At 63.2% G+C, this 53707-nt stretch carries 65 protein-coding genes (1 of these 65 running past the window's edge); 14 read left to right on the top strand and 51 right to left on the bottom strand.

From position 1 onward, the window contains the following. The first annotated feature begins 23 nt into the window (after positions 1–23). From EJE94_RS05705 to EJE94_RS05675, 7 genes are all read left to right on the top strand, one after another. Positions 24–512: an RcnB family protein gene (locus tag EJE94_RS05705; protein ID WP_121240480.1), complete on the top strand. Its 489-nt coding sequence runs from the start codon at positions 24–26 to the stop codon at positions 510–512. Positions 513–713: 201 nt separating this feature from the next. Then, positions 714–1028, top strand: a complete 315-nt coding sequence (locus EJE94_RS05700; RefSeq protein ID WP_121240479.1) for a BON domain-containing protein — start codon at positions 714–716, stop codon at positions 1026–1028. A gap of 208 nt (positions 1029–1236) precedes the next feature. Beyond that, positions 1237–2307, top strand: a complete 1071-nt coding sequence (locus EJE94_RS05695; RefSeq protein WP_243642534.1) for an AI-2E family transporter — start codon at positions 1237–1239, stop codon at positions 2305–2307. A gap of 127 nt (positions 2308–2434) precedes the next feature. Further along, positions 2435–2584, top strand: a complete 150-nt coding sequence (locus EJE94_RS05690; protein WP_121240477.1) for a lmo0937 family membrane protein — start codon at positions 2435–2437, stop codon at positions 2582–2584. A 19-nt stretch (positions 2585–2603) separates the two neighbouring features. Further along, positions 2604–4376, top strand: a complete 1773-nt coding sequence (locus EJE94_RS05685; RefSeq protein WP_243642533.1) for a PAS domain-containing hybrid sensor histidine kinase/response regulator — start codon at positions 2604–2606, stop codon at positions 4374–4376. Then, on the top strand, positions 4373–5197 hold the full coding sequence (locus EJE94_RS05680; RefSeq protein WP_346252864.1) for a response regulator: 825 nt from the start codon (positions 4373–4375) through the stop codon (positions 5195–5197). The genes EJE94_RS05685 and EJE94_RS05680 overlap by 4 nt, the downstream gene beginning before the upstream one ends. A gap of 3 nt (positions 5198–5200) precedes the next feature. Further along, positions 5201–5950 (top strand): Crp/Fnr family transcriptional regulator, encoded by a 750-nt coding sequence (locus tag EJE94_RS05675; protein ID WP_121240474.1) that lies wholly within the window; start codon positions 5201–5203, stop codon positions 5948–5950. 105 nt (positions 5951–6055) lie between these two features. On the opposite strand, the gene EJE94_RS05670 is transcribed toward EJE94_RS05675, so the two are convergent. From EJE94_RS05670 to nhaD, 10 genes are all read right to left on the bottom strand, one after another. Next, the gene (locus EJE94_RS05670) at positions 6056–7087 is read right to left on the bottom strand and encodes a sodium:calcium antiporter (RefSeq protein WP_207855749.1); all 1032 of its coding nucleotides are present in this window, start codon (positions 7085–7087) and stop codon (positions 6056–6058) included. Further along, entirely contained in the window at positions 7062–9053 is a 1992-nt protein-coding gene (locus EJE94_RS05665; protein ID WP_121240472.1) for a serine/threonine-protein kinase, read from the bottom strand. Before EJE94_RS05665 ends, EJE94_RS05670 begins: the two co-directional genes overlap by 26 nt. A gap of 31 nt (positions 9054–9084) precedes the next feature. Continuing rightward, positions 9085–9441 carry a LapA family protein gene (locus EJE94_RS05660; protein ID WP_121240471.1) on the bottom strand — a complete coding sequence of 119 codons (357 nt, stop codon included), beginning with the start codon at positions 9439–9441 and terminating at the stop codon, positions 9085–9087. Between the two features lie 21 nt (positions 9442–9462). Next, positions 9463–11241 carry a glycoside hydrolase family 15 protein gene (locus EJE94_RS05655; protein ID WP_121240470.1) on the bottom strand — a complete coding sequence of 593 codons (1779 nt, stop codon included), beginning with the start codon at positions 11239–11241 and terminating at the stop codon, positions 9463–9465. After that, positions 11229–11984 (bottom strand): trehalose-phosphatase, encoded by a 756-nt coding sequence (gene otsB / locus EJE94_RS05650; protein ID WP_121240666.1) that lies wholly within the window; start codon positions 11982–11984, stop codon positions 11229–11231. The genes EJE94_RS05655 and otsB overlap by 13 nt, the downstream gene beginning before the upstream one ends. Before the next feature lie 2 nt (positions 11985–11986). Then, the gene (locus EJE94_RS05645; RefSeq protein ID WP_121240469.1) at positions 11987–14218 is read right to left on the bottom strand and encodes an alpha,alpha-trehalose-phosphate synthase (UDP-forming); all 2232 of its coding nucleotides are present in this window, start codon (positions 14216–14218) and stop codon (positions 11987–11989) included. 278 nt (positions 14219–14496) lie between these two features. After that, the gene (locus tag EJE94_RS05640; protein WP_124962400.1) at positions 14497–14793 is read right to left on the bottom strand and encodes a hypothetical protein; all 297 of its coding nucleotides are present in this window, start codon (positions 14791–14793) and stop codon (positions 14497–14499) included. Positions 14794–14894: 101 nt separating this feature from the next. Next, positions 14895–15362, bottom strand: coding sequence for a universal stress protein (locus EJE94_RS05635; protein ID WP_121240467.1), 468 nt, complete (start codon positions 15360–15362; stop codon positions 14895–14897). Between the two features lie 73 nt (positions 15363–15435). Beyond that, entirely contained in the window at positions 15436–15828 is a 393-nt protein-coding gene (locus tag EJE94_RS05630) for a hypothetical protein (protein ID WP_121240466.1), read from the bottom strand. Positions 15829–15833: 5 nt separating this feature from the next. After that, a complete protein-coding gene (nhaD, locus tag EJE94_RS05625) occupies positions 15834–17117 on the bottom strand; it encodes a sodium:proton antiporter NhaD (RefSeq protein WP_121240465.1) in 1284 nt (427 codons plus the stop codon). A gap of 346 nt (positions 17118–17463) precedes the next feature. On the opposite strand from nhaD, the gene EJE94_RS05620 reads away from it, so the two are divergent. Continuing rightward, positions 17464–18990 (top strand): sensor histidine kinase, encoded by a 1527-nt coding sequence (locus EJE94_RS05620; protein WP_121240464.1) that lies wholly within the window; start codon positions 17464–17466, stop codon positions 18988–18990. Further along, the gene (locus EJE94_RS05615) at positions 18983–19591 is read left to right on the top strand and encodes a response regulator transcription factor (RefSeq protein WP_121240463.1); all 609 of its coding nucleotides are present in this window, start codon (positions 18983–18985) and stop codon (positions 19589–19591) included. Before EJE94_RS05620 ends, EJE94_RS05615 begins: the two co-directional genes overlap by 8 nt. Positions 19592–19934: 343 nt before the next feature. Here EJE94_RS05615 and ubiD read toward each other — a convergent pair whose 3' ends face one another. After that, positions 19935–21398 (bottom strand): 4-hydroxy-3-polyprenylbenzoate decarboxylase, encoded by a 1464-nt coding sequence (gene ubiD / locus EJE94_RS05610; protein WP_121240462.1) that lies wholly within the window; start codon positions 21396–21398, stop codon positions 19935–19937. Further along, the gene (bioD, locus tag EJE94_RS05605; protein ID WP_165904764.1) at positions 21395–22066 is read right to left on the bottom strand and encodes a dethiobiotin synthase; all 672 of its coding nucleotides are present in this window, start codon (positions 22064–22066) and stop codon (positions 21395–21397) included. The genes ubiD and bioD overlap by 4 nt, the downstream gene beginning before the upstream one ends. Before the next feature lie 25 nt (positions 22067–22091). Between bioD and EJE94_RS05600 the strand changes: the two genes are divergently transcribed. Genes EJE94_RS05600 through EJE94_RS05585 form a run of 4 tightly spaced genes read left to right on the top strand, consistent with a single transcriptional unit; the run spans position 22092 to position 25897 of the window. After that, on the top strand, positions 22092–23372 hold the full coding sequence (locus EJE94_RS05600) for an adenosylmethionine--8-amino-7-oxononanoate transaminase (RefSeq protein WP_121240460.1): 1281 nt from the start codon (positions 22092–22094) through the stop codon (positions 23370–23372). Beyond that, entirely contained in the window at positions 23365–24489 is a 1125-nt protein-coding gene (locus tag EJE94_RS05595) for an aminotransferase class I/II-fold pyridoxal phosphate-dependent enzyme (RefSeq protein ID WP_121240459.1), read from the top strand. The genes EJE94_RS05600 and EJE94_RS05595 overlap by 8 nt, the downstream gene beginning before the upstream one ends. Then, complete coding sequence (locus tag EJE94_RS05590) at positions 24489–25133, top strand: alpha/beta fold hydrolase (protein ID WP_121240458.1); 645 nt, start codon at positions 24489–24491, stop codon at positions 25131–25133. Before EJE94_RS05595 ends, EJE94_RS05590 begins: the two co-directional genes overlap by 1 nt. Further along, the gene (locus EJE94_RS05585) at positions 25130–25897 is read left to right on the top strand and encodes a methyltransferase domain-containing protein (protein WP_165904763.1); all 768 of its coding nucleotides are present in this window, start codon (positions 25130–25132) and stop codon (positions 25895–25897) included. The genes EJE94_RS05590 and EJE94_RS05585 overlap by 4 nt, the downstream gene beginning before the upstream one ends. Here the strand turns inward: EJE94_RS05585 and ubiA are convergent. The 5 genes from ubiA to EJE94_RS05560 all read right to left on the bottom strand — a co-directional run bounded on the left by ubiA (position 25878) and on the right by EJE94_RS05560 (position 30291). After that, positions 25878–26762 (bottom strand): 4-hydroxybenzoate octaprenyltransferase, encoded by an 885-nt coding sequence (gene ubiA / locus EJE94_RS05580; protein ID WP_121240456.1) that lies wholly within the window; start codon positions 26760–26762, stop codon positions 25878–25880. The two genes, EJE94_RS05585 and ubiA, sit on opposite strands and share 20 nt — an antisense overlap. Next, positions 26759–27280, bottom strand: coding sequence for a chorismate--pyruvate lyase family protein (locus tag EJE94_RS05575; RefSeq protein ID WP_121240455.1), 522 nt, complete (start codon positions 27278–27280; stop codon positions 26759–26761). The genes ubiA and EJE94_RS05575 overlap by 4 nt, the downstream gene beginning before the upstream one ends. 13 nt (positions 27281–27293) lie before the next feature. Beyond that, a complete protein-coding gene (gene recG / locus EJE94_RS05570) occupies positions 27294–29399 on the bottom strand; it encodes an ATP-dependent DNA helicase RecG (protein WP_207855784.1) in 2106 nt (701 codons plus the stop codon). 10 nt (positions 29400–29409) lie between these two features. Then, on the bottom strand, positions 29410–29793 hold the full coding sequence (locus tag EJE94_RS05565) for a Rid family detoxifying hydrolase (RefSeq protein WP_121240453.1): 384 nt from the start codon (positions 29791–29793) through the stop codon (positions 29410–29412). A 102-nt stretch (positions 29794–29895) separates the two neighbouring features. Next, complete coding sequence (locus tag EJE94_RS05560) at positions 29896–30291, bottom strand: acyl-CoA thioesterase (protein WP_121240452.1); 396 nt, start codon at positions 30289–30291, stop codon at positions 29896–29898. Positions 30292–30393: 102 nt separating this feature from the next. Here EJE94_RS05560 and EJE94_RS05555 point away from each other — a divergent pair, with 102 nt between their 5' ends. Beyond that, complete coding sequence (locus EJE94_RS05555) at positions 30394–32229, top strand: ABCB family ABC transporter ATP-binding protein/permease (RefSeq protein ID WP_243642532.1); 1836 nt, start codon at positions 30394–30396, stop codon at positions 32227–32229. 61 nt (positions 32230–32290) lie between these two features. Here the strand turns inward: EJE94_RS05555 and rplQ are convergent, their stop codons facing one another. From rplQ to rpoC, 34 genes are all read right to left on the bottom strand, one after another. Next, positions 32291–32686 carry a 50S ribosomal protein L17 gene (gene rplQ / locus EJE94_RS05550; protein ID WP_121240451.1) on the bottom strand — a complete coding sequence of 132 codons (396 nt, stop codon included), beginning with the start codon at positions 32684–32686 and terminating at the stop codon, positions 32291–32293. Between the two features lie 89 nt (positions 32687–32775). Beyond that, a complete protein-coding gene (locus tag EJE94_RS05545; RefSeq protein ID WP_121240662.1) occupies positions 32776–33765 on the bottom strand; it encodes a DNA-directed RNA polymerase subunit alpha in 990 nt (329 codons plus the stop codon). A gap of 70 nt (positions 33766–33835) precedes the next feature. Beyond that, the gene (rpsD, locus tag EJE94_RS05540) at positions 33836–34465 is read right to left on the bottom strand and encodes a 30S ribosomal protein S4 (RefSeq protein WP_121240450.1); all 630 of its coding nucleotides are present in this window, start codon (positions 34463–34465) and stop codon (positions 33836–33838) included. 16 nt (positions 34466–34481) lie between these two features. Further along, complete coding sequence (gene rpsK, locus EJE94_RS05535; protein ID WP_121240449.1) at positions 34482–34871, bottom strand: 30S ribosomal protein S11; 390 nt, start codon at positions 34869–34871, stop codon at positions 34482–34484. 15 nt (positions 34872–34886) lie between these two features. After that, the gene (gene rpsM, locus EJE94_RS05530; protein ID WP_121240448.1) at positions 34887–35252 is read right to left on the bottom strand and encodes a 30S ribosomal protein S13; all 366 of its coding nucleotides are present in this window, start codon (positions 35250–35252) and stop codon (positions 34887–34889) included. 68 nt (positions 35253–35320) lie between these two features. Beyond that, positions 35321–35434, bottom strand: coding sequence for a 50S ribosomal protein L36 (rpmJ, locus tag EJE94_RS05525; RefSeq protein ID WP_121240447.1), 114 nt, complete (start codon positions 35432–35434; stop codon positions 35321–35323). Positions 35435–35464: 30 nt separating this feature from the next. Further along, entirely contained in the window at positions 35465–35683 is a 219-nt protein-coding gene (gene infA / locus EJE94_RS05520; protein WP_121240446.1) for a translation initiation factor IF-1, read from the bottom strand. 6 nt (positions 35684–35689) lie between these two features. Continuing rightward, positions 35690–37012 carry a preprotein translocase subunit SecY gene (secY, locus tag EJE94_RS05515; RefSeq protein ID WP_121240445.1) on the bottom strand — a complete coding sequence of 441 codons (1323 nt, stop codon included), beginning with the start codon at positions 37010–37012 and terminating at the stop codon, positions 35690–35692. 43 nt (positions 37013–37055) lie between these two features. After that, positions 37056–37502 (bottom strand): 50S ribosomal protein L15, encoded by a 447-nt coding sequence (gene rplO, locus EJE94_RS05510; RefSeq protein ID WP_121240444.1) that lies wholly within the window; start codon positions 37500–37502, stop codon positions 37056–37058. Beyond that, positions 37503–37685 (bottom strand): 50S ribosomal protein L30, encoded by a 183-nt coding sequence (gene rpmD / locus EJE94_RS05505; protein ID WP_121240443.1) that lies wholly within the window; start codon positions 37683–37685, stop codon positions 37503–37505. It lies immediately after the preceding gene. A gap of 3 nt (positions 37686–37688) precedes the next feature. Beyond that, complete coding sequence (gene rpsE, locus EJE94_RS05500) at positions 37689–38216, bottom strand: 30S ribosomal protein S5 (RefSeq protein ID WP_121240442.1); 528 nt, start codon at positions 38214–38216, stop codon at positions 37689–37691. A gap of 11 nt (positions 38217–38227) precedes the next feature. Further along, positions 38228–38581: a 50S ribosomal protein L18 gene (gene rplR / locus EJE94_RS05495; protein WP_121240441.1), complete on the bottom strand. Its 354-nt coding sequence runs from the start codon at positions 38579–38581 to the stop codon at positions 38228–38230. A gap of 12 nt (positions 38582–38593) precedes the next feature. Then, on the bottom strand, positions 38594–39127 hold the full coding sequence (gene rplF / locus EJE94_RS05490; RefSeq protein ID WP_121240440.1) for a 50S ribosomal protein L6: 534 nt from the start codon (positions 39125–39127) through the stop codon (positions 38594–38596). A 13-nt stretch (positions 39128–39140) separates the two neighbouring features. Then, entirely contained in the window at positions 39141–39536 is a 396-nt protein-coding gene (gene rpsH / locus EJE94_RS05485) for a 30S ribosomal protein S8 (RefSeq protein WP_121240439.1), read from the bottom strand. Positions 39537–39548: 12 nt separating this feature from the next. After that, entirely contained in the window at positions 39549–39854 is a 306-nt protein-coding gene (gene rpsN, locus EJE94_RS05480) for a 30S ribosomal protein S14 (RefSeq protein ID WP_121240438.1), read from the bottom strand. 7 nt (positions 39855–39861) lie between these two features. Then, the gene (gene rplE / locus EJE94_RS05475; RefSeq protein WP_121240437.1) at positions 39862–40404 is read right to left on the bottom strand and encodes a 50S ribosomal protein L5; all 543 of its coding nucleotides are present in this window, start codon (positions 40402–40404) and stop codon (positions 39862–39864) included. Positions 40405–40413: 9 nt separating this feature from the next. Then, positions 40414–40731 (bottom strand): 50S ribosomal protein L24, encoded by a 318-nt coding sequence (gene rplX, locus EJE94_RS05470; protein ID WP_121240436.1) that lies wholly within the window; start codon positions 40729–40731, stop codon positions 40414–40416. 11 nt (positions 40732–40742) lie between these two features. Next, positions 40743–41111, bottom strand: a complete 369-nt coding sequence (gene rplN / locus EJE94_RS05465; protein ID WP_121240435.1) for a 50S ribosomal protein L14 — start codon at positions 41109–41111, stop codon at positions 40743–40745. 163 nt (positions 41112–41274) lie between these two features. Beyond that, positions 41275–41541: a 30S ribosomal protein S17 gene (gene rpsQ, locus EJE94_RS05460; RefSeq protein ID WP_121240434.1), complete on the bottom strand. Its 267-nt coding sequence runs from the start codon at positions 41539–41541 to the stop codon at positions 41275–41277. Beyond that, positions 41538–41732 carry a 50S ribosomal protein L29 gene (rpmC, locus tag EJE94_RS05455; protein ID WP_121240433.1) on the bottom strand — a complete coding sequence of 65 codons (195 nt, stop codon included), beginning with the start codon at positions 41730–41732 and terminating at the stop codon, positions 41538–41540. The genes rpsQ and rpmC overlap by 4 nt, the downstream gene beginning before the upstream one ends. Before the next feature lie 3 nt (positions 41733–41735). Beyond that, positions 41736–42149 (bottom strand): 50S ribosomal protein L16, encoded by a 414-nt coding sequence (gene rplP, locus EJE94_RS05450; RefSeq protein ID WP_121240432.1) that lies wholly within the window; start codon positions 42147–42149, stop codon positions 41736–41738. A gap of 6 nt (positions 42150–42155) precedes the next feature. Beyond that, complete coding sequence (gene rpsC / locus EJE94_RS05445) at positions 42156–43019, bottom strand: 30S ribosomal protein S3 (RefSeq protein ID WP_121240431.1); 864 nt, start codon at positions 43017–43019, stop codon at positions 42156–42158. 9 nt (positions 43020–43028) lie between these two features. Then, positions 43029–43358 (bottom strand): 50S ribosomal protein L22, encoded by a 330-nt coding sequence (gene rplV, locus EJE94_RS05440; protein ID WP_121240430.1) that lies wholly within the window; start codon positions 43356–43358, stop codon positions 43029–43031. A 9-nt stretch (positions 43359–43367) separates the two neighbouring features. After that, positions 43368–43649, bottom strand: a complete 282-nt coding sequence (gene rpsS / locus EJE94_RS05435) for a 30S ribosomal protein S19 (protein WP_121240429.1) — start codon at positions 43647–43649, stop codon at positions 43368–43370. 10 nt (positions 43650–43659) lie between these two features. After that, positions 43660–44487 (bottom strand): 50S ribosomal protein L2, encoded by an 828-nt coding sequence (rplB, locus tag EJE94_RS05430; protein ID WP_121240428.1) that lies wholly within the window; start codon positions 44485–44487, stop codon positions 43660–43662. Beyond that, the gene (gene rplW, locus EJE94_RS05425; RefSeq protein WP_121240427.1) at positions 44488–44805 is read right to left on the bottom strand and encodes a 50S ribosomal protein L23; all 318 of its coding nucleotides are present in this window, start codon (positions 44803–44805) and stop codon (positions 44488–44490) included. It lies immediately after the preceding gene. Continuing rightward, positions 44802–45422, bottom strand: a complete 621-nt coding sequence (gene rplD / locus EJE94_RS05420; RefSeq protein WP_121240426.1) for a 50S ribosomal protein L4 — start codon at positions 45420–45422, stop codon at positions 44802–44804. The genes rplW and rplD overlap by 4 nt, the downstream gene beginning before the upstream one ends. 11 nt (positions 45423–45433) lie before the next feature. Further along, positions 45434–46078 (bottom strand): 50S ribosomal protein L3, encoded by a 645-nt coding sequence (rplC, locus tag EJE94_RS05415; protein WP_121240425.1) that lies wholly within the window; start codon positions 46076–46078, stop codon positions 45434–45436. 102 nt (positions 46079–46180) lie between these two features. Further along, the gene (gene rpsJ, locus EJE94_RS05410) at positions 46181–46492 is read right to left on the bottom strand and encodes a 30S ribosomal protein S10 (protein ID WP_121240424.1); all 312 of its coding nucleotides are present in this window, start codon (positions 46490–46492) and stop codon (positions 46181–46183) included. Positions 46493–46583: 91 nt separating this feature from the next. Beyond that, entirely contained in the window at positions 46584–47774 is a 1191-nt protein-coding gene (gene tuf, locus EJE94_RS05405) for an elongation factor Tu (protein WP_124962399.1), read from the bottom strand. 24 nt (positions 47775–47798) lie between these two features. After that, positions 47799–49892, bottom strand: coding sequence for an elongation factor G (gene fusA / locus EJE94_RS05400; RefSeq protein WP_121240423.1), 2094 nt, complete (start codon positions 49890–49892; stop codon positions 47799–47801). A 115-nt stretch (positions 49893–50007) separates the two neighbouring features. Beyond that, positions 50008–50478, bottom strand: a complete 471-nt coding sequence (rpsG, locus tag EJE94_RS05395; protein ID WP_121240422.1) for a 30S ribosomal protein S7 — start codon at positions 50476–50478, stop codon at positions 50008–50010. Positions 50479–50493: 15 nt separating this feature from the next. Beyond that, positions 50494–50871, bottom strand: a complete 378-nt coding sequence (gene rpsL, locus EJE94_RS05390) for a 30S ribosomal protein S12 (protein WP_121240421.1) — start codon at positions 50869–50871, stop codon at positions 50494–50496. A 128-nt stretch (positions 50872–50999) separates the two neighbouring features. Continuing rightward, on the bottom strand, positions 51000–53707 hold the 3' portion of the coding sequence (rpoC, locus tag EJE94_RS05385) for a DNA-directed RNA polymerase subunit beta' (protein ID WP_121240420.1). The gene runs 1501 nt beyond the window's last position; 2708 of the gene's 4209 nt are visible here — the last part of the coding sequence; its start codon lies off the right edge, out of view; its stop codon occupies positions 51000–51002.

The following is a 53707-nucleotide window of genomic DNA, read 5'->3' as shown; positions in this document are numbered from 1 at the left end:
GACAAACCTACCGGAGATCCAACATGAAACCAGCTTTCCCGACAACAATTCTGGCGCTTGCGATGGCGGGCATCCTGGCGGCAGGCCCCGTCATGGCCGACAAGGGCAACAAGGGCAATAGCGGCAATCAACGGAACGAGCACCGCGATGACGACAGAAAATCGAAGGGCGACAACGACCGCCATGCCTCCGGAAGCAATCGCCACTTCGAGGAGCGGCAGCAGGTGCTGGTGCGTGAATACTACGTCGAGCATTACCGCGGCCGCAGCTGCCCGCCGGGCCTGGCGAAGAAGCACAACGGCTGCATGCCGCCGGGCCTGGCGAAGAAATGGAAGGTCGGACATCCTTTGCCGCGCGAGGTCATTTTTTACGACGTGCCGCAGCCGCTCGTGATGCAGATCGGCCCGCCACCGTCCGGCCATCGCTACGTGCGCGTCGCCGGCGACATACTGCTGATTGCGATTGGAACGGGGGTGGTCGTCGATGCGATCAACGATCTCGGCGGGATGTAAGCCATCGCGTCAGTTCGGCAACGTGAACGCGAACCCATCGGCGACGCCTGCACGAACCGCGGCGCTATGTACGGCAACGCACCGACGGCAACGCGCCTTGTGACTATGTTCGATTGCAGGGTTCGACACAAACTGCGCAGGGCGCCTTGTTCGAAACCGAAAAGGCAATTCCCGTTCCGCACCCATTCTGGAGATTCGATCATGAAACAACTACACAAGTATCTTTCCGCGCTGTTCCTGGCCTTTACGCTGGTATTCGTGGTGGGTTGCGCGTCGACATCGACGCAAGAGGGGACCGGCGAGTACGTCGACGACAGCGTCATCACCACCAAGGTGAAGGCGGCCATCTTCGACGAGCCCACCTTGAAGGTCTCCGAGATCAATGTCGAGACCTTCAAGGGCGTTGTGCAGCTGAGCGGCTTCGTGAGTTCGAGTGTTGCGGCAAACAAGGCGGTCGCGTTGGCAAAAGGCGTCCCCGGCGTGAAGTCCGTCAAGAACGACATGCGGGTGAAGTAGTCAACGGCATCCCGTCGGGCACTGCCGGACCCGGAGTCCGGCAGTGCCCGCGGGGCCTCCACCCCGTCGCAATTCATCCGGTGAGTGTCTGCACATGACAGCGATCGCAACTACCGGGCCGGCAGCCCCAGCGGGCAATCAGCCACCGGCGGACCTCGCGCCGACCGCGTCGCATTCCATGGGTCCGGAGCCGACATCGGGGCGGAACATGGCGCTGTTCATCCTCGCCGCCTTCGCCGTGGTGTTCGCCCTGGACTGGGCACAGAGCTTCGTTGTATCCCTGCTGCTGGGGATCCTTTTCGCCTATACCCTGAATCCCCTCGTCGCCTGGCTCGAACGGCTCCGCATTCCGCGCCTGGCGGGAACCGGTGTCGTGATGACGGGGATCGTCTGCGCGATCGTTCTGGGGACCAACTCCCTGAGTGGGCAGATACAGACCATCCTCGATCAGGTGCCGGAAGCGGTTGGCCGACTGTCGGTCGGCATCGCCAAACTGCGTCAAGGCGAGACCAGTACCATGCAGAAAATGCAAGCCGCCGCGAGCCAGATCGAGAAGGCGACCAGCGAGGCGGCAGGGCTGGCTTCGCCGCCGAAGCAGCGTGTGACTCGCGTCGTCATCGACACGCCCGGCTTCAAGCTGGGCAATTTCCTGTGGGCGAACTCCATGGGCGCCGCAGCACTGATCGGACAGGCCAGCATGGTGTTTTTCCTGACCTTCTTTCTGCTGCTGTCCGGCGACAGTTACAAGCGAAAGCTGGTGCGCCTGGCAGGCCCCTCGCTGTCGCAGCGGAAAGTCACCGTGCGCATCCTCGACGACATCGACGAATCGATACAGCGCTACATGTTCATGCTGCTGGTCACCAACCTGCTGGTAGCGCTGCTGACCTGGATCGCCTTGAGCTGGCTCGGGCTCGAAAACGCCGGCGCCTGGGCCGTGGCCGCCGGCCTGCTGCACCTGGTTCCCTACCTCGGCCCCATCGTTACCGCCGTCGTCATCGGCATGGCGGCATTCATGCAGTTCGATACGCTTTCGATGATGCTGCTGGCTGGCGGGACGTCATTGGCGATCGCCACGGTGGTCGGTCACTTCGTGACGACCTGGATGACGGGAAGGATCGCCAGGATGAACACCGCAGCGGTATTCGTCTCGCTGCTGTTCTGGGCCTGGCTGTGGGGCGTCTGGGGCATGCTGCTGAGCATTCCGATCATCGTGATTGTCAAAGTGGTGGCGCAGCACGTGGAGCAGTTCGGAGCGGTTGCCGAGTTGCTGGGGGACTAGGCGCTTTCGTCGCGCGAACCCGCATGTGCGCTACCGCACGGACTGCCTGACCGATTGGGCGGAAACTCCGATTCATTCCTCGCAGCCAGAGGACGAGAACCGAATACCCTTTCAAAGAGGCCCTCCCATGCTCTACACAATCGCCGTAATCCTCATCGTCCTGTGGCTCCTCGGCCTGGTGACTTCATACACGCTGGGCGGCTTCATCCACATCCTGATCGTGATCGCCATCGTCGTGGTCCTGCTCAGGATCATCGAAGGGCGCAAGATCCTCTGACCCGGCCGGGCTCGTTCCGGTGCAGGATCTCGTCATTCCCGGTCGCGGACCCGACAGGTCCCTGGTTCCTTGTACACTTTTCAGGAAGTCAGTCATGCCCGAAACTCGAACCATCGAAAGGCACCGCCAGGAAACCCTGCTCAAGACCGGGGCCCTGCAGCACGCGATTTTCAACAGCGCGAATTTCTCCTGCATTGCCACCGACGCGAAGGGCGTGATCCAGATCTTCAATGTCGGCGCCGAGCACATGCTGGGCTACGCGGCGGCCGACGTCCTCAACCAGATCACGCCGGCCGACATTTCGGACCCGCAGGAAGTGATCGCGCGCGCCGCGGCGTTGAGCGTCGAGCTGTCGACGCCGATCTTGCCGGGCTTCGAGGCATTGGTCTTCAAGGCCTCGCGCGGCATCGAGGACATTTATGAATTGACCTATATCCGCAAGGACGGCAGCCGCTTGCCGGCGGTGGTGTCGGTCACGGCGCTGCGCGACGCGGCGGATGCCATCATCGGCTACCTGCTGATCGGCACCGACAACACCGCGCGCAAGCAGGTCGAAGCCGAGCGGGCACAGCTCGATCAGGCCCTGCAGGATCGGAATGCCGAGCTGGAGACCGCGAAGTCCCTGGCGGAAAAAGCCAATCTGGCGAAATCGGATTTCCTTTCCAGCATGAGCCATGAACTGCGCACGCCGCTCAATGCGATCCTCGGTTTCACCCAGCTCCTTGAATCCGGCACGCCGCCGCCAACGCCCGCCCAGCAGCGCAACCTCGAGCAGATTCTCAAGGCGGGGTGGTACCTGCTGGAACTGATCAACGAAATTCTCGATCTGGCGCTGATCGAGTCGGGCAAGGCGACGCTGTCGCACGAACCGGTCTCGCTGGCCGAAGTCATGCTCGAGTGCCGGGCCATGGTGGACCCGCAGGCACAGAAACGCGGCATCGCCATGACGTATCCGCATTTCGAGTTTCCCTACTTCGTCAGCGCCGACCGGACCCGGGTCAAACAGGTTCTGATCAACCTGCTTTTCAACGCCATCAAGTACAACAAGCCGGAAGGCACGGTTACGGTGGAATACATACCGAGTCCTCCTGATTCCATCCGCATCAATATCCGGGACACCGGCAGGGGTCTGGCGCCGGAACAACTGGCGCAGCTTTTCCAGCCCTTCAATCGTCTCGGCAAGGAAGTCGGCGCGGAGGAAGGCACCGGCATCGGCCTGGTGGTGACCAAGCGGCTGGTCGAACTGATGGGGGGCACCATCGGGGCGGATAGCGCCGTCGGGGCAGGAAGCGTGTTCTGGTTCGAGTTGAGCCTGACGACCGCGCCAGTGCTTGCAATGCAGGAGGTCGCGCATGCGGCGCTGTCGCTGCCGCGGGTATCCGATGGCGCGCCGCGCCGCACGGTTCTCTATGTGGAAGACAATCCGGCCAACCTCGAACTGGTCGAACAACTGATTGCGCGCCGGCCGGACCTGCGGCTGCTTTCCGCGGCGGATGGCAATCTCGGCATCGAGTTTGCGCGCGTCTATCAGCCGGCAGCCATTTTGATGGACATCAACCTGCCCGGCATCAGCGGGCTCGAAGCCATGAAAATCCTGCGCGCGGACCCGACAACGGCGCATATTCCAATTATCGCGCTCAGCGCCAACGCGGTGCCCCATGATATCGAGAAGGCGCTTCAGGCCGGATTCTTCGACTATCTCACCAAACCGATCAAGGTCCCCCAGTTCATGGATACGCTGGACATGGCATTGAAAGTACCAGGCCCCGCCGTTAACAAGGAACCCGCATGATGCTTGCCGAGTCCGAGATTCTCAACGCCAGCATCCTGATCGTCGACGACCAGGAGTCGAATGTCATTCTGCTGGAACAAACGCTGCGTGAAGGCGGCTACACTCGCGTTGCCTCGACCATGAATCCGCAGGAGGTCTGCGCGCTGCATCGGGAAAACGCCTACGACCTGATCCTGCTCGATCTGCAGATGCCCGGCATGGACGGATTCCAGGTCATGGAAGGCCTCAAGACCAACGATGCCGACGCCTACCTGCCGGTCCTCGTGGTCACCGCGCAACCCGGCCACAAGATGCGCGCCTTGCAGGCGGGCGCGCGGGATTTCATCAGCAAACCCTTCGACCTGGTCGAAGTCAGGACGCGCATCCGCAACATGCTCGAGGTGCGGCTGCTGTACAAGAAGCTGGAGAATTACAGCAAGGAACTGGAACAGAAGGTGCAGGAGCGCACCGCCGAACTGCGCGAAAGCGAAGCCCGCTTTCGCAGCCTGACCGAACTGGCCTCCGACTGGTACTGGGAACAGGACGAGAACGGCAACTTCACCAAGGTCTCCGGCCCGGTTCTCGAGATGCTCGGCATCCGCGTCGGCACCTTGCAGGAAGAGGGGAACGATGTTCGGGCGACTGGATGGAACGAGGCGGAGCGGGAGCTGCTGCAGGAAAGGATTGCCGCCCGCCAGCCCTTCCTCGATTTCGTCTTCAGCCGCGTGAATGCCGATGGCTCGCGGCAGCAATTCCGGGTGAGCGGCGAGCCGATGTTCAACCAGGCGAGCCGGTTCATCGGTTACCGCGGCATCGGCGTGGAACTCACTGCAAAGAACTAGGACATGGCGATTCCGTCGCTCCATAGCCCGAACCGGAACCATCTGCTCGCCGCGCTGCCCCCGGCGGAATTCGAAGCCCTGGCCGCAAATCTGGAGCCAGTCCCGCTGCCGCTCGGCAAGACGCTCTACGAACCCGGCACACAGTTGCAGCACGCCTATTTCCCCACCACCGCGATCGTGTCGCTGCACTATGTCATGGAGTCCGGCGCATCGGCCGAAACCGCAGGGGTGGGCAACGAGGGCGTCGTCGGCATTTCGCTGTTCCTGGGCGGAAACACCACGTCAAGCTCTGCCGTGGTCCAGACCGCGGGCCACGCCTACCGGCTGGAGCGCCGCGTGCTGATGCAGGAATTCGACCGCGCCGGCTCGCTGCAGCGCCTGCTGCTGCGCTACACCCAGGCGCTGATAACCCAGATGGCGCAGACCGCCGCCTGCAACCGGCACCATTCCGTGGAACAGCAACTCTGCCGCTGGCTGTTGCTGACACTGGACCGACTGCCTTCCAACGAGTTGGTCATGACGCAGGAACTGGTCGCCAGCATGCTCGGCGTACGCCGCGAAGGCATTACCGAGGCGGCGGGAAACCTGCAGCGCGCCGGCTTCATCAGTTACCGCCGCGGCCACATATCAGTGCTCGATCGGGCCGGTCTGGAAACCCGCGCGTGCGAATGCTACGCCGTGGTCAAAAAGGAATTGGCGCGCTTGCTGTCCGATGCCGAATATTGCCGAGGCACTTCGGCGATCGTCCGATAGCGCCCTTGACGAGATAGCCACCTGGTTGGCAGCTTCGTCCGGTTCTCGGCCATTGCAGTCGTTGGGGAACAATACCGGCTAAGTCAGCAGCCAATCAATTACCGGTCATCGTGGCACCAAAAAGTCAGAGGATGCGAACGACAGGTAACCGATCCGAAACCCGTCACTCACACCGAGCAGATCGGATCGCTCAATGTGGGCAATTGCCAACGTCACCACAACGAACGTAGCGTAAAGAGTAATCAACATTACGCCACGTACTCGCGGAATCGCTTCGTTGGCGTTGGGAATCAGGAGCAGTAATCCCGCGATCCCAAAGGCGACTGCAACAAATAGTTCGCGGGTCGCGATGGTCGCCGGGTAGATGGACGTGGCGACCCCAACGATGGCAAGACCATTGAACAGATTGCTGCCGATCAGTGTTCCGATACCTATCTCGTCGTGGCCACGCATGCGAGCCAGCACGACGGTTACCAACTCAGGTAACGACGTCCCCACAGCGACCACTGTTGCCCCGATGACATAGGTGTCGATGCCAAGCGTAATTGCCATGCCCGTCGCCCCTGTCACGAACAAGCGGCCGGCCACGATGAGCGCAATCAGTCCGCCAATGCCAAAGACGAGGGTCTGACCGACCGAATACGGAACATCTTCGACATTCACGAGTGTTCTGTTCGCGGCCCCGGCACGAATCACCACCGCCATCCACCCGGCAAAAATCAACAGCAGCAGGCCGCCATCGAAACGCGAGAGCATTCCATCGTAGGCCAACAGGAACATGATCAGGGGCACAGCAATTGCCAGTGCAAAGTCGCGGCCGAACTCGGCTGCCTTGGCGTGGATGGGGCCGAAGAGTAATGCCAGGCCGAAGATCAGGGCAACGTTGACCACGTTGCTGCCAAGAGCATCGCCAAGCCCAATTTCCGGCTTGCCGGAGAGCGCGGCCAATGTCGATACCGTCAGTTCCGGGCTTGAAGTGGCAAACGCCGCCAAGGTCGTCGCAACGAGCAGCTTGGGGACGCGCAGCCAGTAGGCTGCACCCAATACGCCGCGCAGAAAGCCATCTCCGCCCAGCCCCACCAGGACTGCTGCAACGATCACTGTCGCCAGATCACTGCCAAGGATGGACATGGCCATTACTTACTGGTTGTCTTGCCATATATCGACTAAGCGCCTCCGCCAAATGGGCGCACGATGACCATCGCTCCGCTTTCCGATTCGACATGGCTTTCCCGATAATGCCGGCGAGCGCATCATTATTAATAGAGCCCGGATCGGGAATTGGATGACCATTCAGGTCGTCAAGGTTTCCGATGTCGGGAATCAGTTCCTTGCCCGTCACAAGAAAATAACCGATGGCGCCAACGGAATACACATCCCCCCGAATATCAGTGTCTTCCGGATTCTTGATTCGTTCCGGCGCCATGTAGCCCAAAGTCCCCATCAGGCTCATGTCCTGCGTCAGATGCATCCGATCCTTCTCGGTAAGGGATTTGGCAAAGCCAAAATCAATCAGTTTGATTTGCGGCGCCCCGTCAGCAGTTTCCTGGACAAGAATGTTCTCCGGCTTGAGGTCGCGATGCGTAATGCCCCGGTCGTGCATATACTGCACTGCGTCGCAGACCTGCTTCAGTATTTCGCATGCCAGCCACTCTGCCACCGGCCCCCCGTTTTCCACAAGTCGCCCTAATGGATGGCCATCGATAAGTTCCATCACATAGTAGGGGCGGCCATCCTCACAGTAATCAGCATCGAACACCGAGACAATGCGAGGATGGTTCAGCAAAGCGAGCAGCCGTGCTTCGCGCTCGAAGCGGGTCTCCAGCTCTTCTCGCAATTGTCCCTTCATGATCTTGACTGCTACTGGTTTCTCCAGCCCATCATGTACTCCTTCGTAGACATCGGCCAAACCGCCTTCCCCGATCTTCTTTGAGAGTCGGTAACTTCCTATCCGATTTCCCTCTGTTATCGGTACGAATCGCCGCCATAGCAGTGGCGGCAACAATGGTCCAACGAACACTGCGAAGGCAAGGGTCAGTAGCAAGATGAGGAGATTGGTGTTTACAAATGCTATGGGTGCGTACGCCTCGACTTCTGCCATTTCTATGGCAATGCCAAGATCCAGAGAGGGCAACCACTGCCAAGCACCAATGACAGGCGTTCCGACATAGTTCAGATAGGGCTTCAGCATCGTTCCCTGAAACTCAGCAGAGGAAGATTTTGCCTTCGCGATTGCCTGACCTACCAGTGCCGTCAAAGGCATGTGTGGCGAAAAGCCGACCGCGGGCAAGTATTCCCGCAATGGCATCACACCGGGCGACAGCGCCCCGCCGGCATCCATTAGCCCGATTTCCTTTAGTCGTGACTCAAAACGACTCGGCGACAGCAGCATTCCCTTCGAGTTGAACGCATAGGTCTCCCCAGTATCTCCTGGGCGTGTCACTTCAAGCGTGTGGGCAAATCGCCTCGTGGCATAGCGCCCAAGACTCAGGACAGCCAGAACCTTGCCTTCGCGGCTCTTCACTGGTGCAGCGGTCCAGATTACCGACAGCATTCTTCGTTCCGCTGTCATTCCGGGTAACCGATCTTGCTCGAGCGTGGGCCCAATAAAAACACTGCCACCATCGAACGCCGGTTTGAGGCGGGCGAGATACTCCGGCGATAACTTGGTTCCGACCAATTCCGGAACCAGAGAAGCAATCAACGTTCCGTCAGGGGCGACGATATTGGCAGCGGCCAAGCGAAGGTCTTCGATGGCGGGCGCTATGCGATCGAGAAACATTGCCTCTTCTTTGGAGTTATCGCCAGATGCAGCCCCACCCAATCGGTGACGATCCAATAGCTTCCCGGTTACGGCGATGATTGACGGATCTTTGGCCCATTGAGTCGTATCCGCTCGCTTTTCTTCAGCCCAGATCAGGAGTGCCTCGGACTGGGTGGCAAGAAGACTACTCAGGAGTGTTGCGCGAGCATGCTTGACGGCCTGCTGCACATTCAGAAAGGACCATGCCGCAGCCACGGATGCGACAAGGACCACCAGAATCGCCAGAAGGGCATTGCGGCGGGTGAGTTCAGAAAGCCAGGCAAAGACTCTTGGCTGCATGGGTGAGGTTCTCTATCGATCGACCGCAGCCTTATGGCAAATCCTTGGATTCAATCTTGGACGGCGACTCGTCGACATCGATCAATCTCCCCGAGGATGCTGTCGTCTTCTCCAATTCGAGACGTGAGCGCAGATCGCGAATTTCGGCCTGCAGGCGCTCGATCTCGATTCGCTGTTGTCGGCGGTCCCAGCGCTGCCGCAAACTGGCCGGCGTGCCGATCAATGCCATGCACGCGACACCAAGAGCGAAGGTTGTGACCAACACTACCGCCAATGAGCTTTCGAAGCGCCATGTCAGGAAGGCCACCGTCGTAGTTACGCTGTTCTGAACGGCGAACAGCGCCACGAGTATGGCGAGCAGGGAGGCAATCAGTACGGTCAGGCGCATTCTCGTTTCCTCTTGAGATTGTCAGAAGGCTTGGTCCCAGCGGATCGAGAGCCGTATGGCGGCGTTGATCAGCCCGACCATGCTGTAGGTCTGCACGAAGTTCCCCCACTGCTCTCCACCACGGGGATCGATGTGTTCCGCCAGCAGTCCGTGACGATTACGACAGGCCAGCAGCTTCTCGAACAATTCACGCGCTTCTTCGCGACGATCCAGTGCAGCCAGCGCATTGACATACCAGAAGGTGCAGACGAGGAAGGCGTTTTCCGGTTCGCCGAAATCGTCCTTTTCCACATAGCGAAATATGAAGTCGCCATGGCGCAGGTCCTTCTCGACAGCGCTGACCGTTGCCGCAAAGCGCGGATCGGCGGCATCGAGGAAACCGACCTCGGCCAGCAGGAGCAGGCTTGCATCCATCGTTTCGCCTTCGAAGGTCGATACGAATGAGCCGCGTGATGCGCTCCAGGCGCGTCGGATGATCATCTCGCTCATTTGGCGAGCGCAGCTGACCCAATATGTGGCGCGCTCCTCCAGTCCCAACTGGCCGGCGATTCGCCCAAGGCGATCGCACGCGGCCCAGCACATGACGGCCGAAAAGGTATGCACGCGGGCGCTGCCGCGCAGTTCCCAAAGCCCGGCATCCGGCTGGTCGTAGCAGCGTCGGGCTTGCTCGCCCAAGAGCTCGAGCCGTCTGAACAGGGCTTCGTCGCCACGCCGGGTCAGGCGCTGGTCGAAGAACACATGGGTCGCAGCAAGAATGGCCGAACCATAGACATCATGCTGGATCTGGCGATAGGCCTGGTTGCCGATGCGTACCGGCCCCATGCCGCGATAACCGCTCAGCGATGGCACCTCACGCTCGTCGAGCTCCGCCCGACCGTCGATGCCGTAGACCGGCTGTAGCGAACCGCCAGCGGAATTGGCGGCAATGTTGATGATGTAGCCGAGATAGCGTTCCATGGTGCGGGTCGCGCCCAGACGGTTTAGGGCGTTCACCACGAAATAGCCATCACGCAGCCAGCAGTAGCGATAGTCCCAGTTGCGGCCGCTGCCTGCTGCCTCCGGTATGGAGGTGGTCATGGCCGCGATAATGGCGCCAGTGTCGTCGTAGGCGTTGAGCTTGAGCGTAATGGCCGCGCGGATGACCGCCTGCTGCCATTCGAATGGTATGCCGAGGAAACGCACCCACTCGTGCCAATATTGCGATGTCTCCTCGAGGAAGCGGCGCCCCACCTCGCCAGCGGCTTCGTGCACGGTCTCGTCGGCACCCAGCAGCAGAGTCACCGTATCCTCAAGAAAGAATGCCGTTTCCTGCATGATTGCCGTCAGCGAGGCGTCGGTCGTCAGGCGCAGCGTGAGTCCGGGGGCAACGTAGCGAATGTGATTGCTGCCCCAAGTTACGTCCGGGCGCGATGCGCCGTTACTGCTGGCGGGGCGCAGGCGCAGCGTCAGGCGGGGGCTGCCGGACAGCCGCCGGATGCGCCGGACCAGCATCGTTGGACGGAACATGCGGCCGTACTGGCCAAAACGGGGAGCAAAATCGGTGACCTCCACCACGCCGCCATGGCAGTCATATAGACGCGTGACCAGGATTGCCGTGTTCTCGAGATAGTGTTGTTCGGTACGTTCGCAATCCGCGAGGTCCACAGCGGAAAAGCCAAAATCTTCCGACTCGCGGAGGAGCGAACAGAAGACCGGATCGCCATCAAACCGGGGGAAACAGCCCCAGACGATGCTGGCCCGCGCATCGACAAGCGCGCCCACCGTACAGTTGCCGATCAACGCCAAGTCTAGGTTCTGCATTCCCATCCTTTCATGGCAGTCGCCAGCCAACTCCTGACTGCTGCGACGTTGGGCAGACGGAAGCGGGCGCAACTCGCAGCATTTCCCACTTTGATCGATATTCCGTCGAGTCGGTTAACCTCGGAGAATCCGTGCTCATCGTTGAGGTCGTCACCGATGAATACGGGAGTACGCCCCAGGAAGGGTGGCTCACGCATGTATTCGGCGATGGCTGTGCCCTTGTCGATGCCCGCGGGTTTTACTTCGACCACGCGCTTCCCTCGCTGCAATTCGAGTCCTTCGCCGGTCGTTGATACGAGTCGGGTCATCAAGCGATGTGCATAGCCTGCCAGGTGCGGTGCCAGCCGGTAGTGAAGTGCGAGTGTCAGTCCCTTGTCCTCCAGCAACAATTCCGGATGTCGGACAAGCGCCGGTGCCAGCGCCTCCTTGATCGCGCACTTTGCTGCCGGTGGCGCGGCGTGTATCCACAGGCGTCCGGCCATATCACGGCGCTCGAGGCCATGCTGCCCCGCCATGGGAAGGCGTGGCAAGCCAAGCAACGCGTCAAGGTCGGTCAGCGAGCGGCCGCTGACCAGCGCCACCGCTCCGGTACTGCGACGGTACAGTTGCGCAATCAGATCGAGCAGGCAGGTGTCGACCTTCACATCGGCAGGTGTCTCGGCGATCTCCAGCAGAGTGCCATCGACATCGAGGAAAAAGGCCCAATCCGGCGATGGCGATGGTGGGGTGGCAGCGCGGCCCATGGTCATGCCGTCCTGGCACCGCCCGAACCCACCAATCGATTGCGTCGTCGCATGGCGGCAGCGTCGAGCAGCATGCGGCCGGCCCAGCGGAAGACGTTGAATTCGGCAACCAATCCGCGCATCAGTCGCATGCGGTCCCGCTGTTCGGTATCCGGCATGGTCAGCGCCATGTGCAATGCGGCGGCACACTGGTCGGCGTCGTAGGGGTTGACGATCAAGGCCTCGGGCAATTCCCGTGCAGCGCCGGTGAATTGAGAGAGGATGAGGACGCCGCGCTCGTCATCGCGTGCCGCTACGAATTCCTTGGCGACCAGATTCATGCCATCGTGGAGGCTGCTGACGAAGCAAAAATCGGCCGCGCGGAAATACTCATAGACTTCGCTTGGCTCGTGGTGTTCGACCTTTAGAACAATGGGCGGCGGGCCCCGGCGCTCGAAGCGGCCGTTGATGCGCGTTGCCATCGCCCGCACCTGCGCCTCATGGTGCTGGTACTCATCGATGCCTGAGCGCGTCGGCGCGGCAATCTGGATAAAGGTGAAGCGACCGACCCATTCCGGATTCAGTTCCAGCAATCGTTCGATGGCATGAAAACGCTCCACGATACCCTTGGTGTAGTCGAGGCGGTCCACCCCGATTCCACACTTGTGTTCCGCTGGCAAGCCCTCTTTCTGGCGTATATCGGCCCGGCAGGTCGGTACCTCCTTTTGCACCATTTCATGTTCGGGTGGCCAGGCAATCGAGATCGGATAACGGCGGACTGCCGTCAGCTTTCCGCCATAGGACACGTTGAATGATTCGCGGTCGACCCTCGCCTCCAGCAGGCGGTCGACGGTATCGACGAAGTTGTTGCAGTGGAATTGCGTGTGAAATCCGAGGATGCTGCTGCCCAACATTCCAGCGATCACCTCTTCTCCCCACGGGCAGATGGCGAAGGACTCTGGATTGGGCCAGGGGATGTGCCAGAAGGTGATGACCGTGGCTTCCGGTAGCTCCTCGCGAATCATCTTGGGCAGCAAGGCGAAGTGATAGTCCTGGACGAGGACGATGGGATCTTTCGTCTTTGACTCGCTCACGACGGCCTTGGCGAACTTGCGGTTGACGGCGACATACTGTGCCCAGTCGCCCGATCGGAATATCGGACGGACATGGGCGATATGGCAGAGCGGCCAGAGCCCTTCGTTGGAAAACCCATAGTAGTACCCGGCTTCCTCTTCGGGAGTGAGCCACACGCGGCGGATCTTGTACGCGGGGGTCTCCGGCGGGACGGCGATGCGGTCATGCTTGTCGACAACCTCGCGATCGGCGGATCCGCTCCCGTGGGCTATCCACGTGCCGGAGCAGGCGCGCATGATGGGCTCGAGAGCGGTGACCAAACCGCTCGCCGGTCGTTGAACATCGATGTGGTCGCCCCGCCGCTGGTGAATGTAGGGCTCACGATTGGATACCACGATAACATCCTCGCCGCGGAGTTCACCATGGAGAATCGCGCGCAGCGCTTCCGGCGTCCAGGTGATCTGGCTTTCGTCGCGTGCGCGTGTCTCTGCCTCCAGTTCGCGGATCAGCAGTTGCAGATCACGGGCAATGGGCTTGAATTCCGGCAGGGCCGGCTGTGATCCTGCCGCCGGCTGGCGCAGCAGTCCCTCCCCGCGAAGCAGGGATCGCATACCGGCCATCCAGCCACGCCACGACAACTGGGCGATGATGACCGTGATCAACGATACGACCACCGCCAGTCCCATGAAGAGGTAGAAGACGTAGCGTTTGGTCTCTTCGCTACGCCGCGTGACGAAACTCATGTCATGGATAAGAACAAGCTTGCCGGCTGGCGCGGCTTCACTCGTCATGGCCTTGACTGCAACATGTAGTGGTCCCTGGGCACTGGCAAGCAGGTGATCGCCAGGCAATTCCCAGCGCCCCAGGTCGGCACAGCCTATTTCTTCGGGAAGTGAGCGGCTAGCCACTGCCTTGACTTGGGGTGAAGCACAGTAGCCGACCGCGTAAAGCCGCTCGTCCTGGGTGATACGAGTGAAAAACTCACCGATCTTTGCCTTCTTACCGGCCGCCAGCTGTTCCTGCAAAGGCTCCTGAATAGTGTTGGCGATCAGGGATGAACGTATATCGAGATCGCGTACGAACCAGCGCAAGGTCATCTGATCGACCAGTGGTGAAATCGAATAGGCAATTCCCGCCAAGACAAGCATCAGCGGGAGAACGAAGCGCAGGGAAAGTCGCATAGGACAGTTCCTTTGAATTGGAGGGCATCACAGTCGATGCCCTTGTTACGATGACTTGCTCTCAGCTTTGCCCCTGCGCGCCACTGGCGAGCAGGAATCCCTGAGAGAAAAAATGGGCGGCACAGGAAAGGATGCTTCCAATGCCGCCCCAAACTCTCCTCCTCTGGAGATCAAGAAATGTTGCACAAGTTCCAACGGTGAATTTGGCGGATCCACTCTTCCAGTCGCATCAGTCTTGCTACTGGGATGTTCTGTTGGCGCATGCAGCGCCGAGACGTTCATTGCTTTGCCGAACGTGCGCGATGCGTAATCGCATCGATTGCATAGAACCAGTACCAGACGATGATGGCGACAATCCCAGCCCAAATGAGAATTGGCAAGCCCAGCCAAAGTATTAGTGGCATTCCCACAAGCGCACTACCAATCCAGATATAGATCCGACCGAAGGACTCGGTATAGGCGGAAGGGTTGGGCAAGGGGCGGTTATCCCAATCCGAGATCAAGTCGAGCCGATTCCGGTAGCGCATTTGCCAGCCGCGCCAGATACCCATCAATCCGAAAATGATGGTTGCCACAGATGCTATCCATTGCATTCCCTGTCCCTGCATTTTGTCTCTCCCAAAGTACCTTCGCCTTGTCGTCGCGCCCAATGTCCTTGATGGTCGGGGTGTGGGTATCACGTCAGCTTCGGTGGTCTCATCGGCAGTCCATCCCCGGTGACCGTGATCACGGTCGCGAATCTCTGTCGCGCCAGTAGTGTCTTGATCACCTCACGTGAAAAAAGTCTTCTCCATCCGGTGCGGGGCATCGGCACGACGATCTCCCGGCAGTCGAGTTCTTCAGCTGCATCCAGAATCGAGAACACCACCGCACCCGACCGCAAATAGGCGGCATAGGGAATCTTTTGCTGTATCAGTGGCAAAGCCGCCTTCGTCATCGCAACCTCAGCCTGCTTCTCGAAATGCGCTTCACTGTGGCCAAGATTGAAGAGAAGTTCCCAGTGCCCAGGGGATTCCTTGACATGCAGCAGGCAGACTTCGACGGGCCTGCCCATGGCGTGTCGGCGCAGCGCGTAGTGGATAGCTCCTCCCGAGCGAAGATTCCTGCCAATCGGGATCAAGAGTCTTTCGGTACTGGTCGTCATCTGGATAGATAGTTAGTCATGGGGACCTGACGAGGGCCATGAGTACATTTTTCATCGGACGCTCCTGGCTGACTTACTTGTTCCCGGATTGAAGGTCTGGGCGCTGCACCGCCCGTCCCCGATGGCCTTCTATTGCCAGGTCAATGCCACGACGCGACCGTCGCAGAAATACCGGGCCGACTATCAGAAAGAGCAGAGGCACTGCTTCAACGAACTGGACGAAATAGATCATGGGCAAGGTCATCGAAGCGGCCTGCTCCGGACTGACACGCAGCAGGTAGGCGACAAAGGCAACGCCGGAAATGATGCCGATCCGCTCGACCCCATCGAAATCAATCTGCCGGGCATTGCGTATCGCGCTGTCCCAGCTGGACGGTGGCAGTTCGACAAGACGCGGGATCGCCCAGGTCCAGAAGCTGCGCCTGAGCATTGTTCTCGTGGCATTTATCGTCTTCAGTTTGGGCATGCCAATCAGTGCATTAACTGGTACTGCACGAGATAGACCCCGGCACCGGCGAAATACCCGACCAGTGCCAGACCGCTCATTTTCTTGACGTACCAGAAGAAGTGGATCTTCTCCAAGCCCATCGCAGCCACACCGGCGGCGGAACCGATGATGAGAATGGAGCCACCGGTGCCGGCGCAGTAGGCGAGGAACTCCCACAGGAAGTGATCGGCCGGGAACTGCGTTAGGCTATACATGCCCATGGAAGCGGCCACCAACGGGACGTTGTCGACAATTGCACTGACGATCCCGATGATGAGGACGATGATGTCCTGCCTCCCCACGGCCTGATCGAGCCAGCGGGCCAGGGCGGTCAGGATGTGTGTGTGCTCCAGTGTGGCGACCGCGAGCAGGATGCCGATGAAGAACACAATCGAGCTCATGTCGATCCTGCTCAGGGCATGGACCAGGGTGAGATGCTGCTTGGTTTCATCCTCCTTGTGTCGATGTACCAGATCGCCGACCAGCCAAAGGATGCCCAAGCCAAACAGGATGCCCATGAACGGGGGCAAATGAGTCACAGTCTTGAAGGCCGGCACAGCGACCAGGATGCCGATCCCCATGGAGAACATGAGATTCCGTTCGAACTCGGTGGTGTGCAGGCCATGGTCACTTTCCTTGAGCGGTGGCGCCTCGACTGTGCGCCCGCGCAGTGCATAGGCCGTGATACCCAAAGGCACGATCATGCTTGCCATGGACGGCAGGAACACCGACTTGATGATGGCCAGGGTGGTGATCTGGCCGCCAATCCACAGCATGGTGGTCGTCACGTCGCCGATCGGCGACCAGGCGCCTCCAGAGTTGGCGGCGATTACGATGATGCCGGCGAAGAAGAGACGATCATCGTGCTTGGCCAGCAGCTTGCGTACCAAGGAGATCATGACGATGGTCGTGGTCAGGTTGTCAAGAACGGCACTCAGGAAAAATGTGACGAAACCCACCAGCCACATGAGAGTGGCCAGCTGGGATGTGCGGATGCGCCGGGTGATGACTTCAAAGCCATTGTGAGCATCGACGACCTCGACGATGGTCATGGCACCCATCAGAAAAAACACGATCTGCGCGGTTCCCATCAGCGACTCGCTGAGTTGCCCACTGACGGCCTGCGCATCGTTCATCGACAAGGCATAGATGGTCCACAACAGCCCGGCGCCTACCAAGGCCGACGCTGACTTGTTGATCTTGATCGGATGCTCCACAGCGATGGCCGAGTACGCGATGACGAAAACGATGACGAGAGCGGTGATCATTTCAATATTCCCGAACGTATAGGGGTCAGAACGACGGCGGTAGCGGGTAGCGGATCCGGGGGCACGACGCGGCGTGACCATGGTCTTTTTTGAGTTACCGAATCTTAAGAAATCCGGCCGTGCTTAGATATTGGGGAGGCAACGTAAGGGCAACCCTTACAGCTGATTCGTGTGGAACGGCACCCTTTACGGGTTCTGGTGAACCCCCTAATCTGTTCTCCGGTTACGATCAATCACGAAGCGAAGCACGATACGGGGAGCGTTGTTGGACAGGAATCCGCCACAGGTCCGGGGAGAACCCGGCTGGCTACGTTGGGCATGGGCGGTCGCGTTTTGTGCGGCCTACGTGACACTCGACTGGGCCAGCTTCATCGATCCACTGCACCGCCTCAACATCACACCATGGAATCCGGCACCGGCGCTCGGCCTCCTCTATTTGCTGCGCGGTGGTGCCGGCGGCGCAATCACGCTTTTTGTTGCTCTCCTGGTGAGCGATCTGGTGGTGCGGGATCTCGCGGCTTCGATTCTGGAAGTTGTCGTGCTCGATGCCCTGTTAACCATGGGCTATGTCGGCATCGGGCTGATGCTCAAGCGCCATATTCCGGAAGGTGGCATGTTTGTCGACCGTCCGAGCCTTGTGCGTTGGGTCACCATCGTCGTGCTCGGATCACTGGCGAACAGCCTGGTGTTCGTATCGGGCCTTGCGGCGTTTGGTCTGATGCCGACTGAGGAGTGGAGTAACGCTGTGCTGCGATTCTGGGTCGGCGACGGCGTCGGAATCTTCGTCACACTTCCACTGCTGTGGTGGCTCCTGGATGCGCAGCGAAGATCGATCTTTCGAACGGTAATCATCCGCTGGGAGACAGCTGGCTATGCGTTGCTGGCGCTGGCCTCTCTCTGGTTGGTTTTTGTGCCCAGCGATCCTGTGCAGAACCGCTACGTCTACGTGCTCTTTCTGCCCCTGGTCTGGGCAGCATCACGCCAAGGGCTGCTGGGGGCCGTCTTCTGCGCGTCCTTCTTGCAGTTGGGCATGCTCCTGGCCGGCTGGGTCTGGGGATCACTCGGGATCACGGTATTCGAACTCCAAATGCGTTCCCTCCTGTTGGCTGGAGTCGGCTTCCTGATTGGCGTCGCCGTCGACGAGCAGCGACGTGCTGCATCCGAGTTGCGCCAGACTTTACGACTTGCGGCGGCCGGAGAAATGGCAGCCGCGATTGCCCATGAACTCAATCAGCCTTTGACTGCGCTGACGGCTTATGGCTCGGCTAGCGAACAAATCATGCAACGTGATGGGGGCAGTGAACAGTTGCGCGATGTCATCAGCCGCATGGTCAGCGAAGCAGGGCGCGCGGCCGAGGTCGTTCGCCGTCTCAGGGACTTCTTTCGGACAGGCACGACCCAGCTGGAACGCATTCCGCTCAGTGAACTGATGGAGACGGTCCTCCAGCCATTTCGTGCCAAGGCCCCGTCCCTAGGTGTCGAGCTGACCGCAAGCATTGTCCCGGAATTGGTGCTTCATGCCGACCGGCTGCAGATAGAGGTCGTCCTCAGAAACCTGCTCGCCAATGCGTTCGATGCGGTTGCCGGCAATCCCGAAGGGGGGCGGCGTGTCACGCTGTCATCGACGCTCACCGGTGGGGATCAGCTTCATATCCGCATAGAAGACACCGGCCCCGGACTGACGGCCGCGCTATCCGATGCTGCCTTCGAGCCGTTTGTCTCGACCAAGTCCAGCGGCCTGGGGCTAGGCTTGGCGATCAGCCGCGCCATCGCCGAAGCGCATGGCGGAACATTGGTTGCCGAGGCCGGTGGCCACGGTTGCTTCATACTTGCCTTACCCATCGATCCCATGAGGGAATCTATACATGGATAACACCGTCTTCATCATCGATGACGACGCCTCGGTGCGCGATGCACTCGGCCTGTTGCTGGGTTTGCGTGGCTATCGCACAGCCTTTTTTGCGGATGCGGCCAGTTTTCTCAATGCCTATCAGCCCGACTGGCACGGCTGCCTGCTTATCGATATCCGCATGCCCGGCATGAATGGGCTGGAACTGCAGCAGAAGTTGCGCGACATTGGCTGTGGCATTCCGGCGGTGATCATCACCGGCCATGGCGATGTGTCGTCAGCCCGCGAGGCTTTTCGTGCAGAGGCTGTGGACTTCCTCGAAAAGCCTTTGGACGAAACGCGCCTGCTGAAGGCCATTGAAGAGGCCTATGCGTATCAGGATGCCAGCCTCCAGGAAAAGAAGCAGAGCGAGCGCGTCGCCGCACAAATGGCCGAACTGACACCGAGGGAGCGCGAGGTAATGGAACTGGTTGTGGCCGGGAAGCACAACCGCGACATTGCCGTGGAACTGGGCATTAGCGCGCGGACAGTTGAGGTACATAAAGCGAGGCTGATGGCGAAGCTCAAGGCTGAAGGCGTACCCCAGCTGGTACGCATGACGCTGGGGCTGAACGGCCCAAGGTAGAAGAGCACCACTGATGGACTCCCTGTCCGAAATCCGGCGCAAATTCGTGGTTAATGGCATCTACCGATTTCTTGCCCTGTCTTAATTCTTCCCGATTGCTGTGCTTTTTCTGGGTGACAGCTTTGTGAACGGTAAGAGGCCAAAGGGTTTGAAAACATCATAAGCCGGCTTGGGTGCAATCATCGGCCTCATGGGGCTTGGCGACCAACCGGCTGCAATGGCCGAGGACCGGACGTAGCTGCGTACCTGGGCGACTGTTTCTTCAGGCGCTAAACCGCCCGCACTACGACTTGGCTGATCGAGAAAAGTCGGCGCTAGCGGGACGGCGCCACCGGCACCGCCGCTACAAGCCGAGCTTGCCCCACAGTTCATCGACGCGCCGCTTCACGTCCGCGTCCATGACGATGGGGCGGCCCCACTCGCGGTTCGTCTCGCCCGGCCACTTGTTGGTGGCGTCGATGCCCATCTTGCTGCCCAGGCCGGCGACCGGCGAGGCGAAGTCGAGGTAGTCGATCGGCGTGTTCTCGGCGATGAGCGTGTCGCGCGCCGCGTCGACGCGCGTGGTCAGCGCCCAGATCACTTCCTTCCAGTCGCGGATGTCGACGTCGTCGTCGGTGACGATGATGAGCTTGGTGTACATGAACTGGCGCAGGAAGCTCCAGATGCCGAACATCACGCGCTTGGCGTGGCCGGGGTACTGCTTCTTCATGCTCACCACGGCCAGGCGGTAGGAGCAACCCTCGGGCGGCAGGTAGAAATCGGTGATCTCGGGAAACTGCTTCTGCAGCAGCGGCACGAAGACTTCGTTGAGCGCGACGCCGAGCATCGCCGGCTCGTCGGGCGGCTTGCCGGTATAGGTGCTGTGGTAGATCGGATCGCGCCGCAGCGTGATGCGCTCGACGGTGAACACCGGGAACTCGGCGACCTCGTTGTAGTAGCCGGTGTGGTCGCCGAACGGGCCTTCGGGGGCGGTTTCGTTCGGCGCGATGAAACCTTCGAGCACGATCTCGGCGGTGGCGGGCACCTGCAGGTCGGAGCCGAGGCACTTCACCAGCTCGGTCTTGGCGCCGCGCAGCAGGCCGGCGAACTGGTACTCGGAGAGCGAATCGGGCACGGGCGTCACGGCGCCGAGGATGGTCGCCGGGTCGGCGCCGATCACCACGGCGACGGGGAAGGGCTGGCCGGGGTTCTGCTGGCAGTGGTCGCGGAAGTCCAGCGCGCCGCCGCGATGGGCGAGCCAGCGCATGATCACCTTGTTGGGGCCGATCACCTGCTGGCGGTAGATGCCGAGGTTCTGCCGCGGCTTGTGCGGGCCGCGCGTCACCACCAGGCCCCAGGTGATCAGCGGCCCGGCGTCGCCGGGCCAGCAGGTCTGGATCGGCAGGCGCGACAGGTCGACGTCCTTTCCTTCCCACACCGTCTCCTGGCAGGGCGCGGACGAAACGATTTTGGGCGCCATGTTGAGCACCTGCTTCAGCACCGGCAGCTTTTCCCAGGCGTCCTTGAGGCCGCGCGGCGGCTCGGGCTCCTTGAGGTAGGCCAGCAGCTTGCCGACCTCGCGCAGGGCTTCGGTCGATTCCTCGCCCATGCCCAACGCAACGCGGCGCGGCGTGCCGAAGAGGTTGGCCAGCACCGGCATCGTGCCGCCCTTGGGCTTCTCGAACAGGATGGCCGGGCCGCCGGCGCGCAGCACGCGGTCGCAGATCTCGGTCATCTCGAGGTGCGGATCGACCTCGACGGCGACGCGCTTGAGTTCGCCGATGGCTTCGAGTTGTGCGACGAAGTCGCGCAGGTCGCGGTATTTCATTTCAGGTCCTTTGTCAGGAAATCGGCGAGCCCTTCGAGGCCGGCCGCATCGTCGCGTCGCACGATGATAAGACGAACGGCGCCGAGATGCGGCTCGAGCGAAGCGGCCGCATCCTCGACGCTGACCGTGCTGCCGGCGGATTCGTTGAGCACGACCGCCGCCGGCACGATGCCGACCTCGCGCAGCGCCGCCAGCGCCGTGAGGGTGTGCGACAGGGAACCGAGATAAGTGCCGGCGACCAGCAGCGCCGGAATGCCGAGCGCGGCGACGAGATCGCGCACTGTGTGGCGTTCGTCGAGCGGCACCATCACGCCGCCGATGCCCTCGATCAGCAGCAGCCCCTCGTTGCGCTCGATTTCGCCGCGGCACCAGCCGACTAGTTCGGCGAAGTCGATGGCGCGGCCCTCGAGCGCGGCCGCGCGGTCGGGCGACAGAGGCGCGGCGAAGCGCCAAGGGGAGATCCTGGCGACCTCCGCCGCCGTGCCGCTACCGTCGAGCAGCACGCCCGCATCGCTCGATGCGGGACTCGCTTCATCGTAGCCGCTCATCACCGGCTTGAGCGCACGCACTGCGACGCCGCGCGCCGCGCAGACGCCCGCCACGCCGGCAGTCAGCCAGGTCTTGCCGAGGTCGGTGCCGGTCGCGGTGATAAAATGTGCGCGTTTCATCGCCCCCATTCTAGCGGCTCCCTCCATGCCCCCTGCCGCGCCTTCCTGGCTCTCCCTCGACCACGTCTGGCTGCCCTATGCGCAGATGGCGACCGCGCCGCTGCCGCTGCCCGTCGTCGGCGCCACGGGGGTACGCATCGAACTGGCCGACGGCCGCGGCCTGATTGACGGCATCGCCTCGTGGTGGACCGCCTGCCACGGCTACGGCCACCCGCACATCCGGGCCGCCGTCGCCGCGCAGCTCGACAAGCTGCCCCACGTGATGTTCGCCGGCCTCGCCCACGAGCCGGGCTACACGCTGGCCGCGCGGCTGGCGACACTGCTGCCGGGCGATCTCGAACATGCCTTCTTCTCCGAGTCCGGATCGGTCGCCGTCGAAATCGCCCTGAAGATGGCGGTGCAGTTCTGGAAGAACCGCGGCGAGGAACGCCATGCCTTCATCGCCTTCCGCCACGGCTATCACGGCGACACCCTGGGCGCGCTGTCGGTCACCGACCCCGCCAGCGGCTTTCATGACGCCCTCGCCGCCTATCGCACGGTGCAGCGCTTCGCCGAATTGCCGCGCACGGCGGTCGAGCGCGCCGAATTCGAGCGTGTGCTCGCCGCCCAGTGCCACGAGGTCGCGGCCGTCATCGTCGAGCCCCTGGTGCAGGGGGCCGGCGGCATGCGCTTCCACGACGCCGAGACGCTCGCCTTCATCCGCGCTGCCTGCGACCGCCACGGCCTGCTGCTGATCGCCGACGAGATCATGACCGGCTTCGGCCGCACGGGACGCATGGTCGCCTGCGCGGAAGCGGCCGTCGTGCCCGACATCATCTGCCTGTCCAAGGCGCTGACCGGCGGCACGCTGCCGCTGGCCGCCACCGTGGCCGGCACGCGCGTGTTCGACGCCTTTCGCTCCGATCGCTTCGACGACGCCTTCATGCACGGCCCGACCTTCATGGGCAACCCGCTGGCCTGCGCCGCGGCCAATGCCTCGCTCGACCTGTTCGAACGCGAACCGCGGCTGCAGCAGGTCGCCGCGATCGCGGCGCAGCTTGCCGCCGAGCTCGAACCCTGCCGCGCATTGCCCGGTGTGGTCGACGTCCGCGTCAAGGGCGCGATCGGCGTGGTACAGCTGGCGACGAACCAGGCCTCGGCCCTGCGCCCGGCATTTGTTACGCGCGGGGTCTGGGTGCGGCCCTTCGGCGACGTCGTCTACCTCGCACCGGCGTTCACCATCGAGCGCGAGGATCTGGCCACGCTCACCGCCGCCGTGCGCGAAGTGGTCACGGAGTGGTCGCAATCGTCACGCGGGCATGGCTGATCTCGACCACCTGATCCATGCGCGCCTGGCGGCGCTGGCGGCGTCCCGCCAGCGCCGGGTTTTCCGCGTGCCGGATCCGCTGCTGATCGACGTCTCCTCCAACGACTACCTCGGCCTCTCGCGCCATCCGCTGCTCGTCGAGCGCGCCTGCGCGTGGACGCGCCGCCACGGCGCCGGCTCGCGCGCCTCGCGGCTGGTCACCGGCACTTCGCGCGAGGTGCTCGAACTCGAGGCGCGCCTCGCCGCCTTCAAGGGTGCCGAGGCGGCCCTGGTCTTTGCCAGCGGCTTCCAGCTCAACAGCTCGGTACTGCCGGCGCTGTTCGAGCTGGGCGCGGGGACTCACAGGCCGCTGGTGTTCACCGACCGCCTTAACCACGCCAGCCTGCACGCCGGCTGCCGGGGACTGCGCCAGATCCGCTACCGCCACAACGACCTCGCGCACCTCGAGGAACTGCTGAACGTCCATCGCGGCGAACTTCGGTTCATCGTCACCGAATCGGTGTTCAGCATGGACGGCGACCGCGCCGACGTGCCCGCCCTCGCCGCCTTGGCCGAGCGCCACGACGCCATCCTCTACCTCGACGAGGCCCACGCCACCGGCGTGCTCGGCCCGGCGGGTCGCGGCCTGGCGATGCTCGCGCCGGGCAAGGTGCCCGTCGTCATGGGCACGCTGGGCAAGGCCCTGGGCGGCGCCGGCGCCTACGTCGCAGGCTCGCGTGCGCTCATCGACTGGCTGATCAACCGCTGTGCCGGCTTCATCTACAGCACTGCGCCTCAGCCGGCCGCGTTCGGCGCGCTCGATGCGGCACTCGACCTGGTGCCGGACATGGAGGTGGAGCGCGCGCGGCTGGCGACGATGGCCGACGCCTTGCGCGCCGCCCTGCATGCGCGCGGCATCGACACCCTGGCCTCGTCCACCCAGATCGTGCCTGCCGTGATCGGCAGCGAGGAGGCAGCCCTGGCGGCGGCGCGGCGGCTCGAGGAGGCGGGCGTGCTGGCCGTCGCCATCCGCCCGCCGACGGTGCCGGCCGGCAGCGCGCGCCTGCGCTTCGCGCTCTCGGCGGCCTTGAGCGACGCGCAGTTCGAGCGCGTGCTGGCGGCCGTCGCCACGCTCTGATGGCGACCATCGTCCTCGCCCACGGCTGGGGCTTCGATCACGGCGTCTGGAACGAGGTGCGCGCGCGTCTTTCTTCCGCGCACCGCGTCGAGACCCTGGACTTCGGCTTCTTCGGCGCGCCGCGGCAGCCGAAAGTCGGCGATGGCGAGACGGTGATCGCCGTCGGCCATTCGCTCGGGGCCTGCTGGTGGCTGGCGCAGTCGCCCATCCCCTGGTCCCGCCTGCTGCTGATCAACGGCTTTCCGCGCTTCACCGAGGCCGCGGACTATGCACCGGCGGTCGCGCCGCGCGTGCTCGCGCGCATGCGCAAGAGCTTCGCGCAACAGCCGGCCGAGGTACTGGCCGAATTCCGCGCCTTCTGCGGAGCGGCGCCCGCGCCGGCCGGTTTCGATGCCTCGCGGCTCGCGGCCGGCCTCGAGTGGCTCGCCGAGTGGGACGGCCGCGGCGTCCTGCGCGACCGCGCGGGCGAGATCCGGGCGCTCGCCGGCAGCAACGATCCCATCGTCCCCGCCGGCATGAGCCGCGCCGCGCTGGCCTGCCTGCCGGCGGAACACCTGGAATTCGCCGATGTCGCCGGCCACGTGCTGCCGCTGGCGGCGCCCGCGCTCTGCGCCGCATGGATCGAGCGGGTAGCGACGGCGTGACGCGGATCGCCCAGAGCTTCGGCCGCGCCGCCGCGAGCTACGATGCACACTCGGCGCCGCAGCGCCATGCCGCCGCGCGGCTGGCCGAGCTGATCGCCGCCGAGTCCCTGCCCGCCGCGCCGCGGGTGCTCGAGCTCGGCTGCGGCACCGGCCACCTCACCGCCGAGCTGCAACGCCGCCTCGCCGGCGCCGTCCCCGGGGATACCGCTACGCATAACTTCTTCTGCAGCGACATCGCCGCGCCGATGGTCGCGGCCTGCCGCGCCCGCCTGCCGCACTGCCACTACTTCGTCATGGACGGCGAGCGGCCCGCGGTCGGCGGCGGGTTCGACCTCGTCTGCGCCAACCTCACCGCGCAATGGTTCCGCGACCTGCCGCAAACGCTGGCGCGGCTCGCCGCCCTGCTCGCACCCGGCGGGCTGCTGGCGCTGAGCACGCTCGGCGCGGAAAGCTTCAAGGAATGGCGCGCGGCCCACGCGGCACTCGGCCTGCGCTCCGGCACCCAGCCCTTCGTCGACGCGGCGACGCTGCGCGCGTCCTTTCCCGCCGGACGCCTCGCCCTGGACGAGGAGCTGTTCGTCGAGCGCGCCGACGCCGCGCTGGATTTGCCGCGCCGACTGCGCGCGATCGGCGCCGCGACGCCGGCTCCCGGCCACCGCCCGCTGTCGGCCGGACAGCTGCGCCGGGTGCTGCGCGCACTGGGGCCGCAGCCGAGCCTGACTTACCAGATCCTCTACGCCCGCTTCAGGCCAGCCAGCGCCTGAGGTTCAGCTCGGCAACGAGGCCGGCGAACACCGCGGCGCCGAGCCAGTTGTTGTGGAGGAAGGCCTTGAAGCACTTCATCCGCTCGCGCCCGCGGATCAGGGTGTAGTGATAGCCGGCGATCGCCGCCGCAACGAAGAGGCCGCCGAAATACCAGGCGCCGTAGCGCAGCTCCCAGCCCACCCAGCCGAGAATGGCCAGCGTCGCCGCGTAGCAGAGCATCACCGCGGCGACGTCGAAGCGGCCGAAGGTCAGCGCCGAGGTGCGGATGCCGATGCGGACGTCGTCGTCGCGGTCGACCATGGCGTACTCCGTGTCGTAGGCGACCGCCCAGAAGACGTTGGCCAGCAGCAGAATCCAGCCAAGGGGCGGAACCTCGTCCAGCAACGCAGCGAAGGCCATCGGGATGCCGAAGCCGAAAGCCACGCCGAGGTAGGCCTGGGGAATGGCGAAGAAGCGCTTGGTGAAGGGGTAGCTCGCGGCGAGGAACAGCGCCACCGCCGCGAGCAGCCACACCCGTTTCGACAGGGGCAGGATCAGCACGGCAGCACAGATCACCAGCACGGCAGCGAGCATCAGCGCCTCGCGCGTGCTGACCTTGCGCGCGGCCAGCGGCCGTTCCTTCGTGCGTTCGACATGCAGGTCGAAGTCGCGGTCGGCGTAGTCGTTGATGACGCATCCGGCCGAGCGCATCAGCACCGTGCCGAGGACGAAGATCCAGACCAGCAGCCAATGCGGGCGGCCTTCACTGGCGATCCACAGCGCCCACAGCGTCGGCCACAGCAGCAGCAGGATGCCGATGGGCTTGTCGAGCCGCATCAGCTTCTCGTAGAGATCGAGACGTTCCTTGAGTGCGGCGAGGTTCACGGCGTCAGCACCGCGGGCAGGAAGACTTCGCTCACCAGCAGGGGGGCGCGCTCGCGGCAGAACACCGAGCGGCGTGCCCACAATGCCTGGGGCAGGCCCGGCACGGCCAGCGACGCGCGGCGCCGCAGCGGCTGGCGTGCGTCGAGGTGACAGAACTCGAGCGCACCGCGCGCGATGCGCGGATCGGCGAAGAGCATGTTCGCCAGCGGTCGCGAACCGAGACCGCGCAGGGCGCGCCAGGGGCCGTCGAGGTGGCGCGCGGCAGCGAGGCTGCGGGCGAACACCACCGGCGTCTCGCCGCAATAGAGCAGCACTTCGCGCACCAGCGTCCGTTCGCCGGCGGCCAGGCGCAGCGCCCGCCGCTCGTCGGGCCAGGCCGGGGCCAGGCCCTGATGCAGACGCTGCACGCGGAAGCCCGCCGCGCAAGCGGAGCGCAGGCGCTCCGACAGCGAGCCGCGTGCCGTCAGCCAGCGACGCAGGGGGCCGCGCACGGCGGGACGGGGTAGCCAGACTTGCATGGCGCGAATTTTACTAGGCGCCGAGCAAGTCACCGCGCCCGCCGAGCCAGCGCTCGAGGTGGCTTCGCACGATCACCGGATCGCCGCGCAGCAGTTCCTCTGCGGCGGTGCGTGCCTGCTCGACCAGCGCGCTGTCCTCCAGATCGGCGTAGCGCAGCATGGGCAGACCGCTCTGGCGCGCGCCGATGAACTCGCCGGGGCCGCGCAAATGCAGGTCCTGCCGTGAGATCTCGAAGCCGTCGCTGTTCTCGAAAATGATCTTGAGGCGGGCGCGGGCCGTCTCGCCCAACGGCTGGGCGTAAAGCAGGATGCAGGCCGAATCAAAGCTGCCGCGGCCGACGCGGCCGCGCAGCTGGTGCAGTTGCGCCAGGCCGAAGCGCTCGGCGTGCTCGATCACCATCAGCGTCGCGTTGGGCACGTCGACGCCGACCTCGATCACCGTGGTGGCCACCAGCAACTGCACTTCGTTGGCGACGAAGGCCGCCATCACCGCCGCCTTCTCCTCGGCCTTGAGCCGGCCATGAACGAGTCCGATGCGCAGCCCGGGCAACTCGGCGGTCAGGTGTTCGAAGGTCTCCTGCGCGGTCTTCAGCTGCAGCGCCTCGGACTCTTCGATCAGCGGGCAGACCCAGTAGGCCTGCCGACCAGCCGCGCAGGCGTCGCGCACACGCGCGATCACCTCCTCGCGGCGCGTGTCCGACACCAACTTGGTCAGGACTGGCGTGCGGCCGGGCGGCAGCTCGTCGATCACCGAGACGTCGAGGTCGGCGTAGTAGCTCATCGCCAGGGTGCGCGGAATCGGCGTCGCCGACATGGTGAGCTGGTGCGGCACCGTATTGGCCCCCCACGCTCGCAAAGTCGGCTCGCTGCCCCCCACGGGGGGGCTCGATGCGCTTGGGGCGGCCCGGCGCGCATCGGCGCCCATGCCCTTGCGCTTGAGGGCGAGACGCTGCTTGACGCCGAAGCGGTGCTGCTCGTCGACGATGGCCAGGCCGAGGTTGGCGAATTCGACGCCCTCCTCGATCAGCGCATGGGTGCCGACCACCAACGCCGTGTCGCCGGCGCCGACTTTTTCCAGCCAGGCGCTGCGCTCGCGCTTCTTCTGGCTGCCCGAGAGCCAGGCGACCTCGAGGCCGAGCGGCTGCAGCCATTGGCTAAGCTTGCGGTAGTGCTGCTCGGCGAGGATCTCGGTCGGCGCCATCAGCGCGGCCTGGTAGCCGTTATCGACGGCGCGCAGCATCGCCAGCGCCGCGATTACCGTCTTGCCGCTGCCGACGTCGCCCTGCAACAGCCGCTGCATCGGGTGCGGTGCTTCGATGTCGGCAGCGATCTCCCGCCAGACGCGTTGCTGGGCGCCGGTGAGGCGAAACGGCAGTTGTGCGAGCAAGGCGTCGCAGAGCCTGCCGCCGGGCGCGAGCACCGGCGCACCGCGCTGGCGACGCAAGGCATGGGCGCGGCGCAACGAGAGTTGCTGCGCCAGCAGTTCGTCGAAGGCGACGCGGCGCCAGGCCGGATGGCCGCGCGTCTCGAGCTGCTCGAGCGAAATATCGGGGGGCGGGTGATGCAGCGTACGGACGCTGGCGGCGAGTTCGGGCAGGGTGAGGCGGCGGCGCAGGTCCTCGGGCAGAGTGTCGTCGAGGGGCACATGCTCGAGCGCCCGGTCGATGAGCTTGCGCAACGTCGCCTGGCCGAGGCCGGCAGTGGTCGGATAAACCGGCGTCAGGCCCTGCGGCAGGGGCTCGCTTTCATGGACGGCATGGAAGCGCGGGTGGATGATCTCGCTGCCGAAGAAGCCGCCGCGCACCTCGCCGAACACGCGCAGCCGCGCGCCGGCCTGCAGCGCCTTCTGCTGGCTCGGATAGAAGTTGAGGAAGCGCAGTACCAGCATCCCGCTATCATCGCGCACCTTGGCGACGAGCTGGCGGCGCGGCCGGTAGGCGACCTCGCAGGAGATCACCTCGACCTCGAACTGCGCCGGAACGCCGGGCAGTGCATCGCGGATCGTGGTCAGCCGCGTTTCGTCCTCGTAGCGCAGCGGCAGGTGGAAGACGAGATCGGCCTCGCGCCGCAGCCCCAGGCGTTCGAGCTTTTCGGCGACGGCGGAGCCGGCGCCGGGGATCGCAGGCTTGTCAGCCAACCACGAGAACGGCGTCGGCCTCGACCAGCGCGCCGCGCGGCAGTTCCTTGACGCCGACCGCGGCACGGGCCGGATAGGGCTGGGCGACGTACTTCGCCATGGTCTCGTTGACCCTGGCGAAGTTGGCGAGGTCGGTCAGGTAGATGTTGAACTTGACGGCGTCGTTCAGCGAGGCGCCGGCCGCCTCGGCCACGGCCTTGAGGTTCTCGAAGACGCGGACGATCTGGGCGTCGATGCCCTCGACCATGGTCATGGTCGCCGGGTCGAGGCCGATCTGGCCCGACATGTAGATGGTGTTGCCGGCCTGTACCGCCTGCGAGTAGGTGCCGATGGCGGCGGGAGCGGCGGCTGTGGCGATGATTCTGCGTGTGGTCATGGGTTTCCCTCCGGCTTCACGTGGTTCGCGGCGCATGATAGCCGAAGCCCCGGCTGGAACACTCAGCAATTCTTGGCAAACGAATCGGCAACTTCGCCTGGGTCAGGCGGGATCGACCGGCCGCTTGTTGCCGCCGGCATCGAGGGCGACGTAGGTCAGGCGTGCCTCGGTGACCTTGACGGTGATCGGGTTCTCGGGGTGGCGCTCGGCATAGACCTGGACGTCCACCGTGATCGAGCTGGTGCCGACCTTGACCACCTCGGCGTAGAAGCTGACGACGTCGCCTGCCGAGATCGGCTGCTTGAAGCTGAACGAGTTGACGGCGACGGTGGCGATGCGGCCGCGCGCCCGCTGCATCGCCGGCAGGGCGCCGGCAATGTCGACCTGGGCCATGACCCAGCCGCCGAAGACGTCGCCGAAGGCATTGAGATCTTTCGGCATCGGCATCACGCGCAGGGCCGGCTGGAGATCGGGCAGGGTCGTGAGGTGTTCGCTCATGGCACGGGAGGAAGCGGAAAACGGTGGGCGCAGCTTACACCACTCCCTTCCGGCATGGCCCTGCTCGAGATGTGGTCGGGCTCCGGCTGATAAAATTTCGCCATGGCCAAACGCATGCCCGCATCCATCGCCCTGCCGGGTCCTGAACCGTCGCAGCGCCGCGACTGGGAAACCCTGAAGACGCTGCTGCCCTATCTGCTCGAATGGAAGTGGCGCGTGCTCTTCGCGCTGGCCTGCCTGGTCACCGCCAAGGTCGCCAACGTGACGGTTCCGCTCGTCTTCAAGGGCATCATCGACGGCTTTACCCTGCCGCGCGAGCAGGCGCTGCTGCTGGTACCGCTGGGCCTGCTTGCCGCTTATGGCGCGCTGCGTTTCTCGACGGCGCTGTTCACCGAACTGCGCGAGATCATTTTCGCCAAGGTCACCCAGCGGGCCCAGCGCACCATCGCCCTGCAGGTGTTCGATCACCTGCACGCGCTCAGCCTGCGCTTCCACCTTGAACGCCAGACCGGCGGCCTCACCCGCGACATCGAGCGCGGTACCCGCGCCGTCGGCAGCCTCATCAGCTACACCATCTATTCCATCCTGCCGACGCTGCTCGAGATCGGCCTGGTGTTGACGATTCTCGTCATCCGCTACGACGTCAGCTTCGCGGTGATCACCTTCGTGACGCTGGCCGTCTACGTCACCTTCACCATCCTGGTGACCAACTGGCGTACCAAGATCCGCCGCGAGGCCAACGAGCACGACTCGGCGGCAAACGTGCGTGCCATCGACAGCCTGATCAACTACGAGACGGTGAAGTATTTCAACAACGAGGGCTTCGAGGCGCGGCGCTACGACGAGCAGTTGCAGAAGTGGGAGGCGGCGCAGATTCGCACCCAGGTCTCGCTCTCCTACCTCAACCTCGGCCAGGCCGTGATCATCGCCGTCGCCGTGACACTGATGATGTGGCGCGCCGCCGTCGGCGTGGTCGATGGCAGTATGACGGTGGGCGACATCGTGCTGGTGAACGCCTTCCTCATCCAGCTCTACATGCCGCTCAACCACCTCGGTATTCTCTACCGCGAGATCCGCCAGTCGCTGACCGACATCGAACGCCTGTTCGGCCTGCTGGTCCAGCACCGCGAGGTGCAGGATGCGCCCGATGCGCGACCGTTGGAACGTGGGCCATGCGCGGTCAGCTTCGAGGGTGTCGGCTTTGCCTACGAACCGAAAAGGCGCATCCTCGCCGACGTCGGCTTCGACATACCGGCCGGCCGCTCGCTGGCGGTGGTCGGCCACAGCGGCTCGGGCAAGAGCACGCTGGCGCGCCTGCTGTACCGCTTCTACGACATCTCGGCCGGCGGCATCCGCATCAACGGCAGCGACATCCGCAGCCTGACGCAGGCGAGCCTGCGCGCGGCCATCGGCATCGTGCCGCAGGACACGGTGCTGTTCAACGACACGATCTTCTACAACATCCAGTACGGCCGGCCGACGGCCGCCCGCGACGAGGTGATCGAGGCCGCCCGCGCCGCGCACCTGCACGAGTTCATCGAGCGGCTGCCGGACGGCTACGAGACGAAGGTCGGCGAGCGCGGGCTCAAACTGTCCGGCGGCGAGAAGCAGCGCGTCGCCATCGCCCGGGCGCTGCTGAAGAACCCGCCGATCCTGATTTTCGACGAGGCCACCTCGGCACTCGATTCCAAGACGGAAAAGGCCATCCAGGGCGAGCTCGATCAGGTGGCCCACGGCCACACCACGCTGATCATCGCCCACCGCCTGTCGACGGTGATGAACGCCGACGAGATCCTGGTGCTCGACGGCGGCCGCATCGTCGAACGCGGCAGACATCGCGACCTGTTGGAACGCGGCGGCTATTACGCCCAGATGTGGGCCTTGCAACTGCAGGAGAAAGGCATTGAGTCCGAGGCCGAGGCGGTGACGGCTGCGTGACCAGAGCCGCCAGAACAAAAAAGCCGGCGAAAGCCGGCTTTTTTGATGGGGCACGAAAGGCTTATTCGGCCGTCGGCGCCTCGGTCGCGTCGGCGCCTTCCGGGCGGTCGAGCAGTTCGACGTAGGCCATCGGCGCGTTGTCGCCGACGCGGAAGCCCATCTTGAGGATGCGCAGGTAGCCGCCGTTGCGGCTGGCGTAGCGCGGTCCCATGACGTCGAAGATCTTGACGACCATCTCGCGGTCGCGCAGGCGGTCGAAGGCCAGACGGCGGTTGGCCAGCGAGGGCTTCTTGCCGAGGGTGATCAGCGGCTCGACGACGCGGCGCAGTTCCTTGGCCTTGGGCAGGGTGGTCTTGATCGCCTCGTGACGCAGCAGGGCGTTGGCCATGTTGCGCAGCATCGCCTGGCGATGCGACGAGGTTCGGTTGAGTTTGCGAAGTCCGTTGCGATGACGCATGTTGGTATTCCTCGTTCTTGTGGGGCCGCCGCCTGGGCAAACGGTCCGTTAATGGTTATTGAACGTGTGTTGTTGCGACCCGATGCTGCTTAGGCCAGTTTCTCAAGGCCGGCGGGCGGCCAGTTCTCGAGGCGCATGCCCAGCGTGAGGCCGCGCGAAGCGAGCACTTCCTTGATTTCGTTGAGCGACTTGCGGCCGAGGTTCGGCGTCTTCAGCAGCTCGGTCTCGGTGCGCTGGATCAGGTCACCGATGTAGTAGATGTTTTCGGCCTTGAGGCAGTTGGCCGAGCGCACCGTCAGTTCGAGATCATCCACCGGGCGCAGCAGGATCGGATCGACGGACGTCTGCTTCGGCGCCTCGACGGACAGCGGGGTGCCCTCGAGGTCGGCGAAGACGGACAACTGGTCCATCAGCACGCGCGCGGCGTAGCGGATGGCCTCTTCCGGATCGATGGCGCCGTTGGTCTCGATGTCGATGATCAGCTTGTCGAGGTCGGTGCGCTGCTCGACGCGGGCGGACTCGACCTGGTAGCTGACGCGCCGCACCGGGCTGAAGGAAGCGTCGATCATGACGTTGCCGACACCGCGGTTTTCCTTGGCGACGGGACGGGCGTTGGCCGGCACGTAGCCGCGGCCGTTCTCGACCTTGATCTGCATGTCGAGCTTGCCGCCGGCAGCGACGTGGGCGATGATGTGGTCGGGATTGATGATCTCGATGTCGTGCGTGGACTCGATGTCGGCCGCGGTGACCTTGGTGTCGGTGCCGCTGCCCTTCTTCGACAGCGTCAGCGTAGCCTCGGCGCGGTTGTGCATCTTCAGCACGACGCCCTTGAGGTTGAGAACGATGTCGACGACGTCCTCGCGCACCCCTTCGAGCGTGGAGTACTCGTGCAACACGCCGTCGATGGAAACCTCGGTCGGGGCCGTGCCCGGCATCGAGGACAGCAGGATGCGGCGCAGGGCGTTGCCCAGCGTGTGGCCGTAACCGCGCTCGAACGGCTCCATCACGACGCGGGCATGAACCGGTGACAGCGTCTGGACATCGATGATGCGCGGTTTCAGAAGTGCATTGCTTTGCATCTGCATTCCTTCAAAAAAGAAAACGCTCGGCGCCCACTCGTTCGTTGCGCGCCAAGCGTCGGACTACGGTTTAGCGCGAGTACAGTTCGACCACGAGGCCTTCGTTCATCGACGAGGACAGTTCCTCGCGCGCGGGCAGGGCCTTGAACACACCACGAGCTTCCTTGGCGTTGACCTCGATCCACTCCGGGAAACCGCGCGAATCGGCGGCCTCGAGGGCGGCCTTGGTGCGCAGGTGCGCCTTGGCGGCATCGGTCAGCTGGATCACGTCGCCGGGGCGAACGCTGTAGGACGGAATGTTTACGCGCTTGCCATTGACCAGCACGCCGTTGTGGCGCACGACCTGGCGCGCTTCGGCACGCGAGCCGCCGAAGCCCATGCGATAGGCAACGGCGTCGAGGCGCGATTCGAGCAGCTGCAGCAGGTTCTCGCCGGTCTGACCCTTCTTGCGCTCGGCTTCGGCGAAGCCCTTGCGGAACTGGCGTTCGAGGATGCCGTAGATGCGGCGGATCTTCTGCTTTTCACGCAGCTGCTGACCATAGCCGGAAAGGCGCTGGCCGGACTTCTGGCCATGCTGGCCGGGCGCGTAGGCACGGCGCTCGATCGAGCACTTGTCGGTGAAACATTTCTCGGCCTTGAGGAAGAGCTTCTCTCCCTCGCGGCGGCACTGGCGGCACTTGGCGTCTAGATTGCGGGCCATATTCTATTCCTCAGCCTTAGATGCGACGGCGCTTGGGCGGCCGGCAACCGTTGTGGGGGATCGGCGTGATATCCGTGATGCTGGAAATCTTGATGCCGAGGGCGTTGAGCGCGCGCACCGCGGATTCGCGGCCGGGGCCGGGACCCTTGATGCGCACTTCGAGATTCTTGATGCCACAGTCCAGGGCGACCTTGCCCGCGGCTTCTGCGGCCACCTGGGCGGCAAAAGGCGTCGACTTGCGCGAGCCCTTGAAGCCGGCGCCGCCGGAGGTCGCCCACGACAGGGCATTGCCCTGGCGATCGGTGATGGTGATGATGGTGTTGTTGAACGACGCGTGAACGTGGGCGATGCCCTCGGCGACGTTTTTCTTGACCTTCTTGCGGACTTTGGTAGCGGGCTTGGCCATGTATTCGATTCCTGGTTATTTCTTCGACGCGGCGATGGCTTTGCGCGGGCCCTTGCGGGTACGGGCGTTGGTGCGGGTACGCTGACCGCGGCACGGCAGGCCGCGACGATGGCGGACGCCACGGTAGCAGCTGAGGTCCATGAGACGCTTGATGCTCATGGTCACCTCGCGGCGCAAGTCGCCCTCGACGGTGAACTTGCCGATCTCCTCGCGCAGCTTGTCCAGCTGGCTGTCGTTGAGATCCTTGATCTTGGTCGAACGCTTGATGCCGGCCATATCGCAGATCTTCTGCGCACGGGTGCGGCCGATGCCGTAGATCGCGGTCAGCGCGATCTCGGTATGCTGGTGGTTCGGAATGTTGACGCCTGCGATACGGGCCATGTCTCTACCTTAGCTATTTATCGCCAAAATTGCGAAACTGATAATTATATCCAGTGATGATCGGTTGATCAACCCTGGCGCTGCTTGTGGCGCGGATCGGTGCAAATCACGCGGACCACGCCATTACGGCGGATGATCTTGCATTTGCGGCAAATACGCTTGACCGAAGCGAGAACTTTCATGATGGTCTCCGGGAAATTGGTTCGTTACTGTTACTTGGCGCGGAAAACAATCCGCCCCTTGGTCAGATCGTACGGGGTGAGCTGGACAGTGACCTTGTCGCCGGGGAGGATGCGGATGTAGTGCATGCGCATCTTGCCGGAGATGTGACCGAGCACGATATGTCCGTTCTCGAGCTTTACCTTGAACGTGGCGTTGGGCAAGTTTTCCATTACCTCACCCTGCATTTCGATGACGTCATCCTTGGACATGCGGAATCAACGGACCGGCAGCCCCGCCCCCTTGAAATTGGCCTTCTTCAACAGGCTCTCGTACTGATGCGACATCACGTAGGCCTGTACCTGCGACATGAAGTCCATGGTCACCACGACGATGATCAGCAGCGAGGTGCCACCGAAGTAGAACGGCACGTTCCACTTGAGGATGAGGAATTCGGGCAGCAGGCAGACCAGGGTGACGTAAATTGCGCCAACCAACGTCAGCCGCATCAGGATCTTGTCGATGTAGCGAGCGGTCTGGTCACCGGGACGAATGCCGGGGACGAAGGCGCCGCTCTTCTTGAGGTTGTCGGCCGTTTCCTTGGAGTTGAAGACCAGCGCGGTATAGAAGAAACAGAAGAAGACGATCGCGGTGGCATAGAGCATGACGTAGATCGGCTGCCCAGGTGCCAGCGTGGCCGCGATGTCCTTGAGCCAGGTCATGCCCTCACTCGAGCCGAACCAGCCGGCCACCGTCGCCGGGAACAGGATGATCGAGGAGGCGAAGATCGGCGGGATCACGCCCGCCATGTTCAGCTTCAGGGGCAGGTGCGAGCTCTGGCCGCCGTATATCTTGTTGCCGACCTGGCGCTTGGCGTAGTTCACCAGGATCTTGCGTTGGCCACGCTCGACGAAGACGACGAAGCCCGTCACCAGCGCCACCAGCAGGCAGATGAACAGCGCCACCAGCGGATGCATCGAACCGGTGCGTACCAGTTCGAACAGGCCACCCAGCGCGTTGGGCAGGCCGGCGGCGATACCGGCGAAGATGATGATGGAAATACCGTTGCCGAGACCGCGCTCGGTGATCTGCTCGCCCAACCACATCAGGAACATGGTGCCGGTGACCAGCGTCATCACGGTGACGAGGCGGAACATCATGCCGGGGTCGAGGACCAGACCGGCCTGCGACTCGAGTGCGATGGCGATGCCGAGGCCCTGAAACAGCGCCAGCAGCAACGTACCATAGCGGGTGTATTGCGTGATCTTGCGACGTCCGGCCTCCCCCTCCTTCTTCAGCTGTTCCAGCGACGGAACGGCGATCGTCATCAGCTGCATGATGATCGAGGAGGAGATGTAGGGCATGATGCCCAGGGCGAAGATGGTGAAACGCGACAGCGCACCACCCGAGAAAAGGTTGAAGACACCCAGAATGCCGCCCTGCTGGCCCTGGAACAGCTCGGCCAGCTTGGCGGGATCGATGCCCGGAACAGGGATGTGGGCGCCGATGCGATAGACGACAATGGCGCCCAGCAGGAACCACAGCCGGCGCCAGAGGTCGCCGAACTTCGCGGTCTTGCCCAGCGCAGCCGCCTGCTGCATGGTGGTGGCCAATTGCGTCCCCGTTCCCTGTCAGGTGCGCCCGTCAGGCCGCGGCGATTTCGGCGACGGAACCGCCGACGGCTTCGATCGCCGCCTTGGCGCCCTTGGTCGCACCGACGCCCTTGAGCGCGATCTTCTTGCTCAGCGTGCCGGACAGGATCACCTTGGCGGACAGCGCGTCGGCGGGAACGAAACCCGCCTGCTTGAGCACCAGCAGGTCGACTTCCCCGACCGGCAGTTTTTCGAGTTCCGAAAGGCGAACCTCGACGTTGCGACCGGCAACCAGAGAAACGAAGCCACGCTTGGGCAGGCGACGCTGCATCGGCATCTGACCGCCTTCGAAACCGACCTTGTGGAAGCCGCCGGCACGGGACTTCTGCCCCTTGTGGCCACGACCGGCGGTTTTGCCCAGGCCGCTACCAATACCACGACCGACGCGCTTGCTGGCGTGCTTGGAGCCGGCGCCCGGCTTGATAGTATTCAGTTCCATTTAGCCCTCGACCTTCACCAGATAGGCGATCTTGCGGATCATGCCGCGCACCGCGGGCGTATCCTCGAGCATCGCGCTGCTGTTGATCTTGCGCAGACCCAGCCCGCGCACGGTGGCACGGTGGTCCTGCTTGGTGCCGATGACGCTCTTGACCAGCGTCACCTTGATTTTGTTGTCCGCCATCGCTTACTCCAGGATGTCCTGAATGCTCTTGCCGCGCTTGGCTGCGATCTCGGCCGGGGTGCTCATGGCCTGCAGACCGTGCAGCGTGGCGCGGACCAGGTTGTAGGGGTTGGTCGAGCCGATGGTCTTGGCGACGACGTCGGTCACGCCCATGACCTCGAACACGGCGCGCATCGGGCCGCCGGCGATGACGCCGGTGCCGGACGGTGCCGGCGACATCAGCACCGTGGTGGCGCCGTGCTTGCCGGTCACGGAATGATGCAGGGTGCCGTCCTTGAGGGCGATCTTGACCATCTTGCGACGGGCTTCCTCCATCGCCTTCTGTACCGCGACCGGCACTTCGCGCGACTTGCCCTTGCCCATGCCGACGCCGCCATCACCATCGCCGACCACGGTCAGCGCGGCAAAGCCGAGGATACGACCGCCCTTCACCACCTTGGTGACGCGGTTGATGGAGACCATCTTTTCGCGCAGGCCGTCGTCGCGCTCTTCGGTGGTCTGTTGCTGTTTCTTGCCTTGTGGTTTAGCCATGATGTTCTCGCTCAGAACTTGAGGCCGCCTTCGCGGGCCGCCTCAGCCAGCGCCTTGACGCGGCCGTGATAGTTGAAGCCGGAACGGTCGAAGGCAACGGCCTCGACGCCCTTGGCCTTGGCGCGCTCGGCGATCAACTTGCCGACAAGCTTGGCCGCGGCGACGTTGCCGCCGTTGGGGACCTGCTTGCGCACGTCGGCCTCGACGGTCGACGCGGCGGCCAGCACCTGCGTGCCGCAACCCGAATAGACCTGGGCGTAGATATGGCCGTTGGTGCGATGCACTGCGAGGCGGACCATATTGAGTTCCGCAATCTTGGCGCGGGTTTTGCGCGCGCGGCGGAGACGAGTCTGTTTCTTGTCCATTTTCCTGCGCCCTTACTTCTTCTTCGTTTCCTTGATGACGACCACCTCGTCGGCATAGCGCACACCCTTGCCCTTGTAGGGCTCGGGCGAGCGGTAGGCGCGGACTTCGGCAGCCACCTGGCCGACCACTTGGCGGTCGGTTCCCTTGATCACGATCTCGGTCGGAGTCGGCGTTTCCACCTTGATGCCGTTGGGCATGTCATGCACGACGGGGTGCGAAAAGCCGAGCGACAGGTTGAGCTTGCTGCCCTGGGCCTGCGCCTTGTAGCCGACGCCGACGAGAGTGAGCTTCTTCTCGAAGCCCTTGGTCACGCCGTTGACCATGTTGTTCACCAGCGCACGCATGGTGCCGGACATGGCGCCGCCATTGACGGAGCCCTCGACGCCGCGACACTGCAGGTTGTCGCCCTCGCGGGCAATCGTCACCGAAGGCAGGATCGCCTGCGTCAGGGAACCGAGCGGGCCCTTGACGGTGATGTTCTCGCCGGCGAGGGTCACGTCGACGCCCTTCGGCACGGCCACGGGATATTTGGCAACACGGGACATGTTTCGTCTCTCCTTAGGCCACGACGCAGAGAACTTCGCCGCCGACATTGCTGGCGCGAGCCTTGCGGTCGGTCATGACACCCTTGGGGGTGGAGACGATGGCGACGCCGAGGCCATTCATCACGCGCGGCAGGTCATCGGTGCCCTTGTAGACTCGCAGGCCGGGCTTCGAAACGCGCTCGATGCGTTCGATGACCGGACGACCGGCGTAGTACTTGAGGGCGATGTCGAGTTCGGGCTTGCCACCATTGTCGCGCACGGCGAAATCGTCGATGTAGCCCTCGTCCTTGAGCACCTTGGCGATGGACACCTTGATCTTGGAGGAAGGCATGGTCACCGCCACCTTGTCCGCCATCTGCGCGTTGCGGATGCGGGTCAGCATGTCGGCGATAGGATCGGTCATACTCATTTATCGATCTCCTTACCAGCTCGCCTTGACCATGCCCGGCACTTCGCCGCGCATGGCGCTTTCGCGCAGCTTGAGTCGGCACAGGCCGAACTTGCGGAAGACACCGCGCGGGCGGCCTGTCAGCGCACAACGGTTGCGCTGGCGGGCCGGGCTGGCATCACGGGGAAGCTGCTGCAACTTAGAACGCGCTGCCATGCGCTCCTCGTCGTCCAGCTTGGCGTTGTTGATAATGGCAAAGAGCTCGGCGCGCTTGGCGGCATATTTGGCCACCAGCTTGGCGCGCTTGGCTTCGCGATTGATTAGTGCAAGTTTCGCCATGGTTCCCTCAGTTCTTGAAGGGGAATTTGAAAGCGGCGAGCAGGGCCTTGGCCTCGTCGTCGGTCTTCGCCGTCGTGGTGATGCTGATATTCATGCCACGCAAGGCGTCGATCTTGTCGTACTCGATCTCGGGGAAAATGATCTGCTCTTTCACACCGATGTTGTAGTTGCCGCGACCATCGAAGCCTTTGTTGCCCGGCACGCCGCGGAAGTCGCGGATACGCGGCATGGCGATGCTGACGAAACGATCGAGGAACTCGAACATGCGGGTGCCGCGCAGCGTCACCATGCAGCCGATCGGATAGCCTTCACGGATCTTGAAACCGGCAATAGCCTTGCGCGCCTTGGTGACGACAGGCTTCTGGCCGGCGATCTTGACCATGTCACCAACGGCGTGATCGAGGATCTTCTTGTCGCCCACCGCCTCGCCAACACCCATATTGAGCGTGATTTTGGTGATGCGCGGCACTTCCATCGGGGATGTGTAGCCGAACTTCTCGCGAAGCTGGCCGACAACGGTGTCTTTGTAATACTGCTGCAAGCGCGCCATGATCTATCCTTACGCGTCTACGACTTCGCTGTTCGACTTGAACACGCGCACCTTGCGGCCGTCTTCGAGCGTCTTGACGCCGACACGGTCCGCCTTCTTGGTGGCGGGGTTGAACAATGCGACATTGGAAATGTGGATCGGCATCTCTTTTTCGACGATGCCGCCCGGCTGTCCCTTCATCGGGTTCGGCTTGGTGTGCTTCTTGACGCGGTTGATGCCCTCGACGACGAGGCGCTCTTCGTCGACGCGAATCAGCACGGTACCGCGCTTGCCCTTGTCTTTTCCCGTGATGACGATCACGTCATCGCCTTTGCGAATCTTGTTCATGGCCGTATCCTTTACAGAACCTCAGGGGCCAGGGAGACGATCTTCATGAACTTCTCGGTGCGCAGTTCCCGCGTCACCGGCCCGAAGATGCGGGTACCGATCGGCTCCAGCTTGTTGTTGAGCAGCACGGCGGCGTTGCCGTCGAACTTGACCAGCGAGCCATCGGGACGACGCACGCCCTTGGCGGTGCGAACCACCACGGCGCTGTAGATCTCGCCCTTCTTGACACGGCCGCGCGGCGCGGCGTCCTTGATGCTCACCTTGATGATGTCGCCGATACCGGCGTAGCGACGTTTGGAGCCGCCCATCACCTTGATGCACATGACCGAACGGGCGCCGGTGTTATCGGCGACGTCCAGTATCGATTGCATTTGGATCATTTGTATTTCTCCAACTTAATCCACTAGCTCGTGGTCAGTCTTGGAACCCGTCCGGGTGGGGTACCGGTGCGCCAAGACCAGCCAGGCGACCGGCGATCAAAAAGAGGCGAGATTCTAGTACCCCGCCTCCGATGTGTCAACTACCGTACTGCTCTATTTTGCGTCAGACGCCGCGCGCCTTTTCGACGACCTTGGTGACGCGCCAAGCCTTGGTCTTGGAAATCGGGGCGCATTCCTCGATCTGCACCATATCGCCGGCGCCGGCCTCAAGGCCTTCGACGTGGGCATGGTACTTTCTGGAGCGGATCATGACCTTGCCGATCAGCGGGTGCTTGACACGGCGCTCGACGAGGACGGTGACGGTCTTGGCCATCTTGTCGCTGACGACGCGGCCTTGCAGGGTGCGGCGGGTTTCAACGGTTTCGTTCATTTCGCAGCCGCCTTTTCACGCTGGATGGTCTTGATGCGCGCGATATCCTTGCGCACCTTGCCGAGCTGGGACGTGTTGTTGAGCTGCTGCGTCGCCAGTTGCATGCGCAGCGAGAACTGCGCCTTGCGCAGGTCGAGCAGCTCTTTGCCGAGTTCGGCCTCATTCTTCTGTCTAAGTTCGTTAGCTTTCATCTCTTACCCCAGGTGGCGGGTGACGAAGGTGGTTTCGATCGGCAGCTTGGCCGCTGCCAGGCGGAACGCCTCGCGCGCCAGCGTTTCGTCGACGCCATCCATCTCGTAGAGCACCTTGCCCGGCTGGATTTCGGCGACCCAGTATTCGGGCGAGCCTTTGCCGTTACCCATGCGGACTTCGGCCGGCTTCTTGGAAATCGGCTTGTCCGGGAAGATGCGGATCCAGATGCGGCCGCCGCGCTTGATGTGACGGGTCATGGCGCGACGGGCGGCCTCGATCTGGCGGGCGGTGAGGCGGCCGCGGCCGGTGGCCTTGAGGCCGTACTCACCGAAGCTCACCTTGGCACCGCGCGTGGCGAGGCCGACGTTGCGGCCCTTCTGTTCCTTGCGGTATTTCCTGCGTGCGGGTTGCAGCATGACTTATTACTCCTTGCTTTCCGTACCAGCGTCCGGCGCGGCGGGCTTGCGCACGCGCTTGACGGCGGCCTTGGCCGGGGTGTCGGCCGCCGTCGCGTCGGGCTTGGCTGCGGCCGGCTTGCGGGTGGCGGGACGCTTCTGTGCGTCGCCTTCGGGCTTGGCGGCCGGACGGTTGGCGGGACGACGGGCCTTGCGGGGATCTTCGGCAGGCATCTCCGGAGCGGCGGTGAGCGCGTCGTGGCGACCGACGCTCTCACCCTTGAACACCCAGACCTTGATGCCGATGATGCCGTACGTGGTCTTGGCCTCGGAGGTACCGTAGTCGATATCGGCGCGCAGCGTGTGCAGCGGCACGCGTCCTTCGCGGTACCACTCGCGGCGCGCGATCTCGGCGCCGTTGAGGCGACCCGAGCTCATGATCTTGATGCCCTGCGCACCGAGGCGCATGGCGTTCTGCATCGCGCGCTTCATGGCACGACGGAACATGATGCGCTTTTCCAGCTGCTGGGCGATCGAGTCGGCAATCAGCTGGGCATCGGTCTCGGGCTTGCGGATTTCCTCGATGTTGACGTGCACCGGCACGCCCATGCGAGTCTGCAGTTCTTTCTTGAGCGCCTCGATGTCCTCGCCCTTCTTGCCGATGACGACGCCGGGGCGGGCGCTATAGATGGTGACGCGGGCGTTCTTGGCCGGGCGTTCGATGACAACGCGACCGACGGAGGCATGCGCCAGCTTCTTCTTCAGGTAGTCGCGAACCCCGATGTCGCCCAGCAGCATTTGGGAGAACATCTTGGAATTGGCGTACCACTTCGACGTCCAGTCGCGCGTGACCGAGAGGCGAAAACCGGTCGGATGAATCTTCTGTCCCATATATTTTCCTTAATCCCCGACGGTCACGAAGAAGTGGCAGGTGGGCTTCACGATACGGTTGCCGCGCCCCTTGGCGCGGGCAGTGAAGCGCTTCAGTACCGCCGCCTTTTCGACGTAGACACGGGTCACCTTCAGGCTGTCGATGTCGGCACCGTCGTTGTGCTCGGCATTGGCAATCGCCGACTCCAGCACTTTCTTGAGAATGACGGCACCCTTTTTCGGGCTGAAGGCGAGGATGTTGAGCGCCTGATCGACCGGCTTGCCGCGCACCAGGTCCGCAACGAGGCGTCCCTTTTGGGCGGACAGGCGGACACCGCGCAGAATCGCATTGGTTTCCATCTCGGCTCCTTAGCGCTTCGCGACGGCTTTCTTGCCGCCGGTGTGACCCTTGAAGGTGCGGGTCAGCGAGAACTCGCCCAGCTTGTGGCCGACCATGTTCTCGGAGACATACACGGGGATGTGTTGCTTGCCGTTATGCACCGCGATGGTCAGACCGACGAAATCGGGCAAAACCGTCGAACGGCGTGACCAGGTCTTAATCGGGCGCTTGTCGTTGGAGGCGCGGGCGGCTTCCACCTTCTTGATCAGGTGGTCGTCGACGAACGGGCCTTTTTTGATCGAACGTGCCATGTCTTACCTCTTAGCGTTTATGCCGGCGCTGGACGATCATATTGTCCGTGCGCTTGTTGCTGCGGGTGCGATAGCCCTTGGTCGGCTGGCCCCACGGGCTCACCGGCACGCGACCTTCGCCGGTACGGCCTTCGCCGCCGCCATGCGGGTGATCGACTGGGTTCATCGCCGTACCGCGGACGGTCGGGCGGATACCGCGCCAGCGCTGAGCGCCGGCCTTGCCGATCTTGCGCAGGCTGTTTTCCTCGTTGCCGACCTCACCGATGGTGGCACGGCATTCGACATGCACACGACGGATCTCGCCGGAGCGAAGACGCACTTGGGCGTAGGTGCCCTCACGCGCCAGCAACTGCACAGACGTCCCGGCGGCACGCGCCATTTGCGCACCCTTGCCCGGGGTGATCTCGATGCAATGGATGGTGGTACCGACCGGGATGTTGCGAATCGGCAGGGCATTGCCGGCCTTGATCGGCGCCTCGGAACCGCTGACGACCTCCTGGCCGACAGTCACGCCACGCGGCGCGATGATGTAGCGACGCTCGCCATCGGCATAAAGCAGCAGCGCGATGTTGGCCGTGCGGTTGGGGTCGTACTCGAGACGCTCGACCTTGGCCGGGATGCCATCCTTGTTGCGACGGAAATCGATCACGCGATAGTGCTGCTTGTGGCCGCCACCCTTATGACGGGTGGTGATGTGGCCGTGAGCATTGCGGCCCGCGGTGCTGATCTGCTTCTCGACCAGCGCTGCGTGCGGAGCACCCTTGTGCAGATTCGGATTGACGACCTTGACGACGGCGCGGCGGCCGGCGGATGTCGGCTTGACTTTTACGAGAGCCATTTACGCAGCCCCCCCTTCGGCAAAATTGATTTCCTGACCGGGCTTGAGGCAGACGAAAGCCTTACGCACGTCGGAGCGACGGCCCGTGTTGCGGCCGGAGCGCTTGACCTTGCCCTTGATGTTGGCAACCTGGACCGAGTCAACCTGAACCTTGAACAGCAGCTCGACGGCGGCCTTGATTTCTGGCTTGGTCGCATCGGGGACAACCACGAAGATCACCTGCTCATTCTTGTCAGCGATCATGGTCGCCTTCTCGGAGATCTGCGGCGCGACGAGCACCTGCAACAGGCGTTCTTCGTTGAATTTGGGGGTGCTCATGCCAGCATCTCCTCCATCTTGGTCACCGCCGCCTTGGTCATCAGCACCTTGGGGAAGCGGATCAGCGAGACCGGGTCGGCCTCCTGCGGCTCTACAACGAGCACGTTGGGCAGATTGCGCGCCGCCAGCAGCAGGTTGTCGTCGAGGCTGTCAGTAATAACCAGCACGGAGTCCATGCCCATGCCCTTCAGCTTCTGGGCGACCAGCCTGGTTTTCGGCGCATCGACCGAGAAGTTGTCGACCACGACGAGGCGATCTTCGCGGGCCAGTTGCGACAGGATCGCGGCAACGCCGGCACGATACATCTTGCGGTTGACCTTCTGCGAGAAGTTCTCTTCCGGCGAGTTCGGGAAGATGCGGCCGCCGCCACGCCACAGCGGGCTGGAAGTCATGCCGGCGCGAGCGCGGCCCGTGCCCTTCTGGCGGAACGGCTTCTTCGTGCTGTGATGAACCTCTTCGCGGTCCTTCTGCTTGCGATTGCCGGAGCGGGCGTTGGCCTGATAGGCGACCACGACTTGATGCACAAGGGCTTCATTGAAGTCGCGGCCAAACAGAGTGTCGGAGGCGGAAACGGTCGCCGACGACTGCCCTTGATCATTTATGAGTTTGAGTTCCATGTGCGCTCCCCTTACTTCTTGACCTTGACGGCCGGGGAGACGATCACGTCGCCGCCCCTGGAGCCAGGCACGGCGCCCTTAACCAGAAGCAGCTGGCGGGTCTCGTCGACACGGACCACCTCGAGGTTCTGCTGGGTGCGCTGCACGCTGCCGAGGTGACCGGCCATGCGCTTGCCCGGAAAGACGCGACCGGGGTCCTGCGCCATACCGATCGAGCCAGCCGAGTTGTGCGAAAGCGAGTTGCCGTGCGACGCGCGGTTCGAGCTGAAGTGATAGCGCTTGATCGGGCCGGTGAAGCCCTTGCCCTGGCTCGTACCCGTGACATCGACCATCTGCCCCGGCTGGAAGATCGTGGCCGAAACGACGTCACCGGGCTTGAAGCCGGCGAGCTGATCCTGTTCGACGCGGAATTCCCTGAGGATGTGACCGGCTTCGGCGCCGGCCTTGGCAAGGTGGCCGGCAGCGGGCTTGCTCACCCGGCTGGCGCGACGCGTGCCAAACGTCACCTGTACCGCGGCATAGCCGTCGGCATCAGGCGTCTTGATTTGCGTGACGCGGTTGTTCGACACGTCGAGCACCGTCACCGGAATGGACTGACCATCCTCGGCGAAAATGCGCGTCATGCCAACCTTGCGTCCGACAAGGCCTAGACTCATTTTTTCTCCTAACCCCGGTTGCGATTGACCGGGACCTGTTTGACTACCAATGACTACCTGATACAGCCCACCCCCAAAAAAGGCGGCGGCGGGCAGAATTGTTTATTGCAGCTTGATTTCCACGTCCACGCCGGCAGGCAGGTCGAGCTTCATCAGCGCATCCACGGTCTTATCGGTGGGATCGATGATATCCATCAGGCGCAAATGGGTTCGAATCTCGAACTGGTCGCGCGAAGACTTGTTGACGTGCGGCGAACGCAGCACGTCATAGCGCTCGATACGCGTGGGCAGCGGCACGGGACCGCGCACGACGGCGCCGGTGCGCTTGGCCGTATCCACAATTTCAAGGGCCGACTGATCGATCAGCTTGTAGTCGAAGGCCTTGAGGCGGATGCGAATTTTCTGGTTCTGCATTGCGAATCCTTAAAGAGCACAGCGCGCAAAAGGGCGCCGAAAAGCGAAAGGGCGAAATTATGGCACCCGTTCGCCCGCAGTGCAAGTGGTTTTACTCGATGATTTTGGCGACGACGCCGGCGCCGACGGTGCGGCCGCCTTCGCGGATGGCGAAGCGCAGGCCCTCTTCCATGGCGATCGGGCAGATCAGCTTCACGGTCATCTGCACGTTATCGCCCGGCATCACCATCTCGACGCCCGCCGGCAGCTCGATGCTGCCGGTGACGTCCGTCGTCCGGAAGTAGAACTGCGGACGGTAGCCGTTGAAGAACGGGGTATGGCGACCGCCTTCGTCCTTCGACAGGACATAGACTTCCGAGTTGAAGTGGGTGTGCGGGGTGATGGAGCCCGGCTTGGCCAGCACCTGGCCACGCTCGATTTCCTCGCGCTTGGTGCCGCGCAGCAGCACGCCGACGTTGTCACCGGCCTGGCCTTGGTCGAGCAGCTTGCGGAACATCTCGACGCCGGTACAGGTGGTCTTGACGGTGGGGCGGATGCCGATGATTTCGATTTCTTCGCCGACCTTGACAATGCCTCGCTCGACCCGGCCGGTGACGACGGTGCCGCGTCCGGAGATGGAGAAGACGTCTTCGATCGGCAGCAGGAAGGGCTTGTCGATGGCGCGCTCGGGGGTGGGAATGTAGCTGTCGAGGGCATCGGCCAGTTTCATGATGGCGCCTTCGCCGAGGTCGCCCTTGTCGCCTTCCATGGCGAGCTCGGCGCTGCCGTGGATGATGGGGGTGTCGTCGCCGGGGAAGTCGTACTTGCTGAGCAGTTCGCGCACTTCCATTTCGACGAGCTCGAGCAGTTCGGCGTCGTCGACCATGTCGCACTTGTTCATGAAGACGATGATGTAGGGCACGCCGACCTGGCGGGCGAGCAGGATGTGCTCGCGCGTCTGCGGCATCGGGCCGTCGGCGGCGGATACCACCAGAATGGCACCGTCCATCTGGGCGGCACCGGTGATCATGTTCTTGACGTAGTCGGCGTGGCCCGGGCAGTCGACGTGGGCGTAGTGGCGGGCAGCCGTCTCGTATTCGACGTGGGCGGTGTTGATGGTGATGCCGCGCGCTTTCTCTTCCGGCGCCGCATCGATCTGGTCGTAGGCCTTCGCCTCGCCACCAAACTTCGCCGACAGAATCGTCGTGATCGCCGCCGTCAACGTGGTCTTGCCGTGATCCACGTGCCCAATCGTCCCCACGTTCACGTGCGGCTTCGTACGCTCAAACTTGCCTTTTGCCATGATTCGCTTCCTTTAAAGAACAGATTACTTCTTGTTGATGACGGCTTCGGCGACGTTCTTCGGCGCCTCGCTGTAGTGCTTGAATTCCATCGAGTAAGTGGCACGGCCCTGCGACAGGGAGCGCAACTGGGTCGAGTAGCCGAACATCTCGGCCAGCGGGACTTCGGCCTTGATCAGCTTGATGCCCCCGACCTGGTCTTCCATGCCATGCACGATGCCGCGACGACCGGACAGGTCGCCCATGACGTTGCCCATGTAGTCCTCCGGCGTCTCGACCTCGACCGCCATCATCGGCTCGAGCAGCACCGGGCTGGCCTTGCGCATGGCGTCCTTGAAGGCCATCGAGGCGGCCATCTTGAAGGCGTTTTCGTTCGAGTCGACGTCGTGGTAGGAGCCGTCGAACAAGGTGACCTTGACGTCGACCACCGGGAAGCCGGCCAGTACGCCATTCGGCAGCGTGTCGATGAGGCCCTTTTCCACCGCCGGAATGAACTCGCGCGGCACTGTGCCGCCCTTGATGGCATCGACGAACTCGAAGCCCTTTCCGGTTTCGTTCGGCTCGAGTTTGATCCAGACGTGACCATACTGGCCGCGACCACCGGACTGCTTGACGAACTTGCCTTCCTGTTCAACCGCCTTGCGGATGGCCTCGCGATACGCCACTTGCGGCGCGCCGACGTTGGCCTCGACGTTGAACTCGCGCTTCATGCGATCGACGAGAATCTCGAGGTGCAGTTCGCCCATGCCGGAAATGATGGTCTGACCCGACTCTTCGTCGGTGCGGACACGGAAGGACGGATCTTCCTGGGCCAGGCGGTTCAGCGCGATGCCCATCTTTTCCTGGTCGGCCTTGGTCTTCGGCTCGACGGCAACGTGAATCACCGGCTCGGGGAACACCATGCGTACCAGGGTGATGACGTGATCCAGGGCACAGATCGTCTCGCCCGTGGTCGCCTCCTTGAGACCGACCGCGGCGGCGATGTCACCGGCACAAACTTCCTTGATTTCTTCGCGCTGGTTGGCGTGCATCTGCAAAATACGACCAATGCGCTCCTTGCGCCCCTTGATCGGGTTGTAGATGGTATCGCCGGACTTGATGACCCCGGAGTAGACCCGGAAAAAGGTAAGCTGCCCGACGTAAGGGTCAGTCATGATCTTGAATGCCAGGGCGGCAAACGGCTCGTCGTCCGAAGCCTTGCGCTGGCCTTCGGTCTCGTTCTCGAGGATGCCGGTGACGGGCGGAATGTCGGTCGGTGCCGGCATCAGTTCGATGACGGCGTCGAGCATGGCCTGCACGCCCTTGTTCTTGAAAGCGGAGCCGCACAGCATCGGCACGATCTCGCTGGCGATGGTGCGCTGACGCAGGGCCTTCTTGATGTCCTCCTCGGAAAGGTCACCTTCTTCGAGATACTTGTTCATCAGCTCTTCGGAGGCCTCGGCGGCAGCCTCGAGCATTTTCTCGCGCCATTCCTTGGCAGTGTCCACAAGGTCAGCCGGAATCTCACCATAGGTAAATTTGGTACCCTGGCTGCCGTCATCCCAGATGATGGCCTTCATCTTGACCAGGTCGACCACGCCCTCGAACTTGTCCTCTGCGCCGATCGGAATCTGGATGGGAATCGGATTGGCCTTGAGGCGCTCGCGCATCTGGTCGTGCACCTTGAAGAAGTTGGCGCCGGTTCGGTCCATTTTGTTCACAAAGGCCAGACGCGGCACGCCGTACTTGTTGGCCTGGCGCCACACCGTCTCGGACTGCGGCTGCACACCGCCGACCGCGCAATAGACCATGCAGGCACCATCCAGCACCCGCATCGAACGCTCCACCTCGATGGTGAAATCCACGTGGCCCGGGGTGTCGATGATGTTGACGCGGTGCTCGGGATAGTTGCCCGCCATACCTTTCCAGAAACAGGTGGTGGCAGCAGACGTAATGGTGATGCCGCGCTCCTGCTCCTGCTCCATCCAGTCCATGGTGGCGGCGCCGTCGTGCACTTCGCCGATCTTGTGGTTGACGCCGGTGTAGAACAGGATGCGCTCCGTCGTCGTCGTTTTGCCGGCGTCGATGTGCGCCGAGATGCCGATGTTGCGGTAGCGCTCGATGGGAGTCTTGCGGGCCACTTTGATTACCTGCCTTATCTAAGCCAAACCGCCGTGGGCTCCATCCAAGGATGGAACGCCAAGGCGGCAACAGAAAATGAAGCCGCGCCAGCGAGCTGGCGCGGCACGGAACTTCTTAGAAACGGAAGTGCGAGAACGCCTTGTTGGCCTCGGCCATGCGGTGGACTTCTTCGCGCTTCTTCATCGCCGCCCCGCGCCCTTCGGCCGCTTCGAGCAGTTCGCTCGCCAGACGCTGGCCCATGGATTTCTCGGAGCGCTTGCGCGCCGCCTCGCGGATCCAGCGCATCGACAGGGCCATACGACGGGACGGACGCACCTCGACCGGAACCTGATAGTTGGCGCCACCGACGCGACGGCTCTTCACCTCGACGATCGGCTTGACGTTGCTCACCGCCTGATTGAAGACCTCGAGCGGATCCTTGCCGCTCTTGCTGGCAATGGTGGAGAAGGCGCCGTAGATGATGCGCTCGGCGACGGACTTCTTGCCACTGGTCATCAGCACATTGACGAACTTGGAGAGATCGACGCTGCCGAACTTGGGATCGGGCAGGATATCGCGCTTGGGTACTTCACGACGACGGGGCATAACTTACTCCTGAAATCAAGCAGCCTTGGGCCGCTTGGCGCCGTACTTCGAACGGCTCTGTTTACGGTCCTTGACACCCTGGGTGTCGAGACTGCCGCGAACGATGTGATAACGCACGCCCGGCAGATCCTTGACACGGCCACCGCGGATCAGCACCACCGAGTGCTCCTGCAGGTTGTGGCCTTCGCCGCCGATGTAGGAAATGACTTCGAAGCCGTTGGTCAGGCGCACCTTGGCGACCTTGCGCAGCGCGGAGTTCGGCTTCTTCGGCGTGGTGGTGTACACACGGGTACAGACGCCGCGTTTGGCCGGGCAGTTCGCCAGGGCGGGCACTTTACTCTTGCTTTGGGGGGCTTGGCGCCCCTTGCGCACGAGCTGATTGATGGTAGGCATATTCTCTATATCCCGAAAACTGTTACCGAAAGCTGCCGCGAAACATTGATTTCAGCGGCTTTTTCGCAATTCCGCCTCTCCCTCGTGGGAGAAAAGAGGCGGGATTCTACATTCCAGATCGGCCAGCGTCAACCGATCTGGGCACCTTCTTCACTGGCCGGCTCGGCCGGCGGCAGATCGAACACGCCCTGGGCGGCATCCTCGCCTGCCGACTGCATGCGACGGGCACGATGATAGGCAAGGCCGGTACCCGCCGGAATCAGGCGGCCGACGATGACGTTCTCCTTGAGGCCACGCAGTTCGTCGCGCTTGCCCATGATCGCCGCTTCGGTCAGCACGCGCGTCGTTTCCTGGAAGGATGCGGCGGAGATGAAGGAGTCGGTCGACAGCGAAGCCTTGGTGATGCCGAGCAGAATGTTCTGATACTCAGCCGGACGCTTGCCTTCGCCGAGCAGCCTGTCGTTCTCGTCGAGCACCTGGGAACGCTCCACCTGCTCCTCGCGGATGAACTTGGAATCACCCGGTTCGGTGATGACGACGCGACGCAGCATCTGGCGCACGATCACCTCGATGTGCTTGTCGTTGATCTTCACGCCCTGCAGGCGATAGACGTCCTGCACCTCGTCGATGATGTAGCGGGCCAGTTCCTCGATGCCCTTGAGACGCAGTATGTCGTGGGGCTCGACCGGGCCATCGACGATGATTTCCCCCTTGTTGACCACCTGGCCATCATGGGCCATGACATGCTTGTCCTTGGTGATCAGGTACTCATTCGCCGTGCCATCGGGTTCGGTGATGATCAGGCGCTGCTTGCCCTTGGTGTCCTTGCCGAAGGACACCGTGCCGGTAACCTCGGCCAACATGCCGGCATCCTTGGGCGAACGGGCCTCGAACAGCTCGGCCACGCGCGGCAGACCGCCGGTAATGTCCCGCGTCTTGGCGGATTCCTGCGGAATGCGCGCCAGAATCTCACCGAGGGAAACGGTCTGGCCGTCCTTCACCGTGATGATGGAGCCGACCTGGAAGGTAATCGCGACCGAATGCTCGGTTCCGTGAATCTTGACTTCCTGGCCCGCTTCGTCGAGCAGCTTGACCTGCGGCCGCAGTCCCTTGGCCTGCGACTTGGTGCCGCGCTTGGGATCGATGACCACCAGTGTCGACAGGCCTGTGACCTCGTCGATCTGTTTGGCGACAGTGGCACCTTCCTCGACATGCTCGAACTTGACCATGCCCGCGTACTCGGTGACGATCGGCCGGGTGTGCGGATCCCAGGTGGCGAGCGCCAGGCCAGCCTTGATGTGCTGACCGTCGTCGACCAGCAGGGTGGCGCCGTAAGGCACCTTGTGGCGCTCGCGCTCGCGGCCGTTGTCGTCGGTGATCATGACTTCGCCGGAACGCGAAATCACGACCTTCTCGTTCTTCGGGCTGGTGACGTAGCGCACGGTCGCGGTGAAACGGATGGTACCCGTGCTCTTGGCCTCTACCTGACTCTGCGCCGCGGCCCGCGAGGCGGCACCACCGACGTGGAAGGTCCGCATGGTCAGCTGGGTACCGGGTTCGCCGATCGACTGCGCGGCGATGACGCCGACGGCTTCGCCCGCGTTGACCAGCGAGCCACGACCCAAGTCGCGGCCGTAGCACTTGGCGCAGAGGCCGTACCGCGTCTCGCAGGACAGCGGGGTGCGCACGCGTACCTCGTCGATGCCCAGCGTCTCGATGTTATCGACGGCGTCTTCGTCGAGCAGATAGCCCGCTTCGTAAAGCACGTCCTGGGTGTCGGGGTTGAGCACATCGCTGGAGACCACGCGGCCGAGGATGCGCTCGCGCAGCGGCTCGATCACTTCGCCGCCCTCGACCAGCGCCTTCATGGCGAAGCCCTGCTCGGTGCCGCAGTCGTCCTCGATCACCACCAGATCCTGAGTCACATCGACGAGGCGGCGGGTGAGATAGCCGGAGTTCGCGGTCTTCAGCGCAGTATCGGCCAGGCCCTTGCGGGCGCCGTGCGTGGAGATGAAGTACTGCAGAACGTTGAGGCCCTCGCGGAAGTTGGTGGTGATCGGCGTCTCGATGATGGAACCGTCCGGCTTGGCCATCAGGCCGCGCATGCCGGCGAGCTGACGGATCTGCGCGGCTGAGCCGCGCGCACCCGAGTCGGCCATCATGTAGATGGAGTTGAAGGAGTCTTGCGTGACCTCCTTGCCGCTGACAGCGTCCTTGACGCGCTCGTGCTGCAATTGGTCCATCATCGCCTTGGCGACCTGATCCCCGGCGCGGCCCCAGATGTCGACAACCTTGTTGTAGCGTTCGCCGACGGTGACGAGGCCTGAGGTGTATTGCTTCTCGATTTCCTTCACTTCCTTCTCGGCAGCCTCGATGAGGTCATGCTTGGCCTGCGGCACCAGCATGTCGTCGACGCAGATGGAGATGCCACCGCGGGTGGCCAGCGTGAAGCCGGCCTGCATCAGCTTGTCGGCGAACACGACCGTGTCCTTGAGGCCGCAGCGACGGAAGCTCTCGTCGATCAGCTTGGAGATTTCCTTCTTCTTCAACGGCTTGTCGATGACCTTGAAGGGCAGGCCCTTGGGCAGAATCTCCGACAGCAGGGCGCGACCGGCCGTGGTCGAGTAGCGGGTGATCTTTTCCTTCCAGCCTTCGCCGTCGCGCTCGTATTCCTTGATGCGCACCTGGATGCGCGAATGCAGGTCGAGCACGCGCAACTGCAGCGCGCGGGTGATTTCGGCGATGTCGGGAAAGACACCGCCCGAGCCCTTGCCCGCCGAGTTCTCGCGCGTGGCGTAGTAGAGGCCAAGCACGACGTCCTGCGACGGCACGATGA

This window comes from Sulfurisoma sediminicola, assembly GCF_003865015.1.
GTDB lineage: Bacteria > Pseudomonadota > Gammaproteobacteria > Burkholderiales > Rhodocyclaceae > Sulfurisoma > Sulfurisoma sediminicola.
Note: the sequence above shows the minus strand (reverse complement) of the source record. Positions and strands in the feature narration are given on the sequence as shown.

What these genes read in the sequence shown, in the direction of transcription:
- EJE94_RS05705 (WP_121240480.1), top strand. Translation starts at nt 24, where the DNA reads ATGAAACCAGCTTTCCCGACAACAATTCTGGCGCTTGCGATGGCGGGC.
- EJE94_RS05700 (WP_121240479.1), top strand. Translation starts at nt 714, where the DNA reads ATGAAACAACTACACAAGTATCTTTCCGCGCTGTTCCTGGCCTTTACG.
- EJE94_RS05695 (WP_243642534.1), top strand. Translation starts at nt 1,237, where the DNA reads ATGGCGCTGTTCATCCTCGCCGCCTTCGCCGTGGTGTTCGCCCTGGAC.
- EJE94_RS05690 (WP_121240477.1), top strand. Translation starts at nt 2,435, where the DNA reads ATGCTCTACACAATCGCCGTAATCCTCATCGTCCTGTGGCTCCTCGGC.
- EJE94_RS05680 (WP_346252864.1), top strand. Translation starts at nt 4,373, where the DNA reads ATGATGCTTGCCGAGTCCGAGATTCTCAACGCCAGCATCCTGATCGTC.
- EJE94_RS05675 (WP_121240474.1), top strand. Translation starts at nt 5,201, where the DNA reads ATGGCGATTCCGTCGCTCCATAGCCCGAACCGGAACCATCTGCTCGCC.
- EJE94_RS05670 (WP_207855749.1), bottom strand. Translation starts at nt 7,087, where the DNA reads ATGGCCATGTCCATCCTTGGCAGTGATCTGGCGACAGTGATCGTTGCA.
- EJE94_RS05665 (WP_121240472.1), bottom strand. Translation starts at nt 9,053, where the DNA reads ATGCAGCCAAGAGTCTTTGCCTGGCTTTCTGAACTCACCCGCCGCAAT.
- EJE94_RS05660 (WP_121240471.1), bottom strand. Translation starts at nt 9,441, where the DNA reads ATGCGCCTGACCGTACTGATTGCCTCCCTGCTCGCCATACTCGTGGCG.
- EJE94_RS05655 (WP_121240470.1), bottom strand. Translation starts at nt 11,241, where the DNA reads ATGCAGAACCTAGACTTGGCGTTGATCGGCAACTGTACGGTGGGCGCG.
- otsB (WP_121240666.1), bottom strand. Translation starts at nt 11,984, where the DNA reads ATGGGCCGCGCTGCCACCCCACCATCGCCATCGCCGGATTGGGCCTTT.
- EJE94_RS05645 (WP_121240469.1), bottom strand. Translation starts at nt 14,218, where the DNA reads ATGCGACTTTCCCTGCGCTTCGTTCTCCCGCTGATGCTTGTCTTGGCG.
- EJE94_RS05635 (WP_121240467.1), bottom strand. Translation starts at nt 15,362, where the DNA reads ATGACGACCAGTACCGAAAGACTCTTGATCCCGATTGGCAGGAATCTT.
- EJE94_RS05630 (WP_121240466.1), bottom strand. Translation starts at nt 15,828, where the DNA reads ATGCCCAAACTGAAGACGATAAATGCCACGAGAACAATGCTCAGGCGC.
- nhaD (WP_121240465.1), bottom strand. Translation starts at nt 17,117, where the DNA reads ATGATCACCGCTCTCGTCATCGTTTTCGTCATCGCGTACTCGGCCATC.
- EJE94_RS05615 (WP_121240463.1), top strand. Translation starts at nt 18,983, where the DNA reads ATGGATAACACCGTCTTCATCATCGATGACGACGCCTCGGTGCGCGAT.
- ubiD (WP_121240462.1), bottom strand. Translation starts at nt 21,398, where the DNA reads ATGAAATACCGCGACCTGCGCGACTTCGTCGCACAACTCGAAGCCATC.
- bioD (WP_165904764.1), bottom strand. Translation starts at nt 22,066, where the DNA reads ATGAAACGCGCACATTTTATCACCGCGACCGGCACCGACCTCGGCAAG.
- EJE94_RS05600 (WP_121240460.1), top strand. Translation starts at nt 22,092, where the DNA reads ATGCCCCCTGCCGCGCCTTCCTGGCTCTCCCTCGACCACGTCTGGCTG.
- EJE94_RS05595 (WP_121240459.1), top strand. Translation starts at nt 23,365, where the DNA reads ATGGCTGATCTCGACCACCTGATCCATGCGCGCCTGGCGGCGCTGGCG.
- EJE94_RS05590 (WP_121240458.1), top strand. Translation starts at nt 24,489, where the DNA reads ATGGCGACCATCGTCCTCGCCCACGGCTGGGGCTTCGATCACGGCGTC.
- EJE94_RS05575 (WP_121240455.1), bottom strand. Translation starts at nt 27,280, where the DNA reads ATGCAAGTCTGGCTACCCCGTCCCGCCGTGCGCGGCCCCCTGCGTCGC.
- EJE94_RS05565 (WP_121240453.1), bottom strand. Translation starts at nt 29,793, where the DNA reads ATGACCACACGCAGAATCATCGCCACAGCCGCCGCTCCCGCCGCCATC.
- EJE94_RS05560 (WP_121240452.1), bottom strand. Translation starts at nt 30,291, where the DNA reads ATGAGCGAACACCTCACGACCCTGCCCGATCTCCAGCCGGCCCTGCGC.
- EJE94_RS05555 (WP_243642532.1), top strand. Translation starts at nt 30,394, where the DNA reads ATGGCCAAACGCATGCCCGCATCCATCGCCCTGCCGGGTCCTGAACCG.
- rplQ (WP_121240451.1), bottom strand. Translation starts at nt 32,686, where the DNA reads ATGCGTCATCGCAACGGACTTCGCAAACTCAACCGAACCTCGTCGCAT.
- EJE94_RS05545 (WP_121240662.1), bottom strand. Translation starts at nt 33,765, where the DNA reads ATGCAAAGCAATGCACTTCTGAAACCGCGCATCATCGATGTCCAGACG.
- rpsD (WP_121240450.1), bottom strand. Translation starts at nt 34,465, where the DNA reads ATGGCCCGCAATCTAGACGCCAAGTGCCGCCAGTGCCGCCGCGAGGGA.
- rpsK (WP_121240449.1), bottom strand. Translation starts at nt 34,871, where the DNA reads ATGGCCAAGCCCGCTACCAAAGTCCGCAAGAAGGTCAAGAAAAACGTC.
- rpsM (WP_121240448.1), bottom strand. Translation starts at nt 35,252, where the DNA reads ATGGCCCGTATCGCAGGCGTCAACATTCCGAACCACCAGCATACCGAG.
- rpmJ (WP_121240447.1), bottom strand. Translation starts at nt 35,434, where the DNA reads ATGAAAGTTCTCGCTTCGGTCAAGCGTATTTGCCGCAAATGCAAGATC.
- infA (WP_121240446.1), bottom strand. Translation starts at nt 35,683, where the DNA reads ATGTCCAAGGATGACGTCATCGAAATGCAGGGTGAGGTAATGGAAAAC.
- secY (WP_121240445.1), bottom strand. Translation starts at nt 37,012, where the DNA reads ATGCAGCAGGCGGCTGCGCTGGGCAAGACCGCGAAGTTCGGCGACCTC.
- rplO (WP_121240444.1), bottom strand. Translation starts at nt 37,502, where the DNA reads ATGGAACTGAATACTATCAAGCCGGGCGCCGGCTCCAAGCACGCCAGC.
- rpmD (WP_121240443.1), bottom strand. Translation starts at nt 37,685, where the DNA reads ATGGCGGACAACAAAATCAAGGTGACGCTGGTCAAGAGCGTCATCGGC.
- rpsE (WP_121240442.1), bottom strand. Translation starts at nt 38,216, where the DNA reads ATGGCTAAACCACAAGGCAAGAAACAGCAACAGACCACCGAAGAGCGC.
- rplR (WP_121240441.1), bottom strand. Translation starts at nt 38,581, where the DNA reads ATGGACAAGAAACAGACTCGTCTCCGCCGCGCGCGCAAAACCCGCGCC.
- rplF (WP_121240440.1), bottom strand. Translation starts at nt 39,127, where the DNA reads ATGTCCCGTGTTGCCAAATATCCCGTGGCCGTGCCGAAGGGCGTCGAC.
- rpsH (WP_121240439.1), bottom strand. Translation starts at nt 39,536, where the DNA reads ATGAGTATGACCGATCCTATCGCCGACATGCTGACCCGCATCCGCAAC.
- rpsN (WP_121240438.1), bottom strand. Translation starts at nt 39,854, where the DNA reads ATGGCGAAACTTGCACTAATCAATCGCGAAGCCAAGCGCGCCAAGCTG.
- rplE (WP_121240437.1), bottom strand. Translation starts at nt 40,404, where the DNA reads ATGGCGCGCTTGCAGCAGTATTACAAAGACACCGTTGTCGGCCAGCTT.
- rplX (WP_121240436.1), bottom strand. Translation starts at nt 40,731, where the DNA reads ATGAACAAGATTCGCAAAGGCGATGACGTGATCGTCATCACGGGAAAA.
- rplN (WP_121240435.1), bottom strand. Translation starts at nt 41,111, where the DNA reads ATGATCCAAATGCAATCGATACTGGACGTCGCCGATAACACCGGCGCC.
- rpsQ (WP_121240434.1), bottom strand. Translation starts at nt 41,541, where the DNA reads ATGAACGAAACCGTTGAAACCCGCCGCACCCTGCAAGGCCGCGTCGTC.
- rpmC (WP_121240433.1), bottom strand. Translation starts at nt 41,732, where the DNA reads ATGAAAGCTAACGAACTTAGACAGAAGAATGAGGCCGAACTCGGCAAA.
- rplP (WP_121240432.1), bottom strand. Translation starts at nt 42,149, where the DNA reads ATGCTGCAACCCGCACGCAGGAAATACCGCAAGGAACAGAAGGGCCGC.
- rpsC (WP_121240431.1), bottom strand. Translation starts at nt 43,019, where the DNA reads ATGGGACAGAAGATTCATCCGACCGGTTTTCGCCTCTCGGTCACGCGC.
- rplV (WP_121240430.1), bottom strand. Translation starts at nt 43,358, where the DNA reads ATGGAAACCAATGCGATTCTGCGCGGTGTCCGCCTGTCCGCCCAAAAG.
- rpsS (WP_121240429.1), bottom strand. Translation starts at nt 43,649, where the DNA reads ATGGCACGTTCGATCAAAAAAGGCCCGTTCGTCGACGACCACCTGATC.
- rplB (WP_121240428.1), bottom strand. Translation starts at nt 44,487, where the DNA reads ATGGCTCTCGTAAAAGTCAAGCCGACATCCGCCGGCCGCCGCGCCGTC.
- rplW (WP_121240427.1), bottom strand. Translation starts at nt 44,805, where the DNA reads ATGAGCACCCCCAAATTCAACGAAGAACGCCTGTTGCAGGTGCTCGTC.
- rplD (WP_121240426.1), bottom strand. Translation starts at nt 45,422, where the DNA reads ATGGAACTCAAACTCATAAATGATCAAGGGCAGTCGTCGGCGACCGTT.
- rplC (WP_121240425.1), bottom strand. Translation starts at nt 46,078, where the DNA reads ATGAGTCTAGGCCTTGTCGGACGCAAGGTTGGCATGACGCGCATTTTC.
- rpsJ (WP_121240424.1), bottom strand. Translation starts at nt 46,492, where the DNA reads ATGCAGAACCAGAAAATTCGCATCCGCCTCAAGGCCTTCGACTACAAG.
- tuf (WP_124962399.1), bottom strand. Translation starts at nt 47,774, where the DNA reads ATGGCAAAAGGCAAGTTTGAGCGTACGAAGCCGCACGTGAACGTGGGG.
- rpsG (WP_121240422.1), bottom strand. Translation starts at nt 50,478, where the DNA reads ATGCCCCGTCGTCGTGAAGTACCCAAGCGCGATATCCTGCCCGATCCC.
- rpsL (WP_121240421.1), bottom strand. Translation starts at nt 50,871, where the DNA reads ATGCCTACCATCAATCAGCTCGTGCGCAAGGGGCGCCAAGCCCCCCAA.